The organism is Pseudanabaena sp. PCC 9330 (genome assembly GCF_055795045.1).
Window position 1 is genome coordinate 1 of the sequence record NZ_JAYFES010000078.1, and the last position, 56,813, is coordinate 56,813.

Annotated in this window: 51 protein-coding genes, 1 tRNA gene and 1 pseudogene (1 of these 53 running past the window's edge); 17 read left to right on the forward strand and 36 right to left on the reverse strand. The window is 57.5% G+C overall.

The features are described from left to right. Positions 1-195 precede the first annotated feature (195 nt). Together AC0QKW_RS06315 and AC0QKW_RS06320 are read right to left on the reverse strand one after the other, a co-directional pair. Entirely contained in the window at positions 196-1,608 is a 1,413-nt protein-coding gene (locus AC0QKW_RS06315; RefSeq protein ID WP_473150216.1) for a DUF2252 domain-containing protein, read from the reverse strand. A 120-nt stretch (positions 1,609-1,728) separates the two neighbouring features. Further along, positions 1,729-2,439: a GDSL-type esterase/lipase family protein gene (locus AC0QKW_RS06320; protein ID WP_473150217.1), complete on the reverse strand. Its 711-nt coding sequence runs from the start codon at positions 2,437-2,439 to the stop codon at positions 1,729-1,731. 523 nt (positions 2,440-2,962) lie between these two features. Here AC0QKW_RS06320 and AC0QKW_RS06325 point away from each other — a divergent pair. After that, positions 2,963-4,141 (forward strand): AI-2E family transporter, encoded by a 1,179-nt coding sequence (locus AC0QKW_RS06325; RefSeq protein ID WP_473150218.1) that lies wholly within the window; start codon positions 2,963-2,965, stop codon positions 4,139-4,141. 123 nt (positions 4,142-4,264) lie between these two features. On the opposite strand, the gene AC0QKW_RS06330 is transcribed toward AC0QKW_RS06325, so the two are convergent. The 4 genes from AC0QKW_RS06330 to accA all read right to left on the reverse strand — a co-directional run bounded on the left by AC0QKW_RS06330 (position 4,265) and on the right by accA (position 9,129). Further along, complete coding sequence (locus tag AC0QKW_RS06330) at positions 4,265-5,845, reverse strand: N-acetylmuramoyl-L-alanine amidase (protein ID WP_473150219.1); 1,581 nt, start codon at positions 5,843-5,845, stop codon at positions 4,265-4,267. 517 nt (positions 5,846-6,362) lie between these two features. After that, a complete protein-coding gene (folE, locus tag AC0QKW_RS06335; protein WP_473150220.1) occupies positions 6,363-7,067 on the reverse strand; it encodes a GTP cyclohydrolase I FolE in 705 nt (234 codons plus the stop codon). An 86-nt stretch (positions 7,068-7,153) separates the two neighbouring features. After that, the gene (locus AC0QKW_RS06340; RefSeq protein WP_473150221.1) at positions 7,154-7,891 is read right to left on the reverse strand and encodes an SDR family oxidoreductase; all 738 of its coding nucleotides are present in this window, start codon (positions 7,889-7,891) and stop codon (positions 7,154-7,156) included. 257 nt (positions 7,892-8,148) lie between these two features. Further along, a complete protein-coding gene (gene accA / locus AC0QKW_RS06345; RefSeq protein ID WP_473150222.1) occupies positions 8,149-9,129 on the reverse strand; it encodes an acetyl-CoA carboxylase carboxyl transferase subunit alpha in 981 nt (326 codons plus the stop codon). 472 nt (positions 9,130-9,601) lie between these two features. On the opposite strand from accA, the gene AC0QKW_RS06350 reads away from it, so the two are divergent. Both AC0QKW_RS06350 and AC0QKW_RS06355 read left to right on the forward strand, forming a co-directional pair. Then, positions 9,602-10,813 carry a hypothetical protein gene (locus AC0QKW_RS06350; RefSeq protein WP_473150223.1) on the forward strand — a complete coding sequence of 404 codons (1,212 nt, stop codon included), beginning with the start codon at positions 9,602-9,604 and terminating at the stop codon, positions 10,811-10,813. Between the two features lie 31 nt (positions 10,814-10,844). Further along, a complete protein-coding gene (locus AC0QKW_RS06355; protein WP_473150224.1) occupies positions 10,845-12,302 on the forward strand; it encodes a Dyp-type peroxidase in 1,458 nt (485 codons plus the stop codon). A gap of 222 nt (positions 12,303-12,524) precedes the next feature. On the opposite strand, the gene AC0QKW_RS06360 is transcribed toward AC0QKW_RS06355, so the two are convergent. The 5 genes from AC0QKW_RS06360 to AC0QKW_RS06380 form a co-directional block, all read right to left on the reverse strand. Beyond that, on the reverse strand, positions 12,525-13,412 hold the full coding sequence (locus AC0QKW_RS06360; RefSeq protein ID WP_473150225.1) for an acyl-CoA desaturase: 888 nt from the start codon (positions 13,410-13,412) through the stop codon (positions 12,525-12,527). Positions 13,413-13,618: 206 nt separating this feature from the next. Continuing rightward, on the reverse strand, positions 13,619-14,551 hold the full coding sequence (locus tag AC0QKW_RS06365; protein WP_473150226.1) for a DUF6208 family protein: 933 nt from the start codon (positions 14,549-14,551) through the stop codon (positions 13,619-13,621). After that, on the reverse strand, positions 14,548-21,078 hold the full coding sequence (locus AC0QKW_RS06370) for an alpha/beta fold hydrolase (RefSeq protein WP_473150227.1): 6,531 nt from the start codon (positions 21,076-21,078) through the stop codon (positions 14,548-14,550). Before AC0QKW_RS06370 ends, AC0QKW_RS06365 begins: the two co-directional genes overlap by 4 nt. Before the next feature lie 20 nt (positions 21,079-21,098). After that, positions 21,099-23,336: an AMP-binding protein gene (locus AC0QKW_RS06375; protein WP_473150228.1), complete on the reverse strand. Its 2,238-nt coding sequence runs from the start codon at positions 23,334-23,336 to the stop codon at positions 21,099-21,101. A gap of 232 nt (positions 23,337-23,568) precedes the next feature. Then, a complete protein-coding gene (locus AC0QKW_RS06380; RefSeq protein WP_473150294.1) occupies positions 23,569-23,751 on the reverse strand; it encodes a hypothetical protein in 183 nt (60 codons plus the stop codon). 270 nt (positions 23,752-24,021) lie between these two features. Between AC0QKW_RS06380 and AC0QKW_RS06385 the strand changes: the two genes are divergently transcribed. After that, positions 24,022-25,008, forward strand: a complete 987-nt coding sequence (locus tag AC0QKW_RS06385; RefSeq protein ID WP_473150229.1) for an ABC transporter ATP-binding protein — start codon at positions 24,022-24,024, stop codon at positions 25,006-25,008. A 98-nt stretch (positions 25,009-25,106) separates the two neighbouring features. On the opposite strand, the gene AC0QKW_RS06390 is transcribed toward AC0QKW_RS06385, so the two are convergent. The 3 genes from AC0QKW_RS06390 to AC0QKW_RS06400 all read right to left on the reverse strand — a co-directional run bounded on the left by AC0QKW_RS06390 (position 25,107) and on the right by AC0QKW_RS06400 (position 26,771). Then, on the reverse strand, positions 25,107-25,904 hold the full coding sequence (locus AC0QKW_RS06390; RefSeq protein WP_473150230.1) for a proteasome-type protease: 798 nt from the start codon (positions 25,902-25,904) through the stop codon (positions 25,107-25,109). 122 nt (positions 25,905-26,026) lie between these two features. Then, complete coding sequence (psbM, locus tag AC0QKW_RS06395) at positions 26,027-26,137, reverse strand: photosystem II reaction center protein PsbM (RefSeq protein WP_017300174.1); 111 nt, start codon at positions 26,135-26,137, stop codon at positions 26,027-26,029. Positions 26,138-26,444: 307 nt separating this feature from the next. Beyond that, positions 26,445-26,771, reverse strand: a complete 327-nt coding sequence (locus tag AC0QKW_RS06400; protein WP_473150231.1) for a 2Fe-2S iron-sulfur cluster-binding protein — start codon at positions 26,769-26,771, stop codon at positions 26,445-26,447. A 356-nt stretch (positions 26,772-27,127) separates the two neighbouring features. On the opposite strand from AC0QKW_RS06400, the gene psbB reads away from it, so the two are divergent. From psbB to AC0QKW_RS06420, 4 genes are all read left to right on the forward strand, one after another. Beyond that, entirely contained in the window at positions 27,128-28,660 is a 1,533-nt protein-coding gene (gene psbB / locus AC0QKW_RS06405; RefSeq protein ID WP_473150232.1) for a photosystem II chlorophyll-binding protein CP47, read from the forward strand. Positions 28,661-28,774: 114 nt separating this feature from the next. After that, positions 28,775-28,873, forward strand: coding sequence for a photosystem II reaction center protein T (locus tag AC0QKW_RS06410; RefSeq protein ID WP_198805386.1), 99 nt, complete (start codon positions 28,775-28,777; stop codon positions 28,871-28,873). 203 nt (positions 28,874-29,076) lie between these two features. Further along, the gene (gene nrdR, locus AC0QKW_RS06415) at positions 29,077-29,625 is read left to right on the forward strand and encodes a transcriptional regulator NrdR (protein WP_473150233.1); all 549 of its coding nucleotides are present in this window, start codon (positions 29,077-29,079) and stop codon (positions 29,623-29,625) included. 232 nt (positions 29,626-29,857) lie between these two features. Further along, a complete protein-coding gene (locus AC0QKW_RS06420; RefSeq protein WP_473150234.1) occupies positions 29,858-30,841 on the forward strand; it encodes a 30S ribosomal protein S1 in 984 nt (327 codons plus the stop codon). Between the two features lie 5 nt (positions 30,842-30,846). On the opposite strand, the gene AC0QKW_RS06425 is transcribed toward AC0QKW_RS06420, so the two are convergent. Then, a complete protein-coding gene (locus tag AC0QKW_RS06425) occupies positions 30,847-31,209 on the reverse strand; it encodes an MGMT family protein (protein ID WP_473150235.1) in 363 nt (120 codons plus the stop codon). 3 nt (positions 31,210-31,212) lie between these two features. After that, on the reverse strand, positions 31,213-33,372 hold the full coding sequence (gene glgX / locus AC0QKW_RS06430; RefSeq protein ID WP_473150236.1) for a glycogen debranching protein GlgX: 2,160 nt from the start codon (positions 33,370-33,372) through the stop codon (positions 31,213-31,215). Between the two features lie 291 nt (positions 33,373-33,663). Between glgX and aqpZ the strand changes: the two genes are divergently transcribed. Beyond that, positions 33,664-34,431 (forward strand): aquaporin Z, encoded by a 768-nt coding sequence (gene aqpZ / locus AC0QKW_RS06435; protein ID WP_473150237.1) that lies wholly within the window; start codon positions 33,664-33,666, stop codon positions 34,429-34,431. A 154-nt stretch (positions 34,432-34,585) separates the two neighbouring features. Here the strand turns inward: aqpZ and AC0QKW_RS06440 are convergent, their stop codons facing one another. After that, positions 34,586-35,125: a zinc ribbon domain-containing protein gene (locus AC0QKW_RS06440; protein ID WP_473150238.1), complete on the reverse strand. Its 540-nt coding sequence runs from the start codon at positions 35,123-35,125 to the stop codon at positions 34,586-34,588. Positions 35,126-35,453: 328 nt separating this feature from the next. On the opposite strand from AC0QKW_RS06440, the gene AC0QKW_RS06445 reads away from it, so the two are divergent. Then, positions 35,454-35,942: an NUDIX hydrolase gene (locus AC0QKW_RS06445; protein WP_473150239.1), complete on the forward strand. Its 489-nt coding sequence runs from the start codon at positions 35,454-35,456 to the stop codon at positions 35,940-35,942. A gap of 6 nt (positions 35,943-35,948) precedes the next feature. Here the strand turns inward: AC0QKW_RS06445 and AC0QKW_RS06450 are convergent, their stop codons facing one another. Continuing rightward, the gene (locus AC0QKW_RS06450) at positions 35,949-36,335 is read right to left on the reverse strand and encodes a hypothetical protein (RefSeq protein ID WP_473150240.1); all 387 of its coding nucleotides are present in this window, start codon (positions 36,333-36,335) and stop codon (positions 35,949-35,951) included. Between the two features lie 189 nt (positions 36,336-36,524). Between AC0QKW_RS06450 and hslO the strand changes: the two genes are divergently transcribed. After that, positions 36,525-37,433, forward strand: coding sequence for an Hsp33 family molecular chaperone HslO (hslO, locus tag AC0QKW_RS06455; RefSeq protein WP_473150241.1), 909 nt, complete (start codon positions 36,525-36,527; stop codon positions 37,431-37,433). 89 nt (positions 37,434-37,522) lie between these two features. Here hslO and AC0QKW_RS06460 read toward each other — a convergent pair. From AC0QKW_RS06460 to AC0QKW_RS06500, 9 genes and pseudogenes are all read right to left on the reverse strand, one after another. Next, positions 37,523-38,270 (reverse strand): annotated as a pseudogene (locus AC0QKW_RS06460) (IS1 family transposase). A 362-nt stretch (positions 38,271-38,632) separates the two neighbouring features. Then, positions 38,633-40,195: an MBOAT family O-acyltransferase gene (locus tag AC0QKW_RS06465; RefSeq protein WP_473150242.1), complete on the reverse strand. Its 1,563-nt coding sequence runs from the start codon at positions 40,193-40,195 to the stop codon at positions 38,633-38,635. 23 nt (positions 40,196-40,218) lie between these two features. Then, positions 40,219-41,268 carry a hypothetical protein gene (locus AC0QKW_RS06470; protein WP_473150243.1) on the reverse strand — a complete coding sequence of 350 codons (1,050 nt, stop codon included), beginning with the start codon at positions 41,266-41,268 and terminating at the stop codon, positions 40,219-40,221. Between the two features lie 233 nt (positions 41,269-41,501). Continuing rightward, on the reverse strand, positions 41,502-42,821 hold the full coding sequence (locus AC0QKW_RS06475) for a four-carbon acid sugar kinase family protein (protein WP_473150244.1): 1,320 nt from the start codon (positions 42,819-42,821) through the stop codon (positions 41,502-41,504). Positions 42,822-42,937: 116 nt separating this feature from the next. Then, positions 42,938-43,014 (reverse strand) — tRNA-Met (locus AC0QKW_RS06480). A gap of 426 nt (positions 43,015-43,440) precedes the next feature. Next, entirely contained in the window at positions 43,441-44,646 is a 1,206-nt protein-coding gene (locus AC0QKW_RS06485) for an NAD-dependent epimerase/dehydratase family protein (RefSeq protein WP_473150245.1), read from the reverse strand. Continuing rightward, positions 44,647-45,111 carry a protein tyrosine phosphatase family protein gene (locus tag AC0QKW_RS06490; RefSeq protein ID WP_473150246.1) on the reverse strand — a complete coding sequence of 155 codons (465 nt, stop codon included), beginning with the start codon at positions 45,109-45,111 and terminating at the stop codon, positions 44,647-44,649. It abuts the gene before it with no gap. A 2-nt stretch (positions 45,112-45,113) separates the two neighbouring features. Continuing rightward, complete coding sequence (locus AC0QKW_RS06495; RefSeq protein WP_473150247.1) at positions 45,114-45,269, reverse strand: hypothetical protein; 156 nt, start codon at positions 45,267-45,269, stop codon at positions 45,114-45,116. Next, the gene (locus AC0QKW_RS06500) at positions 45,262-45,789 is read right to left on the reverse strand and encodes a gamma carbonic anhydrase family protein (protein WP_473150248.1); all 528 of its coding nucleotides are present in this window, start codon (positions 45,787-45,789) and stop codon (positions 45,262-45,264) included. The genes AC0QKW_RS06495 and AC0QKW_RS06500 overlap by 8 nt, the downstream gene beginning before the upstream one ends. A gap of 171 nt (positions 45,790-45,960) precedes the next feature. On the opposite strand from AC0QKW_RS06500, the gene AC0QKW_RS06505 reads away from it, so the two are divergent. The 3 genes from AC0QKW_RS06505 (at position 45,961) to AC0QKW_RS06515 (ending at position 48,413) form a co-directional block, all read left to right on the forward strand. Further along, positions 45,961-46,473, forward strand: a complete 513-nt coding sequence (locus AC0QKW_RS06505; protein ID WP_473150249.1) for a TIGR02652 family protein — start codon at positions 45,961-45,963, stop codon at positions 46,471-46,473. Positions 46,474-46,534: 61 nt separating this feature from the next. After that, complete coding sequence (locus AC0QKW_RS06510; RefSeq protein WP_473150250.1) at positions 46,535-46,972, forward strand: VOC family protein; 438 nt, start codon at positions 46,535-46,537, stop codon at positions 46,970-46,972. Continuing rightward, entirely contained in the window at positions 46,959-48,413 is a 1,455-nt protein-coding gene (locus tag AC0QKW_RS06515; RefSeq protein ID WP_473150251.1) for an AAA family ATPase, read from the forward strand. Before AC0QKW_RS06510 ends, AC0QKW_RS06515 begins: the two co-directional genes overlap by 14 nt. Before the next feature lie 63 nt (positions 48,414-48,476). Here AC0QKW_RS06515 and AC0QKW_RS06520 read toward each other — a convergent pair whose 3' ends face one another. Then, entirely contained in the window at positions 48,477-48,731 is a 255-nt protein-coding gene (locus AC0QKW_RS06520; RefSeq protein ID WP_473150252.1) for a hypothetical protein, read from the reverse strand. Between the two features lie 203 nt (positions 48,732-48,934). Between AC0QKW_RS06520 and AC0QKW_RS06525 the strand changes: the two genes are divergently transcribed. After that, the gene (locus AC0QKW_RS06525; protein ID WP_473150253.1) at positions 48,935-49,471 is read left to right on the forward strand and encodes a Dps family protein; all 537 of its coding nucleotides are present in this window, start codon (positions 48,935-48,937) and stop codon (positions 49,469-49,471) included. A gap of 86 nt (positions 49,472-49,557) precedes the next feature. On the opposite strand, the gene AC0QKW_RS06530 is transcribed toward AC0QKW_RS06525, so the two are convergent. The 5 genes from AC0QKW_RS06530 to AC0QKW_RS06550 form a co-directional block, all read right to left on the reverse strand. Continuing rightward, positions 49,558-50,154 (reverse strand): GIY-YIG nuclease family protein, encoded by a 597-nt coding sequence (locus tag AC0QKW_RS06530; protein WP_473150254.1) that lies wholly within the window; start codon positions 50,152-50,154, stop codon positions 49,558-49,560. An 80-nt stretch (positions 50,155-50,234) separates the two neighbouring features. Further along, positions 50,235-51,071 carry a DUF3598 family protein gene (locus AC0QKW_RS06535; protein ID WP_473150255.1) on the reverse strand — a complete coding sequence of 279 codons (837 nt, stop codon included), beginning with the start codon at positions 51,069-51,071 and terminating at the stop codon, positions 50,235-50,237. 16 nt (positions 51,072-51,087) lie between these two features. Beyond that, a complete protein-coding gene (locus tag AC0QKW_RS06540) occupies positions 51,088-51,588 on the reverse strand; it encodes a MogA/MoaB family molybdenum cofactor biosynthesis protein (RefSeq protein WP_473150256.1) in 501 nt (166 codons plus the stop codon). Positions 51,589-51,693: 105 nt separating this feature from the next. Then, the gene (gene psb28 / locus AC0QKW_RS06545) at positions 51,694-52,029 is read right to left on the reverse strand and encodes a photosystem II reaction center protein Psb28 (RefSeq protein ID WP_473150257.1); all 336 of its coding nucleotides are present in this window, start codon (positions 52,027-52,029) and stop codon (positions 51,694-51,696) included. A gap of 114 nt (positions 52,030-52,143) precedes the next feature. Next, positions 52,144-52,767, reverse strand: coding sequence for a hypothetical protein (locus AC0QKW_RS06550; RefSeq protein ID WP_473150258.1), 624 nt, complete (start codon positions 52,765-52,767; stop codon positions 52,144-52,146). Positions 52,768-53,021: 254 nt separating this feature from the next. Between AC0QKW_RS06550 and AC0QKW_RS06555 the strand changes: the two genes are divergently transcribed. Beyond that, the gene (locus tag AC0QKW_RS06555; RefSeq protein WP_473150259.1) at positions 53,022-54,383 is read left to right on the forward strand and encodes an MFS transporter; all 1,362 of its coding nucleotides are present in this window, start codon (positions 53,022-53,024) and stop codon (positions 54,381-54,383) included. A gap of 57 nt (positions 54,384-54,440) precedes the next feature. On the opposite strand, the gene frr is transcribed toward AC0QKW_RS06555, so the two are convergent. Together frr and pyrH are read right to left on the reverse strand one after the other, a co-directional pair. After that, on the reverse strand, positions 54,441-55,001 hold the full coding sequence (gene frr / locus AC0QKW_RS06560; RefSeq protein ID WP_473150260.1) for a ribosome recycling factor: 561 nt from the start codon (positions 54,999-55,001) through the stop codon (positions 54,441-54,443). Beyond that, the gene (gene pyrH / locus AC0QKW_RS06565; protein WP_473150261.1) at positions 54,991-55,719 is read right to left on the reverse strand and encodes a UMP kinase; all 729 of its coding nucleotides are present in this window, start codon (positions 55,717-55,719) and stop codon (positions 54,991-54,993) included. Before pyrH ends, frr begins: the two co-directional genes overlap by 11 nt. A 59-nt stretch (positions 55,720-55,778) precedes the next feature. Here pyrH and AC0QKW_RS06570 point away from each other — a divergent pair, with 59 nt between their 5' ends. Further along, positions 55,779-56,453: a diacylglycerol/polyprenol kinase family protein gene (locus AC0QKW_RS06570; RefSeq protein WP_473150262.1), complete on the forward strand. Its 675-nt coding sequence runs from the start codon at positions 55,779-55,781 to the stop codon at positions 56,451-56,453. A gap of 126 nt (positions 56,454-56,579) precedes the next feature. Here the strand turns inward: AC0QKW_RS06570 and AC0QKW_RS06575 are convergent, their stop codons facing one another. Further along, positions 56,580-56,813: the 3' portion of a hypothetical protein gene (locus AC0QKW_RS06575; RefSeq protein WP_473150263.1), read on the reverse strand. 81 nt of this gene lie beyond the right edge of the window; only the last 234 of its 315 coding nucleotides appear in the window; its start codon lies beyond the right edge, outside the window; the stop codon is at positions 56,580-56,582.

The following is a 56,813-nucleotide window of genomic DNA, read 5'->3' on the forward strand; positions in this document are numbered from 1 at the left end:
AGACTCAAAGACATGGCTGAGGTGCTTAGAATTCAACACTTTGAGCGTAACCCTCAGCCTTTCTTTCTGCACTTCACTCGTTGTCGAACTCAGGTTTAGATTAGATTGTCGTCGCTGTACCCAGTCGAGGGCGGCAGCGGCAATTGAAGGTTGACCCAGGGCAAACCTCCACGGTGGGGCAGAGTCAACCCAGGATTATTCATCGTCAGCAACAGGGATTCGCCCCTGGGCCGCAGCGGCCACCAGGCTGTCGTAGTCGCGCTCGTTTTGGTCGGCATAGGCTTCGGCAAAGGTGACGAGAGCCTCGGCCAGAGCCTCACCTTTGCCCAGGTAGCCAGCGATCATGGCCGCATCTCCTGACTTTGCATGGGCCAACGCCAGGGCCCAGCCGCAGAGGGTGCAGTAGTCTGGCAAGTTTGAAGCTTTAAACTTGCCAGGTTCCAGCTTAAATCCACCTTTCATATCGCGCAGTTGGCGCACGTAGTAGTGAATGCCGCCCAGAGTTGCCCAGCCCAGGAAAATATCGGGAGACCCCTGGATCAGCTTCTGTCCGATCACTACCCTACGCCCCTGGTGATCGTCGGGCAGGCGGTCGTTACATAGCGCGTCAGAGTAGGACGCTAGCGCCGAGGCCTGAGCTTCTTTAACCTGCAAAAACAGCGGATCGCTGGCGTCGTTGCCCTCTAGGTAGGCCACCCAGCAGCGGGTGCCGACGCTGCCTACTCCCACGACCTGGCGGGCCACATCCAGCAGACGGTAGCGAGAGAGCAAAAAGCGGCGATCGCCGCTCAGAGACTCCCGATAGCTTTGCAGTAGCGCCGTTATGCTGTCCACTATGGCGGGGCCATCGCCCAGAGTCTCAGCCCGCACTACCAGCGGTGGCGACTCGACAATGTGGTGGCGATCGTCCACCAGGTCAATCATCTGGTCGAGCACCTGGAGGTGATTGCGCTCCCGAGCCTTGGCCAGCATGCGCTGGGCATATTTTTCGGCATTGTCGGGCAGCTTTTGAAGCAGCTCATCTTCGGTAATGGTGTCGTACCAGAGATCGAGGTAGCCCATCTCAGCATAGGCGTGCATATGCTGACTGTAGGAGGTCACCGTAGCCATCACAGCCTCCTGGCAGAGAACGCGAGTTGGCCCAGACTCCCCTTGGCTACCAGCACCCAGATACCGCCCAGCAACTACGGCACTGGCCACCAGCCGCTTTAAATCCCACTCCCAGGCACCCAGGTACGTCTCATCGAAATCGTTGATAGCAAAGACCAGATTGCGCTCGGCAGAAGCAAACACGCCAAAATTTGACACATGCATATCGCCACAGGCCTGCACATAGATACCCGTCGTTGGTGCCTCGGCAATATCGGCAATCATCATTGCGGCTGACCCACGCAGGTAGGCAAAGGGCGATGTCAGCATGCGTCGGTGGCGAATAGGGACGAGCTCTGACACTCGACTCTGGGCCTGGGCCTTCAGAAGCTCAATAGGGTCAGGCCGATGGGGCGATGGTCGGTAGTAGCCTAGGTCAGACCGGTTGAGTGCTTTGCGCAGATTCTTACCCGCCGCCAGGCGATCGGCCACCGACCGATGATTTTCATCGAGTTTCATCGGTCTTAGTCTCTACGGGCAACGGGTTGGGGCTCATGGCACGACATGACAGGGGTAGACACAGTGTCAGGTCTGTAGACTAGCAGGCACAGGCTCGGTCAGTCTCCGAGCGGTGAGCGGTTAGACTATGCCAGCGGGCAGATCGACTGCGGTCTGAAAGGCATCCCAGCTGAGAATGTCGTGCAGCAGAGCCTGGTAGCCTGACACGTTGGGATGCAGGCCGTCGGCTGAGATCAGCGGCAACCACCAGGGTTCGCCCCGACCCAGCCATAGGTTCAGCACATCCAGGTAGGGAATATTGTGGCTAGTGCAGGCCAGACGGGTGGCTTCGCGGTAGCGCCACTGGTCGCTGTGGGTGTAGTAGAGCACCTCCGAGAAGGGCATGGCTTGCTCATTGACCGGGGGCATGCCCACAAACAGCACTGGGCACAGCTGTCTGGCTTGGCCCAGCAGGGCCTCTAGGTTGGCCTCAAACTCGTCAAAATTAGTGCGGTTGCGGCCCAGGGTATTGCCCACTCGAGCTGAGTCGTTGACGCCCACCGATAGCACCAGCAGGTCAGGCACCCGATTGCGAATTTCGCCCCGGTGGCGAAACTCGTGGTCGAGACGCTGCTGTACCTGGCTGACACCGTCGCCCCGCACCCCTAGGTTGTAAAACACTGCCCCTGGCAGGCCTGGGGCCAGCGTTAACCGGCGAAGCCGCTCGACCCAACCGCCCCCTTCAGCATCGCCAAAGCCATAGACCAGGCTGTCGCCCAACACCACGACCTTCTGGGGGTGGTGTTGCTTTAGGGTGATCCCAAAGGTGGGGCTGGGGTGGGAGGCAAGCATAGCGAAGAACAGATAAATTGAGTTGGACAGATTAAAGTACGCCGCAGGCTACAGCCAAATATAAAGAGGCCAATTTGAGAGCCATTGAGCTTCGGCCCCCGAGTCCTTGCTGCTAGCGAGAGCTGGGTGCCCTGCACTTCAAGTGCCTAGGGACGGCTCTAGCCGTTCTCACCGTGGCCGCAGCAGGTTGGCTACGGCTAGATTGGCGATCGGGCCAGCCCCGCCACGATTGCCGTTGGGGTTATACCCAAACTTTGTTTAAATTGTTTACATATTACCCTTTGGGGTGCCCATTGCTGGAGCAAGACCGCTTAAACCTCATCCCAGCTCAGATGTGGAGGTTTGCCGGTAGAAACGCTAACGCTAGGGATATCTAGCTGGGCTTAGCATTTAGAATTCCCAAAAGAGCGAGAGCCTTCAAAAAAGCGATCGCCCTAGCCTGAAACCGAGAGCTTTGCCTTAGGCTGTAAGTGGCTGTAATTAGTCAGAGCCATGCCGACCCTAGCCAAACTTGAGTAAAACCATGGAGCACGGTGTAGCAAACGGCGTTCAACCCCAGGGCAAAACACCGCCTAAGAGCTGGCTGGCCAGCTGGTGGGAGACCCTCAGCCCCATTGCCCAGTCGGTGCTAGTGCTTTTGGCCACCCCACTGCTGGTGCTCAACGTCTGGGCTGCTGCCATTATTTTTGGCTACTTTCGCTCCATTTTGGTAACGGTGCTGATTGCCGCCCTGCTGGCTTTTTTGCTCAGTTACCCCATGGCCCGCCTCGAATCCCTAGGGCTGAAGCGAGGTCTGTCGGCCACCCTAGTGCTGATGTTGGCTCTGCTCAGCTTTTCGGCCCTGGCCATTACCGTGCTGCCCTTTGTCATCGACCAAGGGCAGCAGCTGGTGGTGCGACTACCCGACTGGTTTGACTCGGGCAAAACTCAGCTCATGATGCTCGATGGCAAGATGGCCGAGTGGGGCTGGCCCATCAACCTCGATGGGCTGATTACCCAAACCAGCGATCGCCTCAAGCGCGAGATTCAGTCCATTGCGGGCGAGGCTCTCAACCTCACCATCAACGTGGCCGTCTTCACCGCCAACAAACTTCTCGACGTGGTGCTCACCATCGTGCTCACCTTCTACCTTCTCCAACACGGAGAAGAGGTCTGGGGCGGGGTAGTGAGTCTGCTGCCGAGATCCCTGCAAAGGCCTTTCTCCGAGACCCTACGCCAGAGTTTTCGCAATTACTTTCTGGGTCAGTTCATTGTCGCCAGCTGCTTTGGCACTGCCCTAACCATTATTTTTGGCCTGCTGAACGTGCCCTTTGGGTCGCTGTTTGGCCTCACGGTGGGGCTGCTGGCCCTGGTACCCTTTGGCGGCACCGTAGGGGTAATTGTGGTCACCTTGCTGGTGGCCCTGCGAGATATCAAAATTGCTATCCCCATGCTGATTGCAGCGGTCATCGTGCAGCAGCTAGTCGAAAACGGCATCGCCCCCAGGGTGCTGGGCAGTGTCACCGGCCTCAATCCTTTTTGGGTATTTATGGCGATTCTCTCGGGGGCCAGAGTGGGGGGGCTGCTGGGGGTGATTGTGGCCGTACCCGCTGCTGTGATTATTAAGGAGGCGCTGGTGGCCCTCCGCAATGCCCGTCAAGAGGCTTCACCGCTGGGGCCTGAAGCCCAGCCTGTGCCAACCCAATCTGCCGCTTTACTCTAGGGGCTGTCATCAATTAGTCGCGTATGGCCCAAAAATCAAAAGTTACAACCCCTCGGCTGTTGTTTGAGGCGGGCGTGGCAGGGCTGATCCCACAAGGGTTTTAGTTGTAATTGATGCCACGCCCTAGGGCCGCCCACCCAGGTAGTTGAGAATGCCCTGGGCGATCGCCTGGCCCATTTGGGCCTGCCAGCGCGGATCGCGCAGCTTTTGGGCATCGGTGGCCCCGGTGACAAAGCCGATCTCGATCAGGGCGGCGGGCATAGTGGTACGGCGCAGCACCAAAAATCTGGCCTGGCGCACGCCGCGATCGTTCATCGCCATGGTGCTGAGCACCTGGCGCTGGAGGGCCGTGGCCAGCACCCGCCCCGACTCAGAGTAGTGGTAGGTCTCTAGGCCATTGACCTCTGGCCGCTGCATATTCACCGCGTTGGCGTGGATGCTGACAAACACCGTGGCCCGGGCGGCGATCGCCATATCGGCCCGGGGCTGTAGGTCTACGGTTTGGTCGCCCTGGCGAGTCATCTGCACCGCCACGCCCTGGGCCCTCAGCGCCGCCGCCACATGGTGAGACACCGCTATCACTACCCCTTTTTCCTGAAGACCGCCAATGCCCACAGCCCCTGGATCTCGCCCCCCGTGGCCAGGGTCGAGCATGACCAAGACCTGTTCTCTAGGGCGCTGGGCTGGGACAGGGGCGGCGGGCTGGGGCAAAGCCTGGGTCACCACAGGTGGAACAGGGGATGCCGCCGGGGAGGTCGAACGGGCGATCGGTGGGGGAGGTGCAGCCGGGTTAATCACCGGCAGCACTACCGTGGTGGGCGGAGCCGCAATTTGCTGGGCAGCAATACCGATAGGAATGACCCAAATGCCCCCACTGGCCAGCGGCGTAATCTGCCAGTCAGGGCTATGCCGGTCTAGGGAGAGCGTGATCCGTACCGACGGAGGTGCCGTGGCAAACTGGGTCATTCCCCAGCGGTGAACCCCGTAGCGCCCCTGGGGTAGGGTTTCGGGGGCTATACCAGGAGCGATCGCCGCATCGAGCAGATCGATCACCAACTGTCGAGTTTGGTTAGCGTCGCGGGTGCGGTACACCTGCACCTGGGGTGCCGCACCCACCGTGGGAATAAAGAAACCCTCGGCGGTGGTCTGCACCCCCCGCAGCACGGTGGCTGTAGAGCCTACCGCCGCCAAGCTGACCTGATTGCGGCTGATCAGGGGCGGCAGGGGATCTGCTCCGACCATCGTCAGTGGTCGAGCCGCCGCCTTCGAACAATCTGGCACCACTAGATCGCCACTGGGCAACGGCACTGCACCGGGCAGCTGTACCACCCACTGGTGGTTGGTGAGCCCCCACACCTTGACTTGTTTAGGGTCTAGTTCATAGTCGGGGCTGAGCTCTAAAACCATGCGGGTCGTTTGAGCCGTAGCTTGGGTGACCCGCACAGCGGTGACAACCCCACCCACGGCTTGGTCACCCAGAGAGTCATCGGTCAAAACGCCGGGCAAATCGATCACTAGCCGCCGAGGATGGCTGAGCAAACTTACCTGCGGCTCGACACTGCCCTCGGTGGTAAACATGAGGCGATTTTGGCCCGTGTCGTACTGCCAGGTTTGTAGGCGTGCAGTAGCCCTGGCCGGTAGGCTGCCAACCAGGCACACCCCGACCACCCCGACTACCCCGGTAAAAAGCTGCCTTAGCCGCAACTGAGCGGATCTCCTCACGCACCACAAAAGTCGGCCTAGATCGCTGGCTCGACGTGAGCCAAGCCCTATCCAAAGCCGCGATCGCCCACTGTTCCAAAGCTAAGCCGGTTAGGGCCTAGATTCAGAAAAAATAGTCGACTAGACGGCTGAAATAGCCGAATTGGCTTAGATATTAGCTCACTTTTGTCAAAGCAAAGCGGCCAATCAAAGGGTGGCCCCGGCCCTAGCGGGGCTTAACCGTACTACCCAATCCATCGTCAAATACCAAATCCTGCTCGCCTGCCCCCGATTCAGCAGGGCGAACAGCGGTAAGGCCTGCGGCCAGGCTGCGCCCTACAGGTTTGCCGGTTGGAAATCAGGGGTATGGAATTCGGATGCGGTATAAGGGCAAAGGCACTAAAAAACCGGGTTGCTCGTAGGCTGACCAACGACTTTGGCTAGCACTAAGAGCAACTCGGTTTTTAGCTGAACCAACGCGATATCCAGCCACCTAGCTGGGTGTCGTCTGTACCTCAGCCTAGAAGAAGGAAGGCTGGTGACGAATTAGGCTGAGAAACTCTTCGCGGGTCTTGGAGTCATCTTGGAAAGATCCGAGCATGGCGCTGGTCACCGTCCATGAGCCAGGCTTTTGCACGCCGCGCATGACCATGCACATGTGGCTGGCTTCTACCACCACGGCTACCCCTTTGGGATCGAGAATTTCTTGCACCGCTTCAGCGATTTGGCGGTTGAGCCTCTCCTGCACCTGGAGTCGACGGGAATACATTTCGACGATGCGGGCTAGCTTGCTCAGCCCCACCACCCGCTGGTTAGGAATGTAGGCCACGTGGGCGCGCCCCATAAAGGGCAGCATGTGGTGTTCGCACAGGCTAAATAGGTTAATGTCGCGCACGAGCACCATTTCGTTATGGCCTTCGTCAAAAATGGCCCCGTTGACCAGCTCTTCAAGCGATTGTTGATAGCCACTGGTGAGAAACCGCATAGCCTCGGCAACGCGCTTAGGGGTTTTGAGCAGCCCTTCTCGCTCGGGGTCTTCGCCCACCGACAGCAGCATGGTGTGCACGGCGTCGCTCATGTCTTCAAAGCTGGTTTCAGGAATCGGGTATTGGTCAGCCTCTCGATAACTGTGGGTGCGATCGGGGCGAATTTCAGGGGATTTACCCTTGAGACCACTGCCGTTGCTAACTTGGTCATTGAGGCTATTTGAGGATGCGATAGTCATAGGGCTTCTAGACACTCCAGAGATTCAACAAAGGTGTATGTAATTAAGTAGGCCGAGTGGGCCAGGTCAAGGCAGGTAAAAACTCGTTACAGCGCCCCACCCGCAGGCATCAAGGTGAGGTCTTCAATGACAGCCTCGGGCGGCAGAAGAATGGTGTGGAGGACGGTCTGGGCCACGATCTCCGGGGTCAACATCGACGATCGGTCAAAATCGGCCTGCACGGTGTCGGTATCCCAGAGCGGGGTGTTGACAGAACCGGGCGACACCGTCACCACGCGAATGCCGTGGGCTCGTTCCTCCGCGGCCAGCACCCGCGACAGGGCTACCACGGCGGCTTTGCTGACGGTGTAGGCCCCCCAGTCGGGAAAGGTAGCCTTGGCCGCGATGGAGGCAATGTTGACGATGGTGCCGCCCCCTCCCTGACGCAGCGTTGGCAGCACCGCCTGGATGCACTGAAACACGCTCGTGAGGTTGAGATCCATCACCCGCTGCCAGTCGGCTAGGGGCATGGTGGCCAGTTCCCCGGTGTAGGCCATACCGGCATTGTTGACCACCACACTGAGCGGCCCAAAATCAGCCAGCACCTCGGCTAGCCGATCGTGCAGACCTTCCATTTGGGCCAGATCTACGGCGTAGGCTTTGGCCACCACACCGTAGGTCAGCAGCTCTTGCTGCACCGGCCCCAGAGAATCTAGGGAACGGCTGAGCAGAGCCACATCGTAACCAGACTGAGCCAGGGCATGGGCGATCGCCCGACCAATGCCCCGACTCGCCCCGGTTACCAAGGCCCGACGCGGCAAATCTGAGAGATTAGACGTTTGCAAAGATAGGTACCAATCGACAAAAAATCAGAAACGGCCCCTAGGATGCCCCAGCCAAACAACGACCAAGCAGCCCCGTAGAACCCAGCTCGCTACTCATGTTAACAAATGTAAAGGCTCAATTCATAAACTTCCCGCCCTCAATTGCGGGGAGATTTCCCACCCTAGGGCCAAATTGAGGCCGTCAGATGAATGGAGAATTAAAGCCCACTAGGGAAAATGGCAGCGGTGCCCAAGGCCCCTAGTCTCAACCCCAACCCCTAGGCTGCTTCGGCAAAAACGCCGACCTGACGGTACTTTTGGTATCGCAATCGCTGTAGATCGGCAGTGGGTAACTGAGACAACTCGTCTAGGTGACGCACTAAAGCCTGTTTCAAGGTCTCTGCTGCATCGATGGGGTGGGCGTGGGCACCGCCGACTGGCTCGGGCAGTAGATCGTCTAAAATCCCCAATTGTTTGAGGTCCCAGGAGGTGATTTTCAGCGCTTCAGCGGCTTCACCGGAGCGAGCAGCGTCTTTCCAGAGGATGGCGGCACAGGCCTCGGGGCTAGCCACGGTGTAGACCGAGTGCTCAAACATCATCAGGCGATCGCCCACCCCAATGCCCAAGGCACCGCCCGACCCGCCTTCGCCAATGATGGTGCAGACAATCGGTACACTCAGGCCAAACATCTCTCGCAGGTTGTAGGCGATCGCCTCGCCCTGGCCCATTTCCTCAGCCTCGTAGCCGGGGTAGGCCCCTGGGGTATCAATAAACGTAATGATTGGCATTGAAAAGCGATCGGCGTGGCGCATCAGCCGCATGGCCTTGCGGTAGCCACCAGGAGAGGCCATGCCAAAATTGCGAACCACGTTGTCTTTGGTGTCGCGCCCTTTTTGGTGGCCCAAGATCACCACCGGGCGACCATCGAGACGGGCAACTCCGCCCACTAGGGCAGGGTCGTCTTTGCCCGAGCCGCGATCGCCGTGCAGCTCGATCCATTCATCGGTGATGGCCTGGATGTAGTCGAGAGTGCTGGGGCGGCGAGGGTGGCGAGCCACCTGGAGACGCTGAGCCGGGGTCAGGTTAGAAAAAATTTCTTGCCGCAGATGGGTAGCGCGGGCCTCTAGCTGGCGCAGCTGGGCCGACACATCGACATCATTTTCCTCCGCCAGGTCGCGAATTTGAGTGATGCGGGCCTCTAACTCAACCAGGGGCTTTTCAAAGGACAGCAGAATAGACTTGCGCTCAGGTGGGGCCATAGCGGAGGGATGAAAACCAATTAAACACGCCAAGATTGAGCTAAGAACACCGGATCGCCCAGAAAATTCTTACGCCTCTGCCATCTAGGATACCAAGTTGCGGCCCCCCTTCTTAAGGTGGAATAACCCAACCCCAGCGGCGAAAAAGCCATCCAAGAAAAAAATGGCTTCTAGCGATGCAGTTTTTGAAGAGATTCAACGTTTTGTATCGGTGAGCCTGGGCCAAAATGACCTACACCCAGCCTGGGCCGGGCAAACTAAGTTGTTTTAGGGGGCTTGACGGGCTATTTACGCCTCAGTACAACTGACTAAGTTCCATCAAGCCAAGCGGTAAACCGATTCATGCCCCGTCGTGACGGCTTGTCAGTGAGAAAACAACAGATCAGAAGCCGGGACAGGCCTGGGTTTTGATGACTGTCTAAATCGATGTCTGAAGGTGTGATCGTCAGTCCCCTAAGCCCCCGAGGTGCGAGTGGCCAATCAACCGTTGAACGTTATTGCCCCTATCAAGCCGGGTCAAGAAGACTCGTTGCGCCGGGTGCTGGATGCGATCGCCGCCGACCTGATCGACAACCCTTACTTTCAAATCGCCCGCAGCCAGCGCACCCACTTCCTGCGCCTGGCAATTATGACCGACCCCGACTACGGCCCCCGGCTACTCATGACCGGCAACTACGACGGCCCCTGGGTCGACTACGTGCAAGAAATTATCACCCTCAGCCCCGGCCTAGACGACCTGTGGAACCACTGCCAGGGCTACAGCGGCAGGCAGACCTTTGAGCGGTTTTTGGGGACCAACTCCCATAAGGCCCAGGCTGCCTACGTCGCCGTGCAGGGCGAATCGGTGGGCAGCATTCGCCGTCGCCGCGATCTGCGCCAAACCCTGCAACACCTGGTAGATCTAGACGAGATGGCTGACTACCTCGATGCCCCTGGCCTCAAGCCCCTGCTAGACGATCTGGAGCTACTCAAGCCACCCCGCACAGTATGGCAAGCCTTTCGGATGCTGGTAACCCAGGTCTGGCAGGTGGTGGAAAGCATTTATAACGGTCTCTGCGATCTGCTTAAATCCATCATTCTCTGCGTGCTGCGGCAGGTGGGCGGCATTTTGGGTGCCCCCGACCAGCCCCGGCTGATTGGCCAATACGTGGGGGCTGAGGTGGACTACGATCGCATCCGCACCCTAAATCAACCCGAGGTGGTGCACGGCACCAACCACCTGCATCTGCTCTCAACGGTGCGGCCTGGCCGACTGCTGCGGCTCAAGATTGTGCTGCTGTTGGTAAATTTTGCTGGCCGCTACCTGTTCCCTCCCGGCTCTCTCTCCAACATTCGCAGTATTCATTTTGCCCACTGGTCAATTGTCGATGGGGGCAAGCACCTGCTGTTTGTCACTCACTATGACGGCTCCTTTGACAACTATCTGGGCGACTTTGCCGATCGCGCCAGCGACGGCCTCAACTCGGTTTGGAACAATGTCGAGGGCTATCCCCTGGCCGGAGCCCAGGACATTTTTGCCTTTAAACAGTTCTTTCGTAACGACCAGCAGCTGCCCTCCCAGGTGTTTTACCGGGCCTACCCCAACACCACCGTGGTGAATATTTTGCGCGATCGCGCCATTGTGCAACCCCTGGCCGAGGGGCTCGATCGCCCCGCCCTTGAAGACTGGTTGACCGAGCTATAGCCCTCCCTGCCCCCTCGTGGAGTTACCCACCATGGCCCCCCTCACTCCCCCTAACCGAGACGACATTCAGGGCATACTCCTGAGCGGGTTTGGCCACCTGTTTCACACCTACTACCTGCTGCTGACGGTGACCGATGCGGTAGCCGCCAAGACCTGGCTCAGGCAAACCCTGCCCGCTGTCACCACTGCCCAGCGCTGGCCCAAAGATGTCAACGGCAAGACGATCAAACCCGACATCACCCTCAATCTGGCGTTGACCCACAGCGGTCTCAAAGCTCTGTGGCTGGTAGACAAGGCCCTCAGCACCTTTCCGCGAGAGTTTATTGAGGGCATGGCCGAGCCTAAGCGGGCGGAAATTCTCGGTGACACCGGAGCCAGCGCCCCTAGCGAGTGGGAGTTTGGCGGCGATCGCGGTGCCCCCCTGCACCTGATCGTCATGCTCCACGGCCACAGCCCCCAGCAGCTCAGAGACCATGCCCAGACCCTGGTACCAGAGGGCTCTGGCCTGGCGGCAGTAGCGGTGGAAGAAGGCTTTCGTCTGCCCTCTAAAAAAGAGCACTTTGGCTTTAACGACAGCATCTCCCAGCCCGAGATCAAGGGCTTAGAAACCCCCGGCAGCAGCCCCACCCAGGTGGTGGCCACGGGCGAATTTTTGCTGGGCTACCCCGACGGCTACGGCATTCTGGCCCTTACCCCCGTAGTGCCCAACGCCGACGACCCCGAAAACCTGCTGCCCGGCTTTCCCGGGACAGAGCTACCGGGCTACAAAAACTTTGGCCACAATGGCAGCTTCCTGGTCTACCGCAAACTCTCCCAGGATGTGGCCGGTTTCTGGCAGTACATCGCTAGCCAGGCCCAAACCGCCGAGGGCCAGCCCGACCCCGATGGCATGAACCTGATGGCCTCCAAGTTTGTCGGTCGCTGGCCCAGCGGTGCCCCCCTCACCCTCAGCCCCGATCGCGATCGGCCCGAACTCGCTGACCAAAACGAGTTTCTCTACCTGCCCACCGACGCCAAGGGTTTTGGCTGCCCCATGGGAGCCCACATTCGCCGCACCAACCCCCGCGACTCGCTGCTCGATGCCCCCGGCCAGGGCTCGCTGATGACCGCCAGCCGCCACCGCATTTTGCGCCGGGGCAGCCTCTACGGCGACCCCCTGTTTGACCTAGATACCCTCGACCAGGGCCAGGTGCCGGTGGATATTCAGGACGACGGCGGCGATCGGGGGCTGCATTTCTTTTGCTTTAACGCCGACATTGGCCGCCAGTTTGAGTTTGTACAGCAAACCTGGGCCAACAACCCCCGCTTTGACGGCCTCTACGACAACAAAGACCCCCTCATCGGCGACAACGATGGCACTGGCACCATGGCCATGCCCCGCTGCCCTATCCGCCAGCGGGCGCTGAACCTGCCCCGGTTTGTGAATATGGAGGGCGGCGGCTATTTCTTTATGCCCAGTCTCAGCGCCCTGCGGTTTTTGACTACGTGATTTATTGTTTGCGGTTACCAGTCCTCTCTGTCACCAGCGTTTTCCCGGCATAGACCCAGGGCAGACACATAGGTCTGCCCCTACGGCTTGGCCTTTTGAGCATTGGGGCTATGTGACTCGGATTTGCCCTGAAAATAAACCTGAGATGGTGCATCGCTGCGCGGATGACCCCTACGATTTTTATCGTTGGGGGTACCGCACTAGCGGCATGGACGATTGGTATCAAACGGTTGCCTTGGCGTATGCAGGCTGTTGGGGCTTGGCGCGGGCCAGCAGGTCGGCTTCAGCAGGCACTCTGACCTTTGAGGCCAACCCCAAGAACTCCAGCACTTTCACAAACCAAAAAGTGGGGTCTGGCAAATAGACCACCTGGCCATCGCGAATGGTAATGCCCTGGCGGCTGGAAGACTGAAAGGCATGGTGGAGATTGTGCCAACCTTCGCCTAGGGTGATCAGGGCCACAAAACTGTTGTTGCGGCTTTTGTCATCGGTGGCAAAGGGCTGGGCACCAAAAATATGGGCCAAGGAGTTAACCGTTTGCACCCCATGAAACAGGAGCGTGGTACTGAGAAAGAAAGCTCCCAGATATTCAAGCCCGCCAATGCCATAGGAGATAGTTCCCAGGGCAATGAGAGGGAGGAAATGCAGCCGATCAATCATTCGTAAGACCCGATCATTCTCCACGTCGCTGGGCAACTTGGTAGGAAAAGTCCGTCGAGATAACAACCAAAGGCCGTGGGACCACAAAAAACCGTCAATGCCCTGGGGCGAAGTATGGGGCGAGTGGGAATCTAGCTCCTGATCGGCGTGCTGATGGTGGACTAGATGGTGAGCTTTCCACCAGCTTGGCCCCATCTGCCCCGCCGATGCTGCCACCACACTGCCTACCCATTTCACCCAAACCGGGGCCTGATAGGATTTGTGGGTAATCAGCCGATGGTAGATGCCCGTTGTTGCCAACATGCGTATGACGTACAACGCCACGATCCATAGGACAGCGCCCCACGAGAGGCCCGTTACCAAGACGAGCAGTGCTCCCAGATGGTAGATGGTCAGCTGTATTGGCCCCATCAAATAAGACGCCAGCGTGAGTTGAGAGTACGGCCTCATTATTTTCCTTTTTGTCTACAGGGGTAGTTGATCCGTCTTTCGAGCCAGGGATGAGGTTTCGATTAGAGCCTCGACCCATGATTGTCCCTAGTGGTCTGTCAAGACTCAGTTTGAGGATTGTATTGGCTGGAAGCCACCTAAACCAGGCCTTGCAGCAATCACCCATAGCAATTCTTAGCGTTGGTGCGGCACTAGGGTTCTATATTTTATGGTGTTGAAAACCGAATGGCCGGTTTGGGCAGGGCCATGGCTGCTGGAGTTTTGGGATGCACCCGCAGAATGTAGACGCCCTGCTCGGGCAGGGGCTTAGTGGTGTGGTTGTCAGTGGTGAGGGGATACCAATCCATCGGAAAGCAGTCGCGACTGTAGAGACTGAAATAGAGGCTGTGGGTGTCTCGCAGGGCCGGGGGCAGGTCGATGGTGAGCTGTTCTCCCCGATCGAGCGCACCGTAGAAAAAGTGGGTTTCTGGGTTGGGAACGGGAAGAAAGATTGGTTTGACTATCGATCGCGGCAACCACTGCATCCACCGCAGCAGGGGGTAGACGTAGAAATTTAGGGCGCTAAACAGTAGGCCTCGACGGGGGGCCAGCCCGCGATAGAACTGGTTAAAGTCGGGCGGGGCCGATCGCACCTCTGAGGCCAGGGCTGGGGTGCCATCGACGGCGATCGCCGGTAGCTGCACCGGGTCGCGCCAATCGTAGTGGCGCAGCCCCACCAGGTAGCGCCCTGGGGGCAGGTCGATGGTGGCGGTGTCTTGGTCGGGGGGCACCGTGAGAGAGCTGATGCTGGTCAGGGTCTTGTAGCCCTTGAGGGTGTAGACCACCGCCGTCCAGGTGGGGGCCGACTGCCAGAGCGATCGCACATCCAGCGTGATCTCAGACTGCACGGTAAAGGGGCCTGCGATCGCAATCAGCGAGTGCAGGTTCCACCGGGCGCGGCTCATGGTCCACAGCAGCTTGAGGGGCGATTTGAGAAAATCTGCCGACACCACCTGCCAGTCGGCCTCAGTCTTGGTGTCGGTGGGGTTGTAGTAGCGGCTGATCAGCGTCAGGGTGCCCCGTACCAGCCGCGAAAAGCCAAAGGACAATAGCCCCAGAGGAATCTCCCACAAAATTGCAAGCTGTCGGGTCAGGGTCATTGGCGAGGCTCCGATGGGGTAGTTGAGACTTGGCCCTCGGAAGTCAGGGCAGCGTGAATCACCTGGGCGAGGCCCCCAGGGGTTTCGAGGGGCAGGTCATGCCCCCCAGCCAGGGTCACCGGGTTAGCCTGGGGCAAGCTCGCCTGCAAAAAGGCCAGATCTTCAGGCCGGTTGAACTGGCTGCGATCGCCAAATACTACCGTAGTGGGTCGCTGAATGCCCTTGAGAATTTGGCCGTAGCCCGCGCGATCGAGCAGACCGCCGCTCAGGCTCAGGGTCGTGCGAGTCTGCAAGCGCGGATCACCCCGCCACACTACGCCCCCCGCCACCGCCTGGGTTAGCCGCTGGGCCAGAGCCTCGGCCATGGGCGGCGACAGGTAGGGTTTTAAGGCCAGCAGCCGCTGGGCCGCCACTGCCACCGACGCCATCACGGTCGGCGGGGGAGAATGAGTCAGGGCATCGAGATGGGCCACGAGCTGGGGGGCAGGTTCTAGGGAGGGGCCGGGGGCAGGCACCACGGGCTCTACTAGCACCAGCTGCTGCACCCGCTCGGGTCGCAGACTGGCCACAATCGCCCCCAGCACAGCCCCCATAGAGTGTCCCACCAGCACCACAGGGCCACCCAGGGATGCGGTCAGACTGTCGAGGTCGCCGAGAAAATCGAGCAGTTGATAGCCGCCATCGGGGCCAGCATGGGCCGAGCGGCCATGGCCCCGCAGATCGGGGGCGATCACGTGGTAACCCCGGTCAGCTAAAGCCGTCGCCACCCCATCCCAGGCGGCACCCTGCTCTAAAATGCCGTGGAGACAGAGCACCCGTGGCCCCTCCACTGGCCCCCAATGGCACAGGTAATAGGGGCGATCGCGCAGCAAGATTTCCTCTTCTCGCATAGCCCCTAGGGGGAGGTAGTTGGGGGGCAAGGAGACTGGCTCAGCCCGCGCTGGGGCAGGCAGGGCAGGAGAGATAGCCTGCTCCTGGGGTAGGGGATAGTCAAACTCTGCCGCCAGAGCCTGGCTGGTGGGGCTGAGGCGGTGAGGGAGCTGAATGCCCTGCCAAATTTTGGCCAGGTTAGCCTCAATACGGCTGCGCTGGCGAAAGTTGGGGTCATCCACCGCCATAGACTGGGCGCTGATGCCGTCGGTCATGCGCCGCCCCTCGTAGGGGGTCAGCACCGCCGGGTCAAAGGGCAGCTCCAAAAAGGCGCAGAGCTGGCGCATGGTGGTTTCGGGGTCGACCACCAGGTCTTCGTAGCGCAGGGTGTAGTGGCGATCGCCCCCCAGGCCGCTAGTAAAAGTGCGAATGTTTTGGTTACAGACCTGCCACACCTGCTCCGCCAGGCGATAGGGGTCATCGGGTTCTAGGTCGAAGATTTTGTACATGCGATTGTGCACAAAGGACTCGATCACCGCGTAGGGGTGGCGCACCAGGTGAATGTATTTCGCCCCCTCAAACATCTGCTCGGCCCGCTCCAGGGTTTCGAGGCTGAGGCTGTAGGTGGGCGATTTGTCGACCAACAGCCGCCCCCCGGCCATCTGCTGAAGCTTGTCGTACACCGCTGGCACGGTGGTTTGGTGCTGCCGCCATTTGTTCAACAATGCGGCAGCCTGGTCAGCCTGCACCTGCAACAGCTCCATCACCGCCCGTTGTAGCCCCTCTTGCAGGTAGCTGTAACCCAATGCCGCCCCCTGGGCCTCCAGGGTGTTGAAGGGCAGCAGGTGCAGCTCTGGGGGGCAAAACAGACCGGGGTGGCCCGCCAGCATCACCCGCAGCAGGGTAGAGCCCGAGCGAGGAGCCGACAGCAAAAACACCATGGGTGGGTTGCGGCGGGGTAAAGGCTCCAGAGGAGCCGGAGCCTGCCAGGGGCTCTTGGGCAGTTCGGTGTCTGCCGTTTCTGATATCTCTGCCGCCACGTCTGTAGCCTCTAGCCCTGCGTCATGCCGATCGCGGGCAGGACGATGCACCCGGATTAGCTCCCGAGCGATGTAGGCCGCCAGCGCCGCCACGGTGGGATGGGCCAGCACCTCTCGGGGATACAGCACCAGATCCAGGTCTTGCTTACAGAGAGTCAGCAGCTCCATGGTCATCAGCGAGTCGATGCCCAGATCCATCAGGGGCGCATCGACGAGCACGGTCTCGGCCAGCCCCATCACCGTCGCCACCTGGGTCTGCAAGTAGGCCTGCACGGTGGCGACCCGCTCGGTCTCGGGCAGGGCCAAGATTTGCTCCAGAGTCTGCTCCAGGGGGGGCGCGATCGCCTGAGTCTGCGCAGCCGAGACGGTAGCTGTATGCTTCTGGGCCACAGCCACAGTTTCATCGCCAATCAAAGCAGAGATGATCGCCGGGGGGCGAGGGGTGGGCAGATAGCGCAGCAGACGGGGCCAGTCTAGATGGGCGATCGCCACCGCTGCCGGGGTTTCCGCCGCCAATAGTCGCCCTAGCCATTGCCAACCCTCTGATGCGGCCAAGGCAGGCATACCCCGCTGGGCTAGCGCCGTAGAACTTTGGTGGGCAGCCATCCCCGCCCCCTGCCAAGGGCCCCAGTTAATGCTGAGGGCCGGTAGCCCCCGCTGGCGACGGTACTGAGCTAGAGCGTCTAGCCCCGCGTTGGCCGCTCCGTAGTTGCCCTGACCGGGGGAACCCAGCACCGACGTAATCGACGAAAACAGCACAAACCAGTCCAGGGGCAGCCCCTCGGTGAGCTGGTGCAGGTGCCAGGCTCCCTCCAGTTTGGCGGGCATTACCTGATTAAACTGATCGGGGGTCTGGTTGGCCACAAAACCATCGGCCAAAACCCCCGCCGCGTGGAACACCCCCCGCAGCGGCGGCAACTGCTGCTGAATGCGATCGAGCAGGGTGGCCAAGGCGGTGCGATCGCCCCCATCCACCGCCTCGACCCACACTGTAGCCCCGGCCTGGCGCAAAGGATCTAGGGTTTTCTCTAGCTCAGTGCTAGGGCCCCGACGACCTGTCAGTACCAGGTGGCGAGCCCCCTGCTCCACTAGCCAGCCAGCCAACTGCTGGCCCAGAGCGCCCGTGCCCCCAGTAATTAAATAGGTAGCTTCTGCTTGAATCGACTGGGTGCTAGCCCTAGATGCGGGGACAACATCGAGGGCGTAGAGTCGGGGTACCCAGGTCTGGGCCTGGCGCAGGGCCAACTCATCTTCGCCCTGGGGATTGCTTACCAGGGTCACCAGGTTGTCTAGCCAGAGAGTTGATTCTGACGCATCAGTCTGCCCAGGCCCATCTACCAGGCCACCCCAAAATTCAGGATGCTCTAGGCGCAGGGTACGGCCCAGGCCCCACAGCACCGCCTGCTGGGGTGACGTGACGGTATAGGAGGGCGATACAGATTGAGCCCCCTGGGTGACTAGCCAAAGCTTGGGCCAGGGTTGAGCTTGGTCGGGCTGCTGGGCAAGTTCCTTTACCCAATGCAGCATCGGCTCGGTCATGGCCTGAGCATCTGGCTGCTCATGGTTGATCTCGGGGGCTAGCACGAGCAGGTGAGTCATGGGCTGCGACTGCAAAGCCGCCAGAAGTGCTGCAAAAGGACGTTCCTGGCCTAGAGATACCTGGTAGTGGTCGGGCTGAAGCGCCTGAAAGCGATCGCCCCCAGAGACTCGAATCGCCCCAATTCTACGCTTTTGCAAGATTTGGCTCAGGCTATTCCAAAGGGCATCGGTGGCTCCCCAGATTAACCAGCGATCGCCCGCCACTGCCGGAGCGGGGGCAATCGCCAGGGGCTGCCAGACAATGCCATAGGCCGCACTGGGCACTTGTGCAGGAGCATCATGGCTCACCGCCACCGGGCGATCGGGCAGGGCCAGGTCAATCCAGTAGCGCTGCCGCTGAAAGGGATAGGTAGGCAGCGACAGCCGCTGACGTGGGTAAGGGCGATCAAAACTGGCCCAGTCGATGGTTAGCCCTCGCTGGTAGAGGTGACCCAGGCTGGTGAGCAGGGTCTGCCAGTCTGACTGGCCCCGGCGCAGAGAGGGCAGCCAGGTGTGGTAGCTGTGGGCCACGCAGCGCTTGCCCATGGCGCTGAGCACCGGATGGGGGCCAACTTCTAAAAACAGAGTGTGGCCTGCTTCGTGCAGGGTGGCGATCGCCTCGGCAAACTGCACCGGCTGACGGGCATGGCGTCGCCAGTAGCGGGCATCCACAGGCAGATCGGGGCCGACGAACTGCCCGGTCAGGTTAGACACCAGCGGTATGGTCGGGGCGTGGAAGCTAATGCCCTGGGCGCTCTGCTCAAACACATTGAGAATTGGATCCATCAATGCCGAATGAAAGGCGTGGGACACCTGTAGCGGTTTGGTGCGAATGCCCTGGCTGTGCAGATCGTCAACAACGGCATCGAGATCGCCCAGGGGGCCAGCGATAACGGTGTTGTCTGGGCCATTGAGGGTTGCCAGAGAAACGGTACTGGGCAGCACTGCCGCCACCGTATCGGCGTCGGCAAACACCGCCACCATGCCACCGTTGGCCGGCAGGGTCTGCATCAGCCGCCCCCGCAGGGCCATCAGCCGCAGCCCGTCTTCGAGGCTAAACACACCGGCCACGCAGGCGGCCACGTATTCGCCCACGCTGTGGCCCATCACCGCCGCTGGGCGAATGCCCCAGGAGATCCACAGCTGGGCCAGGGCATATTCCAGGGCGAACAGAGCAGGCTGGGTGTAGCCCGTTTGATGCAGAGAAGCGGTGGGGGAGTCTTTCCCCGTGCCGTCTTCTCCAAACAGCAAACTCGGCAGGGAACGGTCTAGGTAGGGTTGTAGCAGCTCGTCGCAGCGGTCAATGGTGGCTCTGAATACGGGCTGGGTGTCATAGAGCTGCCGCCCCATGCCAACATACTGGGAGCCTTGACCGGTGAAGAGGAAGACAACGCCGGGGGAGGGGGAAGCGGGAGAGGGGGGAAGCGGGGGATTGTATTGCTGGAGGGCCGTGACCAGGGTAGGCAGGTCGGGGGCCAGCAGGGCCAAGCGGTGGTCGAAGGGGGTGCGCCCAGCATTCACCGTATAGCACAGGTCACCCAGATTGGCCTGGGGCATTTGGCCCAGGGCGGTAGCCATGGTCTGGGCGTAGGTTTGCAGGGTTGGCTGCGATCGCGCCGACAGGCAGAACAGGTGCAGAGGTCGATCTATCCCCACATCGCTGGTGAAAATGGGGGCGGCCTGGAGGGCCACGTGGGCATTGGTGCCGCCAAAGCCAAAAGAACTGACCCCCGCGATCGCCATATTCTCAGCCTCAGCCCATGGTTCACGCTGCTGCTGCACCCGCAGGGGGAGCTGATCAAAGGGAATATAGGGGTTGGGGGTATGGAAGTGCAGACTGGGCACCAGGGTGCGGTGGCGCATACAGAGAGCCACCTTGATCAGGCTGGCGATGCCCGCCGCCGCCTCGGTGTGGCCAATGTTGCTTTTTATCGAGCCGAGCCGTACGGGCTGATCGAGCTCGCGCCAGGGTCTAAACACGTTGCCCAGGGCCTTGGCTTCGATCGGGTCGCCCAGCAGGGTGCCGGTGCCGTGGGCCTCAATATAGTCCACCTGATTGAGGGCAATACCCGCCCGTTCGTAGGCGGCCTTGACCACCGCCTCCTGGGCGGCGGGGCTGGGAGCAGTGAGGCCGTTGGTGCGGCCATCCTGGTTGGTGGCGCTGCCTCGGATTAGGGCATAGATGCGATCGCCATCGGCCAGAGCCTGGCCCAGACGTTTTAGCACCACGGTGCCCACCCCCTCAGAGCGCACAAAGCCATTGGCCGCTGCATCAAAGGCTTTGCACCGACCCTCAGGAGAGAGGGCGGTCAATTTGCTAAAGCCCACGGTGACGGTGGGGGTCAGCATCAGGTTGACGCCCCCGGCCAGGGCCAGGCTGCTCTCACCATTCCACAAACTCTGACAGGCTAGGTGCACCGCCACCAGCGACGACGAGCAGGCCGTATCCACGGTCAAACTCGGGCCTTGCAGGTTGAGCAGGTAGGAGACTCGATTGGCCACCATGGTAGAGGCCAGGCCCGTGGCGGTGTAAGTGCCCACTACCTCTGGCCCCTGGAGCAGCATCTGGCCGTAGTCGAGGGTCGAGGCTCCGGCAAACACTCCCACCGGCTGCCCTCCCAGGGTCTGGGGCACAATCCCCGCATCCTCTAGGGCCTCCCAAACGCTCTCTAAAAACAGTCGCTGCTGGGGGTCTATATAGGGGGCTTCGCGGGGGGCAATACCAAAAAAAGCCGGGTCAAACTGGTCGACCCCGTCGAGAAACCCGCCCCAGCGGCAGTAGGTTTTACCCGGAGCCTGGGGGTCGGCATCATAGAACGCTTCTACATCCCAGCGATCGGCGGGCACCTCGCGAATGGCGTCTTGCCCCTCGTTCAACAGCTGCCAGTAGGCCTGCAGGTTGGCAGCACCCGGCAGCCGACAGGCCATCCCCACAATAGCAATGGGTTCAGGTAGCCCTTGTTTGCGCTGCAACTCTAGCTCCAACAGCAGCCGTTTCTCTGGGGAAAGGCTGCTAATTCGCCTAGCGAGATCCTCCACAGGCCGACTCCCACGCTCCATTAATAACGCTGTTTGCCCAGCAGGGTCCGCACCTCTGCATCAGACAACAGCTCCAATTCTCGTACAATCTGTTCTAATTCCCGACGATCTATCGCCTCGACCTGGGTTGGAGCAACGGTGGCACTGCTCTGGGCCGAAGCCAAATAGATCGATAGCGCCTCAATGGTGGGGTATTCGTAGGCCAGGGTAGGCGATAGAGGTACCCCAAGAGCTGATTCCAACGCCTCCGCTAGCTCTACCGCCGCCAGGGAGTCGAGCCCATGTTCGGCCAAGGGCTGGCGCACATCGAGGGTGTGCTTGGGCACTTTTAGGGCAGTAGCTAGCCAACTCACCATCCAGTCGGCGATCGCTTCAGGGCTGGTCAGGCTGGGCAAACGGGTCAGACGTTCAGTCACTGGAGACGGGTTGACTATCCCAGGCTGAGGATCTGGGCTAGGGGCGATCGCCTCGTCGTCATACGCTTCGCCGGGTAGGCCCTCTGCTGTAGCCAGCGCCTGACGGGCCTCTGCCGCAGGCCAGCCGTAGACTACGTCAAACTGCCCGTCTAAGAACATTGCTCGGCACAGGTGGCGCTGTACCTTGCCGCTAGAGGTTTTGGGCAGGGCGTTGGGCTTGAGCAGGGCGATCGCCCCCACCTGCAAGTCATGGTCTTCGGCCACCCGGCGGCGCAGGGCAGCAAAAATGGCTTCGGGGTCAGCGGTGCGCAGGGCACTGCGCTCCAGCTCATGGACGATCACCAGGTGCTCGGTGTCATCCCACAGCACAGAAAAAGCCGCTCCGCCACCCTGGCGCAGGGCTCGATGGGCTTGCTCTGCAGTGGCTTCAATATCCTGGGGATAGTGGTTGCGGCCTCGAATGATAATTAGATCTTTGAGGCGACCCGTGACGTACAAGTCATCGCCGTAAAGAAACCCCAGGTCGCCCGTGCGCAAAAATGGCTCCTCAGCCCCATCGGCCAGAGTGGCGTGAAAGGCCTCTAAGGTGGCGGCCTCTCGCCGCCAGTAGCCCTGGGCAATGCTGCGCGACCAGCGCACCCAGATTTCGCCAATGGTGTTGGGGGGGCACTGGCGATGGCTATCGGGATTCACAATGCACAGCTGGTGGGGAATAGCCGGTGGGCCACAGCTTACGACCGGGCGGGCTGTGTCGTCATGACTGTCGTCGGCCAGGGTGACGTGGTTCTGTTGCAGGTCAGCGGCCTTTAGAATCAGCTGTTTGGGCTCAGTCTGTACCGCCTCCCCCGTTACCAGCAAGGTGGTTTCGGCCATGCCGTAGCAGGGGTAAAAGGCCTGGGGCCGAAAGCCGCTGGCAGCAAAGGCGGCGGCAAACTGGGCCAGGGTGGCCTGCTGCACTGGCTCTGCTCCACTAAAGGCCAGCTGCCAATGGCTGAGGTCAAGACCCCGCCGCTGCTCGGGGGTAGTTTTGCGCACGCACAGATCGTAGGCAAAGTTAGGGCCGCCGCTGGTGGTCGCCCGATAGTGTGAAATTGCCTCTAGCCAGCGCACCGGACGCTGGAGAAACGAGACTGGAGCCATGAGGGTCATCTCAGCCCCAACGTACAGAGGCTGCAAAATGCCTCCTACCAGACCCATATCGTGGTAAGGCGGCAGCCAAGAGACCCCCCGACTGGCGGCGGTGTTGCCAAAGCAGCGGCCAATGAGTTCAGAGTTGTGCAGCAGGTTGTCGTGGCTGATCATGACGCCCTTGGGCAGGGCCGTAGAGCCCGAGGTGTACTGCAACAGGGCTAGGTGCTGGGCATCAATAGCTGGGGGCCGCCACTGCTGGGCCAGGTCGGGGTGTAGGCCATCGGTGCTGAGGCAGTAGAGCGATCGCAGCTGGGGCGTCTCGGCCAACCGCCGCTCTAGCTTTTGCAGGGTGGCGTTGTCGGTCAGAGCGACGGTGGCCCCGGCATCTTGCACCATGGCCTGGATGCGATCGAGGGAGCGATTGGGACGCGGTGGATAGGCCGGTACGGCGATCGCACCAGCATAGAGACAGCCAAAAAATGCAGCAATATAATCTAGCCCAGCGGGGTATAGCAGCAGTACCGGCTGATTTTGGCAGTTGAGATCGTGCAGAAGCACGGCAATGGCCTGAGCCTGCTGCTGTAGAGCGCTGTAGGTCATCGTCTGGGCAGTTTCTGGGGTGCCCTCCACCAAAAATCGATAAGCTATACCCTCGGGGGTCTGCCGAGCCCGCCAAGACAATAGCTCTACAAAGGTTGCAATCGTCGTCAAGGGCTGTAGTAACTCCTGGTTTAGCGTTTGGTTCAACATATCCACAGCCAATGACAGCGAAACAGACAGAGACACTTCTCCATTCTAAAAAGAAGGACTGTCTAGGCGCACTCTAGAATACCAACAGAGGTAGCGCATTACCTAGGCTTAACCCAGTAACCGTTGCTGAGCTGCGTTTGCAGCGAGGGCTAACCGACCGTCAACCATTGTTGACTACCCCTCCTTAACCGCCCTAGACGAGCAATCCTAGAACTATTCTCAGGGGCTCGCTTAGCGTAGGTAGGGGCAGAGAAGATAGGGGGGCAGGCACCATATCACCCCGAAAATCGAGCAGTTGAACCAGAACGAGATAACCAATAGCCAGCAGTAGAGAGAACACCCCAGTGATCACCGCGACTATCTTGGAGCGATCCAGTTTCAACCGATCTAGTTTTGAGCGATCCATAGGGCAGAGCCGTTAATCAATTTAAGAGAGGAAGTCATTACTAAGCACAATCTAACCCTGGCACAAATGGAGCTAAATTGACCTATGGCAAGGGAAAGGTTTTAGGAGGGTACTCTAAAAGCTTAGTCTTGCTATACCCAGTCCAGATCGAGATCGGTGGCTTTTCCCCAGGTAGCATTGCACGTCTGAACTTGGATGAGGTTTAGTGATTGTCGTCTATTTGCTCTAAGCACGGTTTCTATGAGCGCCCCATTGTTACCGACTGAGTCTACCCAGCTCAACAACCAACCTGCAGAAAATCGCCCTGCGGTGGTGCAGACCCAGGAGTTAGGCAAGGCCTACCGCACCGGGTTTTGGCTCAATCAGCGGGTCACCTCCCTGAAAAATTGCTCACTCAACGTCTTTCAGGGAGAAACCTTTGGCCTGCTTGGCCCCAATGGAGCGGGCAAAACCACCCTCCTCAAAATCTTGCTGGGCATCATTCGCCCAACGGGGGGAACGGCCACCCTGTTGGGGCATCCCCTGGGCGATAGCGCCATCAAGCAGCGGATTGGCTATCTACCTGAAAATGCCTACTTCTACGACTTTTTGACTGGGTGGGAGTTTTTACAGTATACCGCTGGGCTGTTTGGCCTGTCGCGGGCAGCCCAGCAGCGGCGCATTGGGGAACTGCTTGACCTTGTCGGCCTATCCCAGGATGTGGCTAAGAAAAAGCAGCTGCGCCAATACTCTAAGGGCATGTTGCAGCGGGTGGGCATGGCCCAAGCGCTGATCAATGACCCCGACGTGGTGTTTCTCGACGAACCGATGTCGGGGCTTGACCCCACCGGGCGGTTTCAGGTGCGGGAGATCATTCTGGCTCTGAAGCGTGAGGGCAAAACCATTTTCTTTAACAGCCACATTTTGTCGGATGTGGAGGTCATCTGCGATCGCATTGCCATTCTCGACCAAGGAGAGCTGATTGCTGTGGGCACCCTAGAACAGCTGCTAGGCACCGCCGACCAATACTTTGTCAAAGGACGGGGTGGCCGCACCGCCGAGCTAGAGCCCTGGCTCGACCAGATGACCGTGCAGGGCGACCTCTGGCATGGCCATGTCAAAGGCGATCCCTACGAATTTGCCAAACAAATTCCGGCGGCAGGTGGGCACCTAGTCACCCTGCAACAGACCCGCCCAACCCTTGAAGAGTTCTTCATTACTCAGATTCGGCAGCGTCGCCATGGTTAATTTGTTCCCGCCCCTGCTACCCCTGCCGTCAGTTTAATTGGCCCCTACGGGGTGCCTCCAGAGCCGGAGCATCTCTAGGGGAACGAGGGGCGATCGCTCTAGCCCTCGCCAAGATCGGCAATACCTAGGGGCGAGATCGGGCCATCTTGGTTCCAGCTGATGTCGGGCATGGTGGTCGAGGCTTCGCGCAGGGACACCTCCCAGTGTTTACGCATTGTCAGCAGGTAGGGATCCCCCGCTTGAAACTGAGCTCGATGGCGCACCTCAAAGCTGTTAGTGCGGTACATCATCATATGGATAGGCGGCCCCACCGACAGGTTTGACCGCATGGTCGAGTCAATCGACAGCAGCGCGCATTTGGCCACGGCGTCGAGGGGCACCTCAAAGCCCAGGGTTCGATCCAAGATAGGCTTGCCGTACTTGGTTTCGCCAATCTGCAAAAACGGGGTTTCCGGGGTGGCCTGGATGCAGTTGCCCTGGCTGTAAACCAAAAACAACTCCGGTGCCTCACCCTGCACCTGCCCCCCCAGCAAAAAGCTGCACTGAAAGTCAATCTTGTCTTTTTCTAGCCAGGGGCGATCGGCTGCTTGCAGAGCACGAATTTGCTCACCCAGGTAGCGGGCTATATCGTACATGGTGGGCAGGCTGTGCAGACTGGCAGGGCGATTCCCGGACGGATCCTGCGAATCGCGTTTAATATCCTGGCTGAGCTGGTGCACCACCGCCTGGGTAATCGACAGATTGCCAGAAGTACACAGCACAATGACGCGCTCGCCAGGCTTAGAAAAATCAAACAGCTTGCGGTACGACGAAATGTAGTCCACCCCAGCGTTGGTGCGAGAGTCGGCAGCCAGTACCAACCCCTCCTTGACCAAAATGCCCAAACAGTAAGTCATCTAAAGAAGCGCCAATAAAAAAGCGCCGGTTACCCCAGCGCTCTCAAAATACACCTAAAAAATCTATTTTCTTAACTTGCTACCATCAGCTCAGGCAAAACGCTAAGAACCCCAGCCCAAGGCTAAGATCCAGTCTGCTTGCTAGAGGTTTGGATATACAGAATCAGCAGAAAAACCGTAGGCACCAAAACGAACAAGATGCTGGCGACAAAACCAAGCTTATTAACTTCCATCAGTGTCTGCCTCTACTCTCAACCCAACAACGTTGCACTTAGTCTCTAAAGCTAGTACTTGCCCTGAAGCAAGCCGAGCACAGGCCACCCGGCCCAACACCCAACCTTGCCCAGCAAACTAGTCCTCTTAGAATAAACCAAATCCAAGTCCAGAAGTGGAGTTCTACCCGTTAGAAACGACGGATTCCGAATCTGGACTTGATCCATCACTCAACTCAACGAGAAAACTTCGCCGAGTAAAGTGTCGCTTTGGCCCAGCCAATTCCAGCGCTAGCTCCCCTCCTAGGCGTCGAAGGCTCAGCGTTTGTCAGCTCTGGGACGCCGCCTTGGGCTGGCGACTGGGCTTAGTGATCACCGAAACGGGGCCATGCACCGTTGCCTGGCAGGCTAGGCGGCAGGTGGCCTGCCACTTTTTCAGCTTGCGCTCCTCCACCTGGGTGCGGGGGGAAAGATTTTCGCCGCCGGCAGCGATGTCGACCACGCAGGTGCCGCACTGGCCGTAGCCGCCGCAGTTCATGAGCTTGCCGCTAAAGGTATAGATGTCAATGCGGTTTTCCAGGGCTTTGAAGCGCAGATTAGCCCCGTCGGCAACGACGATCTCGGTGCCTTCGTTAACAAACTTAACATTGGCCATCAGAAAATTCTCCTTTGCGTTCTGCATCGTTAAACGACGGTTAGATCAAGCCTTTAGCCGCTGAGCTGAGATGCCTGTCTACCTTAACCCCAGGCGATCGCCGCTAGCCATGGCCGCAGCCGGTTGCGAGGGCAATTGCAAGTAGTTACACTTCGTTAAGCAATTGCATTGTTACATTTCATCTGTACCAGATGATCCGCCATCCGATGCTTGGTGTAATCCGCCAGGGCAATGCGGGGATGACGGGGTCAGCCGAGCAATTCTGAGAGCCCGATCTGGTAGGCTTATCAGTATCTGGCATGCTTGAGACAAGTCCACAAAACATTACTGTTTTACCTAGAGGAGGAGCGTAGTCAATGGGACTACCCTGGTACCGGGTACACACGGTCGTCGTTAACGATCCCGGGCGACTGATTTCTGTACACCTTATGCATACGGCTCTAGTAGCTGGCTGGGCCGGCTCAATGGCCCTGTTTGAACTGTCCACCTTTGATCCTAGCGATCCTGTCCTCAACCCCATGTGGCGGCAGGGCATGTTTGTGCTGCCGTTTATGGCGCGATTGGGGGTCACCGATTCCTGGGGTGGCTGGAGCGTCACTGGTGCCGCTTCCAACCCTGGCTTTTGGTCTTTTGAGGGCGTAGCCGCTGCCCACATCGTGCTGTCGGGCCTGCTGTTTTTAGCCGCCTGCTGGCACTGGGTGTTTTGGGATCTCGACCTGTTTCGCGACCCCCGCACTGGCGAGCCAGCCCTCGATCTGCCCAAGATGTTTGGGATTCACCTGTTTCTCTCGGGTCTACTCTGCTTTGGCTTTGGTGCCTTTCACCTAACTGGTCTCTGGGGGCCAGGCATGTGGGTGTCTGACCCCTATGGTCTCACGGGCCACGTGCAGGGGGTTGCCCCTGAGTGGGGAGCCGCTGGCTTTAATCCCTTCAACCCCGGTGGCATTGTGGCTCACCACATCGCCGCTGGCATTGTGGGCATTATTGCCGGCCTGTTCCACTTGACGGTGCGCCCACCCCAGCGACTCTACAAGGCGTTGCGGATGGGTAACATTGAAACCGTGCTCTCCAGCAGCATTGCGGCAGTGTTCTTTGCAGCCTTTGTGGTGGCAGGCACCATGTGGTACGGCAGTGCCGCCACCCCCATCGAGCTGTTTGGACCCACCCGCTATCAGTGGGATGGCGACTACTTCAAGCAAGAAATTCAGCGTCGCGTGACGGCGGATACTAACGCTGGCTACACCCTAGCGGAAGCCTACGCTGGCATCCCCGAGAAGCTGGCTTTTTACGACTATGTCGGCAACAGCCCTGCTAAGGGTGGTTTGTTCCGGGTTGGCCCGATGGTTCAGGGCGATGGTATCGCTGAGGGTTGGCTGGGTCACCCCGTGTTTGAAGATAAGGAAGGTCGTGAGCTCTTTGTGCGACGCCTGCCCAACTTCTTTGAGACCTTCCCCGTAGTGCTGGTTGACAAAGATGGCATAGTCCGTGCTGACATTCCCTTCCGTCGGGCTGAGTCGAAGTACAGCTTTGAGCAGACCGGGGTCACCGCTACTTTCTACGGTGGTGAGCTAGCTGGGCAGACTATCACTGACCCAGCCCTAGTTAAGCGCTATGCGCGCAAAGCTCAGCTGGGCGAGCCCTTTGAATTTGATCGCGAGACCCTTGGCTCTGACGGGGTGTTCCGCACCAGCACCCGTGGTTGGTTTACCTACGGTCACGCCGTATTTGCGCTGCTGTTCTTCTTTGGCCACATCTGGCACGGGTCTCGTACTCTGTTCCGCGATGTGTTTGCCGGGGTTGACCCTGACCTGTCTCCCGAGCAGGTGGAGTGGGGCTTCTTCCAGAAGGTGGGTGACACCTCCACCCGCAAGGAAGAAACAACCGTATAGTCTCCTTTGAGCTAAAGCGTCTGCCGCCTGAGGCCCATGGCTCAATCGTCGGGCGCTTTTCCTCTAATCTCTGTAAGCTAGAAGTAAATCAGTTGAGTAGGAGCCCTTTTCATCATGGAAGCTGTTGCTTACATCTTCATTTTTGCCTGTATCATTGGCACCCTGTTCTTTGCGATCGCCTTTCGTGAGCCCCCTCGCATTACCAAAGATTAGAGTCGCTGCCTAGGTCTACCCATGGCACCTGGTCTATAAGTTGGGCTGTCATGGGTGCGACTTTAGAGCTATTTCGATTCTTTTCCAACAATTTAATTAATATAGATGCAAGTTTTCCCCTTGGGAGAGCTTGCTTTTATTTTTTTACGCTATCGACTCTGGTTGAAGCGACGATTACTATCCTCCCTGTGGGAGTGTATCTAATGCATTGCCCGTTTTGTCAGCATCTCAATAATCGAGTCCTCGAGTCGCGATCGGCGGAGGCGGGGCGCAGCATTCGGCGGCGGCGAGAATGTCTGCGCTGCGAGCGGCGGTTTACCACCTACGAGCGCATTGAGTATGTGCCCGTTACCGTGATCAAGCGCAGCGAAGATCGCGAACTGTTTGAGCGTTCGAAGGTGCTGCGCGGGATCGTGCGCGCCTGTGAAAAAACCCCGGTGTCGTCCCTGGCGATGGAATCTATCGTTGACGATATTGAGGCCGAACTTCAGCAGCGGGCTACCCGGGAAGTGACCAGTGCCGAGATTGGCGAGATGGTGTTGGCCAAGCTCCAGGCTATAAATGAAGTGGCCTTTGTCCGGTTTGCCTCTGTGTATCGCCAGTTTCAGGGCATTCGCGACTTTGCTGAAACCCTGAGCCAGTTACAGCATGACCAAGAGGGCACCAGGGGCGAGGAGGCCGGTAACGCTAGCGCTGGTATTACCGGCCTCGCTGAAAATGGGCAATCTTCTAGCTATATCGTGTCGGCTTAATCCCCAAAGTACAAAGGCTATGGCCGATTCCGCCGCCGTCTGTGAGCAATCCCATTCTCTGACGATCAACTACACCGCCTCTTCGGCTATAATTTTAATCCTGTGGGTTTATCGGGCTGTCTATGCCAGCACGCTGCTGCGTGGAGGTGGGCTGTCACATATCTGAGTTGATTGTTTTGTACGTCTACACGGAAACCGCAGTATTACGGAGAAATAATAGGACAACACTAGCATGCTCAATCAGGACGTAAAGGAAGCTGACATCGGGTTTACACACGAAGACTTTGCTGCGCTATTAGACCAGTACGACTATCACTTCAACCCAGGCGATACCGTTTCTGGCACTGTGTTTAGTCTTGAACCCAGGGGTGCCCTGATTGATATTGGTGCTAAAACTGCCGCCTATTTGCCGATTCAGGAGATGTCGATCAATCGCGTCGACCATCCCGAAGAGGTGCTGCGATCCAATGAAACCCGCGAGTTCTTCATTCTCACCGACGAAAATGAAGATGGTCAGCTCACCCTTTCTATCCGCCGTATTGAGTACATGCGCGCTTGGGAGCGGGTGCGTCAGCTTCAGCAAGAAGACGCCACCGTGCGTTCTGGCGTGTTTGCCACCAACCGGGGTGGTGCTCTAGTGCGTATTGAGGGGCTGCGGGGCTTTATCCCTGGTTCTCACATCAGCACCCGTAAACCTAAGGAAGATCTGGTGGGCGAGGATCTACCCCTGAAGTTTCTAGAGGTGGATGAAGAGCGCAACCGTCTTGTGCTCAGCCATCGCCGCGCTCTGGTTGAGCGCAAGATGAATGGTCTGCAAGTGGGTGAAGTAGTGCTGGGTGCCGTGCGTGGCCTTAAGCCCTACGGTGCCTTTATTGATATCGGCGGTGTCAGCGGTCTGCTGCACATTTCTGAGATCTCCCACGACCACATCGACACTCCTCACAGCGTGCTCAATGTCAACGACGAGATCAAGGTCATGATCATTGACCTTGATGCTGAGCGTGGGCGAATCTCGCTCTCGACCAAGCAGCTTGAACCGGAGCCTGGCGATATGGTGAAGAACCCCGACCTGGTATACGACAAAGCTGAAGAGATGGCGGCTAAGTACCGCGAGGCCATGCGTCGTCAAGCGGCTGAGCAAGCTGGTGAAGTGCTCGACGAGCCCGAAGACGTTTATGTGGAAGAAGTAGAAGAAGTGGCCGTGGCCGTTGACTAGCCTGCCTAGTCCAGCTCTTCTTTAAACGTGGCTAGCGCCTGCTCGATGATGGCTTCGGGCGGGCGCCATTTATATCTGCCTAAATCAATACGGCCTCGATGGTCAAACTCGATACCCTCATCTTCGAGCAGGGCTCGTTGAATATAGTCGGTGCCGTTGCGCAAGGGCGACTCAGAGACCTCGCCCTTGGCGTTGATCACCCGCTGCCAGGGGACATCGTCGGTAGTCATATCAACTCGGTAGAGGGCGTAGCCCACCAATCGAGGTTTACCTACCAGCCCTGCTAGCTCAGCCACCTGACCGTAGGTGGCGACCTGGCCTGGTGGAATTTGGCGAACGATGGCATAGATGCGTTCGTAGGTCAGCATGATCTAGCTCGGCCCCTGTTGGCCGTGCAGGCTGGTGAGTACCACGAGAGCAAAGTCGTCGACTGCGATCGCCGCCCCTGGTCGATAGACCTGCCCATCGCTGACAAAGCCCGTAGGCGAGGCAGTATTGATCACCAGCGTCCAACAATCTTTGTGTACCGTCGGCGGAATTTGAAAGATTTGAGAGTCGGCCTGGGCGTTGAAAAACAGTAAGAAGCTATCGTCCACTGGGCGATCGCCAGTGGGGTCAACGCCTAGGAGTTCTTCTCCGTTTAGAAAGACGGTAATCGCCTTGGCGGTGTCGTCGTGCCACTGCTCACTGCTAATCATCGCACCGTCGGGGTTATACCAGCCGATATCGTACACCCCAGAGCCATGGATGGCCCGACCCTGGAACCAGTGACGGCGGGCAAAGGTAGGGTGGTTTTGCCGCAGTTTAATCAACCCGCGGGTGAAGGTGAGTAGATTTTGGCTGGCAGGGCTGAGATCCCAATCAAACCAGGAAAGGGGGCTGTCTTGACAGTAGGTATTGTTGTTGCCCTGCTGCGTGCGGCTGATTTCGTCACCGCCTAACAGCATGGGTACCCCCTGGGAGAGTAGCAGCGTAGCCAGTAGATTACGCTGCTGTTTTTGGCGCAGGGTCAGTATCTCTAGGTCGTCAGTTTCACCCTCAGCGCCGCAGTTCCAGGAGCGATTGTAGCTTTCGCCGTCACGGTTGTTTTCGTGGTTGGCCAGGTTGTGCTTTTCGTTATAGCTGACTAGGTCACGCAGGGTAAAGCCATCGTGGCAGGTGATGAAGTTGATGCTAGCGTGGGGGCGCTTGCCGTTGGCCTGGTAGAGGTCAGAACTACCGGTAATGCGAAAGGCAAATTCACCCAGGCGGCAGTCGTGGTCGCGCCAAAAGTCGCGCATGGAGTCGCGGTACTTGCCATTCCACTCTGACCACAGCAGGGGAAAGTTACCTACCTGGTAGCCACCCTCGCCCAGATCCCAGGGCTCAGCAATCAGCTTAATAGTAGAGAGCACCGGATCTTGGTGAATGATGTCGAAGAAGGCGGCCAGGCTGTTGACCTCGTAGAGTTCGCGAGCGAGGGCTGAGGCCAGGTCAAAGCGAAACCCATCGACGTGCATTTCCAGCACCCAGTAGCGCAGGCTGTCCATAATCAGCTTGAGAATCTGAGGATGGCGCACGTTGAGAGAGTTGCCGCAGCCGGTGAAGTCCATGTAGTAGCGGGGGGCGTCTTCGACCAGTCGGTAGTAGGCGGCGTTGTCGATGCCCCGCAGGCTAAGGGTTGGCCCCAGATGGCTCCCCTCCCCGGTGTGGTTATAAACTACGTCGAGAATGACTTCGATGCCCGCTTTGTGCAGAGCTTTGACCATTTGCTTAAACTCGTTGACCTGGCCGCCGTGGCACCCGGCACTACTATAGCCACCGTAGGGGGCAAAGTAGCCCAGTGAGTCGTAGCCCCAGTAGTTGCGCAGGCCAGTGTTGGCCAGATGACCGGGGTAGGCGTGGAAGTGGTGCACCGGCAGCAGTTCTACAGCGGTGATGCCGAGACTGCTCAAATGGTCAATGATGGCAGGGTGGGCTAGTCCAGCGTAGGTGCCGCGCAGGGGTTCGGGCACCTCAGGGTGGCGCTGGGTGATGCCCTTGACATGGGTTTCATAGATAACGGTGCGATACCAGGGGGTATTGGGGAGGCGATCGCCCTCCCAGTCAAAATTAGCATCGACTACCACGGCCTTGGGCATGAAAGCGGCGCTGTCAACCTGGGAAAAGGTTAGATCCAGGCTTTCTAGCTCATCGGTCGCTTCAATGTCGTAGCTAAAAATGGCCGGGTCAAAGATGACATCGCCATCGAGAGCGCGGGCGTAGGGGTCGATTAACAATTTATGCGGGTTAAAGCGCTGCCCCGCCTGGGGGTCGTGGGGGCCAGAGACCCGAAATCCGTAGCGCTGTCCAGGCCTGACCTGTGGCAGATAACCATGCCAGACATAGTTTTCTACTTCGGGGAGAGCTATGCGAGTTTCGCGATCGCCCTCGTCAAACAGGCATAGATCGACTGCTGTAGCGTTTTCTGAAAACAGGGCGAAGTTTGTACCTGTGCCATCCCAGGTGGCACCCAGGGGATGGGGACGACCTGGCCAGACTTGCATTCCCATGGTGAGTGCTGTTTCCCGATAAACCAAAGTTTGCTGCCAGACCAAAACCCAGCGCGGAGGAGGTTCTGGCGATAGTGCAACACGGCTTGCCCGTTTACACCATGTGCTGATAACAGGTTAGCAGGCTGTGGGGTGCGCAGTCGGCCCGCAAGAATCCAAGATTAACGACCCTGGGCTTATCAAACTTTTATAGTCTTGGGGTATGGTTACCCTTTGGTACAGATGCAGGATATCAGTCTGTATCGATCAATACTCAATGCTTTTCAAGTCCGAACGTAGGAGTGATAAACGATGCCAATTACAAAACGATGTTTTGCAGAATTCTTAGGTACCTTGTGGCTGGTTCTGGGTGGCTGCGGGAGTGCGGTTTTAGCCGGCGTATTTTTAGATGGTAGCGGTGCCTTCAACCTGGGCATTGGCTTTCTGGGTGTTTCACTCGCCTTTGGTCTGACCGTGGTGACCATGGCCTACGCCATTGGCCACATCTCTGGCTGCCACCTCAACCCAGCTGTTTCCTTTGGGTTGTGGGCTTCGGGCCGCTTCCCTGGTCGCGAACTACTGCCCTATATTGTGGCTCAGGTGCTAGGGGCGATTTTAGGGGCTGGCATTATTTACATTATTGCTAGTGGCCAGCCCGGTTTTGCCATTGACCCCTCGGTAGGCAACCCCCTAGCCACCAACGGCTTTGGCATCCATTCACCCGGTGGCTTTAGCCTGTTGGCCTGCTTTATCAGTGAAGTGGTGCTGACCTTTTTCTTCCTTTTGATCATCCTGGGTGCGACCGACTTCCGTGCCCCTGTAGGCCTGGCTCCGGTAGCGATTGGTCTATCGCTCACCCTGATCCACCTGATCAGCATTCCGGTCACCAATACTTCGGTAAACCCCGCTCGTAGCACTGGCCCCGCCCTGTTTGTGGGTGGCCCGCTGATTGGACAACTGTGGCTATTTTGGGTGGCACCGATCTTGGGTGCCCTGATAGCCGGCTGGGTATACGCCACATTCTTCGCTGACGAGAGCGAAAAAACTGCCCGACTGGAGCGCCAGAGACCTGTAGCTTAGGGCCAGAGCCGAGGGTATGCTTCGACTTTGATGGGTAAACCCTATCCAAGTCCAGAAGTGGAGTTTTACCGATGGAAAGCTACCGTTGCCGAGCTGGACTTGCTGTATTTCTGAGAGTTATAGGTCAGAGCGGGGGAGACTCTTCCCCCGTTTTTTATTGCAGCTGGTGGCCACAGCTACCGCAAAAGCGATCGCCCTGATCGACCGCTACCCCGCACTGGGTACAAAATCTTGCCAAGGCCGACTGGGGGCTGGCGGCATTGTCCATGCTCAGCTGCCTATTTCCCATCCGCATCGTCATGGGGTTAGCAGACATCTCCATATTACCCATTTTCATCGGCGGCATCGAAGCCATGGGGGTCATCGGGGCCATGGGAGTCATCGGGGTCGGGTTGATGGCATGAAGAGCCATGGAAAGCGCCTGGCCCTCAGGCCATTGGGTGGTGGCGATCGCCCCAACCTGGACGCCCTGGATCTGCCAGACAAACGTTCCCTGAGCCGTAACGCAGCGAATAAACGAGCCCGTTCTGCCCTGGACGACTTGCGGCGTCTCTAGCCAGGCCCCAGTCTCAACCTGGGTGGTCGCCTGCTGCTGTTGCCCTGGTCCACCGCTAGCAAGCCTGATCAGGGTGATGGCACCAAGATTATCGAGATATATCGTTTGGCCAGAGCCAAGATCGCATTGGTAGGGCATGGGTAGTGTTGGCAAAGGTGACTGGGTTGGCTGACCCTGAGGAGTCAGATAGCTCTGTAGGTATGCTAGGCGAAGACCGCCGCTCAGGGGTGTTTTCTGAGGGGTGTTTAGCGATCTTTAAGGCAACGCCATCGAGACGTAGAGACACTACTGTCAGGCACTGTAGATGTTAGTCAGTCTCAATATTTATCGCCTCGCTAGCTGCACTCACTAGCTACAATCTAAGGGTTGGCCAGGGTGGATAGCCCTAAAATTGTCAATGCTAAGTATCTAAGGACAGCGCTGCCCGATCGGGATAGGCCGGTTGAGGTAGGGCGCGATCGCTGCCATGACTAAAAAGAGCGCCGGGCTACTGATGTATCGAACCCAGAACCATCACCTGGAAGTACTTCTAGTACACTCGGGCGGGCCCTACTGGGTTAACCGTCGCTGGCAGGCCTGGACGATTCCCAAGGGTGAAATTGACCCAGGCGAAGACACCTTTGAGGCGGCTAAGCGCGAGTTTTTTGAGGAGACTGGGCAAGCTCCCCAGGGCCACTTTCTCCCCTTGCAGCCGGTGCGCCAGGCAGGGGGGAAACTGGTCTTTGCCTGGGCCTTTGAGGGCAACTTTAACCCCGAGCATCTGCACAGCAACACGTTTACTCTCGAATGGCCACCCAACTCTGGAGTACTGCGGGAGTTTCCAGAGGTCGATCAGGCGGCCTGGTTTTCTCTCGACGAGGCAAAAAAGCGCATTATTAAAGCCCAGAGCAAGTTTTTAGACGAACTGACCCAGCAACTGGGTCAGCTACCCAGTGCTGAACTAGCCCAAGAATAAGCCCGTCTAGGCCGCAGGCTGCCGCAAAAACTGCCGCAGGCGAAACATGGCCAGACTTTGTCCCAGATTAATAGGCAGAGCCGACACCCCCTCCAGGTGCGACTGTACCCACTGGTCGCCCCAGTACCACTCATGAAAACCGTCGATGCCCCCTGACAGCGCCATAAGCAGGCTGTGGTCATTGACCCGCTGGATCTCATGATGAATTTCGACCGGGCCGAGGTAGTTGTTAAAGCTTAGACCGCTGTGGAGTTCATTGGGCAAGCCCTGGCTAAACCGCTGGGGCCAAAGCCACTGGCCAAATTTACTGGGCTGCACCAGACTAGCCTGAATTTGCCCCTGGGTGGCCTCAAGTTCAATCCGAAGACGGCTGCGCTGAAAAGTGCCAATCATAGGGTGGTGACTGCCCGCAAACAACACCTTTCAGTATGCCAAAAGAAACCCCAGGGGATAGGCCGACCTAGGTCGGTAGCCAAGCCCGATCGCCCCTCAGCCCAGGGGAGGTAAACCGCCCTCAATCTGCACTCCCTAAACCTTCTACAATAATTACTAAGTAACATTAAGCGAAGACTGGGGCAGCGCATGGTAGACCAACTCATTCGAGCCACGGCCGCTGAGGGCGGTATCCGGGTGGTAGGCGTCATCACCACCAAACTCACCGAAGTGGCTCGGCAACGCCACAACCTCTCCTACGTAGCGACGGCAGCCCTGGGGCGCACCCTTTCCGCAGGCCTGTTGCTGGCTTCTAGCATGAAGCAGCCCCAGGGCCGAGTCAATATCCGCGTGCGGGGTGATGGCCCTCTGGGCGGTATTTTGGTCGATGCCGGTATGGATGGCACCGCCCGGGGCTACGTAGATAACCCGACCATTGAGCTACCCCCCAACGCCCAGGGGAAACTCGACGTGGGCGGCGCGGTAGGCCGACAGGGTTACGTCTATGTGGTACGCGACATGGGGTACGGCTATCCCTATTCCAGCACTGTGGAGCTGGTTTCGGGAGAAATCGGCGACGATCTCACCCACTACCTTGTGACCTCTGAGCAAACCCCCTCGGCTCTAATGTTGGGTGTTTTTGTCGGAGCCAATGGGGTTGAGGCCGCCGGTGGTCTACTGCTGCAAATTTTGCCCCGCGCTGCCGAAGATAGCGAAATGGTGGCCCTGATTGAAAGTCGCCTGGCCTCGCTAACCGGCTTTACACCGCTGCTGCGAGCAGGGAAGACCCTGCCGCAAGTTTTTGGTGATCTGGTGGGCGATTTAGGGCTAGAAATCTTGCCCGAGACCCAGATGGTACAGTTTGCCTGCCCCTGCTCCTTCGATCGCATGCTGGGGGCGCTCAAAATGCTGGGCGAGGCCGAGCTACAAGACATGATCGAAACCGACGATGGGGCTGAGGCCATCTGCCACTTCTGCAACGAGGTGTACCACACCAGCAGCGATCAACTGGCTCAGCTAATTGAAGACCTGCGAGAGGATCGCAAGGAGGCAAATTAATAAGTCATACTAAATCCTGCTAGCCTATCTCCGTCTCAGCGGGGCGAGCAAGATTTGGGGTAGTATTCTAGACCTGTGTATGGGCCCTGTCATATAGTCCGCCCAAATTCATAGCGGTTGATGAACAGGCCAGTCACCGTGTCATGCATCAAGACAGATTTAGATTAGAAAAGCAAATGGTTTTGCGCGCCAACCATTTGATCCGAGTCCTCAACGTTAAGTGTTTTCGCTCAATGCGCTGAGTGTTCGTCTTACCCACCGTATGCCGCTCAGACTCGAGCAATCGCAAGTAAGCCCCCCACCTATCGGTGTAAAACTGCTAGCTGCCAAAGGGAGTGAGCAACGTCATGAGCGCTGAGAGGGCGGCATCGTGACGAGGTTCTAGACATAGGCCAGCCCGGCACCCGTTTGATGGTCGATGGCATGCCAGAGCCATCGCTTCTGCTGCTTTGACTGCACAAAGCTCCACATCTCGTCCATTGCCGCTTCGTCTACCCGCACTATTAGGGCTGGGGTGGGCTGTGTTGGCGTTTGCTCTAAGACAGCCCGGTTAACCGGCTCCAGATGCCGATGTTTTTTTAATTCCTCAATCACCGTCGTCGGACTCACCTTCAGCACCCGAGCGGTATCGCGAATACCGCTGCCATTCATCGCCATGTCACTGATTTGCCGCTTGACCTCAGGCAAGTAGCCTCACTAGGTATAGCTGCAGATGAAAGAAGCCCGCGAACACTCGCTGTTGCGGCAGCGATAGCGCTACTTGCCTTCATCGCTGTTGCCATTTTTGACGACATCAGAGGTGTGACACGTGGGGCAGCAAACCAGTTCGAGAACCATGAGCAGAAAGTGGGTATCAGGACTCCTCACATTTTGTCGTGAAACACAGGTCTAGAACACTACCAGATTTGGCATGGGTGCATCCCAGTCTTACAAGTCTAGGAGTAAGATGTCTTTCAAAGCCCTTGATTCTCACAGGTTTGACGACTACGCATTAGTACTTATTGCAAAACCAGAATGCACCCATTTGGCATGACATTACATTATCTTGCACACTAAACTCATTCTGTTTGATTCAGACTAATAAAACGCCAGAGCATTGCTTTGTCAGCACGTTATCCAAGCTAAGACGGAGGTTTAATCACGCACTGACGAAAGATTTACAGTGCTTGCTCTATGGCTTTCATCATTTGTAATCGAAGTTAAAATTGGAAGTAAAGAAATTCACTGGGTTGACGACAAAAAATGATGGCGCTAAACAGTATTAGTGCCGTCGAGAAAGCATAGACAAATGTTGGCTGCCAAGCATACCAAGCAGGTTTATAGTCGACCAAATGGCCATAGATATCAAGCGCAACTGTCTCCTGACTCATGAGTTGATAGAGGTTAGGTAAAAATAATGTTAGTGCAAGTGCTAGAAGCATAAATATTATTCCTCTAATATTGCAATAGCTGTCAAGTGGTTCAAACTGAATACCAATATTAGTCAGAAAACCAACTTGACCATAAAGGTACTCAGGTAGAATGAAGCCGCTACCGCCAAACATTCCAACAATGACCCGCCAACCCCCACTTAGAGTTTCAGCACGAAACAAAACCCAAGAAATGATTACAGCAAGGAGAGTTAGCATCCTTGCTGACCAGTAGTGATACCAGCTATTCATATTGATATCTAGTCTTTTGTGAACCTGGTTCCATTCGTGATTGATGCATAGGTAAAGACCATGTAGTCCGCCCCAAACTACAAAAGTCCAGTTAGCCCCATGCCATAGTCCTCCTAGCAGCATTGTGACCAACAAATTTATATTATGGCGTGAGTTGCCTCGTCGATTACCTCCTAGAGGTATATAGAGATAGTCTCTAAGAAATCGCCCAAGACTGATGTGCCAACGTCGCCAAAAGTCACTTATACTACTTGCCTTGTAAGGAGAAAAAAAGTTGACTGGCAGCTCTATATTGAAAACTTTTGATAAACCTATTGCCATATCACTATACCCAGAGAAATCAAAATAAAGCTGTAACGTGTAAGCGATAGATGCCTGCCAAGCGACAAAAAAGCTAACTTGTGAACCCTGATCTGCCGACAAGAATATGGGAGTTGCATAGGTTGCAACAGAATCAGCAATCACAGTTTTCTTGAAGAGCCCAACTGCAAAAATAGTTAGCCCGACTGAAAAGTTGCGGGCGTTTATGCTAAGGCTTAGTCTTTGGAGTTGTGGAATCATCTCCTTAGGGTTGACTATAGGTCCGGCGATTAGCTGAGGAAAGAAAATGACGAATAAAAGGTAATCCTTAAAGCTGTAGCTTCGGTTCTTATTAGAAAAAATATCTACTAGATAGCTGATCTGTTGAAAAGTGTAGAAAGAGATTGCTAGAGGAAGAATTAAGCCCTCAATGCTGTTGAAATCAAAGCCTAAGCCTTGCAAGATTGAGATTAAAAAGTTAGAGTACTTAAAATATCCTAGGAGTGACAGATTAAAAATGATACCACTCGTCAAGATTAGCTTGTCCCAATTGGATGCTCTCGAATCAATTTGGGATAGGCTTCTTTGCCAAGCTAATAGCTCTCCTATAAGCCAGTTAATGGTGATACTGAGCAGGAGTAAGAGCAGATAACTTGGACTCCAGAAAAAATAGAAAGCTAGAGAAGCAAACGTCAACCAAGCAATTGAAAGCCAACGTTTTCTAAAGGTGCTTAGCAGGCAAAAGCCTACTAAGCTAATGGGCAGGAAAAGAAAAATAAATTTGTATGAGTTAAACAGCATCTAGAATTTGCTTAGTTACGACTTCAAGCTTCTCTTTTTAGATAACTCTCTAAAAGATCGACAATACTCTGAGTTCTCTTTTTTCGGCCAGAATCGTTGGCGTGATAGGGAGTGTCATACATCATTCCTGGCGGCAAGAGAGAGTCTTGCAATGAGTCTTGAAAGTCAATTCCCTGATTTTTCCAGAATAGCTCTATATTTTTTGAAGACACTTGAAAGGTGGGTTTTTCGTAATCGCTTGTGTAAACTGTCGTTGGATAAAGTGGCACTATTGTCGCCCCTCTCTTGTCGGCGTATTCAACAAAATCTTTGATATATCCGCCAGGGTCAATACTTATGAGGGATGGCGGCAGCGTTGTTGTGTAAAGCATGGGATTCGTCAAGCGACTTTCTTTTCCTATGTTACAAGTTTCGTCTCCATGCTCATTCAGCGTCAAGCCACTGTAGCAATCACCATTTTCCTTTTGTTGTTTGAGTCTTTCTAGGATATGCTTTCTCGAGAGCTGACCTTTGAAGAAGGCTGCGTACTCTTTTCTTGCATTGGTTGAGAAAGCATTGTTGACAATAAAGCTTAGGAGAGATGCGTCGGAAATATCTTGTAGTCGTCGTCTGTCATACGCAGTAATAAATCGGCTGACTACGCCACCTCTGCCAAAATCACTTGAGATGCCGGACGATGTGTAGAAAGTATATTCTAACGGCATTAATACAATGTCATTTTTTTGGATAAAAGGTTTCGCTCGAGTTAATATATATTCTCCTCCCAAGCCAGCATGAGAACTGAGATTAATTGTTTTTATTCCAGTTTGCCTAGCAATTTCTTCGGCAGACACTCCGAATAATCCGCTGCTTCCTGAGATGATTAAAATTCTTCCTTTAGTTGATGGCTCTAACGCAGCTTTCTCCTTTTCTAAAAGAATTAGCTCTAGCCAATCTTCTGTACTAACGATTCGACCTGTCGAAATCAATATACCCGCGTCAAGCAAAGTCTTTGATGCTGGGTAAATAATAAGAAAAAAAGTTAGAGTTATTAGATAAGCCAAATACTGGTTCTCTAGGCGCCTTTTTTCCATGATCAGAGGAATGGTAGTTGGGTTATCTTTCTTGCTTCAACATTTCTTAATTGTGGCATTTTAATTGTTTTGAAAGCTGCTTCTTATTCTGGACTAGTATTTTCAAATCCGAAGGATATATTCTAGCTTTGAGTTCTGCCCGATTGCTCAGGCGTGAGTTTTCTGTGGAAAGGGCATCAATTCATATTGATGGGAAATAACTCAGCACCTTCAAATGGTTGGATCTCATCCTACTAAATCGTTGATAATCGTTGATAGGCGATCGCTAATGCATTTTCGTCTCCTACATTTCCCGGAAATAGCACCACCGGCAGGTCGGGGAATTGGGGATGATTGGCGGGGGTACGCACGGCGGAGACACCGGGCAAAATTTGGCCAAGCAGGCGAGCGGTGCGTAGATCTAGCCCGGTGCTGAGGGTGTCGTTGGAGGTGATGCCGCCTTTACTAATTAAAAAGCCGATATCGGCGGGTAAGCCTTTGATCACATCCATTAGCAGCGATGACACTTCGACACCGAAGTCGAGGCGGGCCTGTACGGTGTCGAAGGTAAGTTCTTGTCGGCTGGTGTAGATTACGGGTACCTGGCCTAGGTTGTGGGTCCTATTCACCCGGTCAAGAATATCTGCTAGTACCGCTTTGTGACTGCCTGGCTCCCCGTCTCGAAGCTGTGCCACGTCTACCTCAATGCCGGTGATACCGGGCTCCTGCAAGAGCTGCTCTAGCTGCTGAGTAGTCTTTTTGACGTGGGAGCCAACGATGATTGCCCCCGGTACCCCGCCGCGTACGTAGGCGCTCATCTGACTGGCGTCAATAGGCTGGGGGGGCAGCGCCGCTAGGGCCGTGAGAATGCTGGCGGCGCTGCGAAACAGAAATTTTTTGCCCTGGGCGGCGGCGGCGAGCAAGTCTTGGGCAAACTGGTTGAGATCAGCCTGGGTTTCGCCATCGACGGCGCAGCAGACATTGTTTTCTAGGGCCAGCAACCGTTCTAGGGAACCCGCCCGAATATCTTCCAGGGTAAAGCGTTCCACCGCTTCAGCCGGAATCCGCCCGGCGGTCTTTTCGGCCACATAGTCGGGCAGATAGCTGGTGCTGTAGCCAAACACTGAATCTTTGGCGAACTCAGTCTGGTGGACGGGGGTGGGGGTGCCATCCACAATTAAGTAATGGGTGCTGTTGCGGGTGATGCGGCCGCCCTCAAAGAAGGCGGGCACAAGAAAGTGGGCGTCGAAGGGGCCAAGCTCATCGGCGATCGCATCAGTTTCGACGGGATAGTGACCCCGCAGGGTGGAGTCAGATCGGCTGACGACGAGAAAGTCTTGAACCTCTTCGAGCGCGAGCGCCTGGCGAAGATTGTGACAGACCTCTCGGGTGACGGCCTCAGCGGCGCTGGGGGTAAGAGCCCTGGTATTGGTCAGCACAAAAAAGATCGGAGACTCGTCCCTCAGCCCCTGGCGGAGGGTATCGACATCCCACTGCATGAGCAGGAGACAGCTGTGAACCGTCTGGGAACCCGTGGGGTCATCGTCTAGAACGATAATTTTAGGCTGAGCCATGGGACGGGTCTCAATCGACTGAATAAACCCTACTATCCCCCACTGGGGGGACGTTGGCCAAGAGAGGTTCAAACAAAAAAGACCTCTAGGTTTCTAGAGGTCTTTTTTGTACCCTATGGTGGCGGGGCATGGATTTGAACCATGGACCTTCGGGTTATGAGCCCGACGAGCTACCAGACTGCTCTACCCCGCGTCGCTGTTTCATTAGTATAGCGCAAAACAGTTTTATAGCTACTGGGTTTTTAGAGAATTTTCCGCTGGGACAGATTGACTGAGAATTTCTTGCTTACTCTGCTAATAGCGAGGATAGGCCGGTTCTCTAGTTCCAGCGGTGAATGCATGGAGTTCCCCTTGAGCCGCCGGTCGATCGCTACGGGCCTTTATGGCCAGCCGCTTTCAAATCTCAGCGGCGCTCAGAAGGCTCACTGCAACCATCGCCCCCCGCTCAACCCGACAAAATTGGCCGGATCGAGGCGGGCATTCATCCGATCGACGTCGCAAAGGGCTGACCGATGGCATGGGCAGGCTGCTGTCGCCTAAGCCGTTCTCAAGGCAGCGTTCGCCTGGGGAACGGCTTAGCCAGGTAGGGAGTAAGGGAGGGTCGATAGAGACTCAACCCCTACTCCTTCACCCACTTCGATGTGCAGGGGATCTTGCTGCGATCGCACCTCCCCGCATATTTCTCCGCCACCTCCGTCACCTCTAGCAACAGACCTTTGCTGAGGGTGGTGGGCTCTAGGCCCAGGTCGAGAAAACAGCGGTTTTCGACAAATAGGTCGTTTTCGGCGGCCTCTTTGCGGGGGTTGTCTAGGTGGGTGATTTTGGCCCCAGTGATGTCGCTGACCAGCTGAGCTAGGTCACGGACGCGGTGGGTTTCGGTCATCTGGTTAAAGATTTTCACCGGTTCGCCAGCCTCGGGTGGGTTCTCCAGCGCCAGCTGAACGCAGCGCACCGTGTCTTGTATGTGAATGAAGGCGCGGGTCTGGCCGCCGGTACCGTGCACCGTGAGCGGGTAGCCGATCGCCGCCTGCATCAAAAACCGATTTAGCACCGTGCCGTAGTCGCCATCGTAGTCAAAGCGGTTGATCAACCGCTCGTCGAGACGGGTTTCGGCGGTGTGGGTGCCCCAGACCACGCCCTGGTGCAGATCGGTGACGCGGATGCCGTCGTTTTTGTTGTAGTAGAAAAAGAACAGCTGATCCTGGGTTTTAGTCATGTGGTAGACGCTACCCGGATTGACTGGGTAGAGAATCCGCTGGGCAATGCGCTCGCCACTTTCGGTAGGAATCTCAACATTTAGGTAGCCTTCGGGGATTTTCATGCCCGCAGTGCCGTAGCCGTAGACCCCCATGGTGCCGAGGTGGGTGACGTGGATATCGAGCCCCGACTCGACGATGGCGCAGAGCAGGTTGTGGGTGGCGTTGAGATTATTGTCGACGGTGTAGCGCTTGTGGCGGGGCGATTTCATCGAGTAGGGGGCGGCCCGCTGCTCGGCAAAGTGCACCACCGCATCGGGACGATACTGCACAATCAGGCTCAACAGCTGATCGTAGTCCTGGGCAATATCCACCCGGTGAAAGGGAATGTCGCGCCCAGTTAGCTCCTTCCATGCGGCCAGCCGCACCCCTAAGGGCGCAATCGGCGTCAGAGAGTTCACCTCTAGCTCATTGTCGATGTTGCGGCGGGAGAGGTTGTCGAGAATGACGACCTCATGGCCCAGGGCCGACAGGTGCAGGGCGGTGGGCCAGCCGCAAAAGCCATCCCCCCCCAAAATCAAGACCTTAAGCGCTGGAGTTGGACTTGGACCGTTTGCAGACACAACCATCTAAGCTACCTCCGACTGGGCATTGGGCACGGCATCGCCGTAGTGGGCGCGCAAAAACTGCTGAATCTGTGGCTGCTCTGGCCCCAACCCTTGGGCCTGAGCGCGCTCTAAAAATTCGGCGCGGGAGAGGCTTTCCTGGCGAGCGATCGCTACCAGCGCCACCGCGGTGGCCCGGCCACCGCCTCGACAGTGAATCAGCACCGGTTTTGGCAAAGCCTCGAGGGCGGCCACGGCTTCATCGAGAGATGCGCCATCGGGCGTTGTGGGGCTGACCGGAGCTTGAACATAATCTAAGCCAGCAGCAGCGACCTGCTCGGCTTCGTCGGCCAGGGTGCCCGGTTCAGCCGGGAACCTAAGATTTAGCACCGCCTTAAACCCCTGAGCCGCAGCCTGCTCAATCTGCGCTGGAGTCAGTTGCCCGGCACTGCTGTAGTCGTCATTGACGGGTTGAAAGTTGTCTGTCATGCCTATCCTCTAAACCGTCGAGCATCGGAGTCGGTCAGCAGCCGATAAAAGGCTACCACCACCACATCCCAAACTACATCAAACAGCACCACAAAGACTGATGTCAGCCCACCCAACGCCATCTCTGGCTCTAGGAGATGGCATTGGGTGTTAAACAAATCCCAGTTGGTTGCTGCGGCCCGCGTGGGCTAAGGCGAGCTGGTGATATTTTTTAGCGTGCTCTAGCAGTTCTAAAGCCTGCTGGTCGTAGACTTGGCGAACAACTTTGCCCGGTACGCCCATCACCAGCGATCGCGCTGGCACATCCTTAGTCACCACCGCACCGGCTCCGATCATGCTGCCGGTGCCCACCCGCACGCCGTTTAGCACGATCGCCCCAATGCCGACCAAACACCCCCGCTCGATGTGGGCGCTGTGGATGACGGCTCGATGGCCGATAGTGACGTAGTCTTCGATCACCGTGGGCTGGCCGGGGTCGCCGTGGAGAATGGCACCATCCTGCACATTGCTGTAGTCACCGATCTCGATGCGCTCGACATCGCCCCGCACCACGGCCCCGTACCAGATACTACAGCCCTTGTGGAGCGTGACCTGGCCCATAACTGTGGCAGTAGGAGCCACAAAGGCTGCCGCTGACAGGTCGGGCTGGGGCCAGAGAAAGGTGGCAGCGGTAGTCATAGGTTGAGAATTCTCCAGGGTCGGAGCTAAAAAAATGGCGGATTCATACAATATTCGGTCGACGGGACATCCCGGCTACCGAGAGACCCGAGTCCCAACGGTATAATACGGTTAACACCCGGTTATATTTTGAGCAGCCTACCCTATTGAGGACACGCTGGTTTCAGCCCAATGGTCAACTCCGCTTTGCAGTACCCCATCTATGGCCCCGAAATCCAGTGCCCCCACTGTCGTCAGACGATTCCGGCGCTGACGCTGACCGACACGTACCTGTGCACCCGCCACGGAGCCTTTGAGGCCGACCCCGACACCAAAGAACTGGTGCATTTGCAGTCGGGTCGTCACTGGCGGCAGTGGGAGGGCGAGTGGTATCGCCAGCACACCCACCCCGACGGCATTCGCTTTGAGATTCACGAGGCGCTCGATCGCCTCTATACCCAGGGCTATCGGGCCACGCGGGTGATCATTGCCGAGCGCTATCAGGAGCTGGTGAATGCCTACCTGGAGCGCAACTCGCCCTGGCGCGGTCAGGTGGAGACGTCTGCTGCACCAAAGCTCTACGGTCTGCCGGTGGAGTTTAGCCCCTCGGCCGAGGTTGACCCCCGCTGGGCGGTGATCAACTTTAGCCTCGAAAAGGAGCCCGGCGTGCCGGTACGCTATCCCTACTTTCGCCTCTTTGAGTAGCCCGGAGTAGCCCGACTAGGTAGCACAGTTCAGTAGTCCGACTGTTTGAGTTGTCTGTTTGATGCTTCACCACGCGTCCATTCGCACCCAGGATATTCACCGCGCGATCGCCTTCTACGAAGCCCTGGGGTTTACCGTCCACGAGCGCTTTACCGCTGGCATTACCCTCGCCTGCTGGATGGAGGGGCTGGGAGGCCGCATTGAGCTGATGCAGGTACCCGAACCGCGACCGGCCGCCGATGCCTTTGCTGACGAGCACTACACCGGCTACTACCATCTCTCTTTTGATCTGACCGAGGCCACCCCCAGCCTGCCCGCCTGGTTAGAAGAATTGCGCCAGCGGTTTGCTGAAGATGGCCGTGGTGGAGGTACCCTAAGAGTTTTACTGGAGCCCCAGCAGCAGATGATTGGCGATCGCGTCTACGAGGTAGCTTTTTTAGCCGACACCGACGGGCTGCCGCTAGAGTTTATCCGGGTGCTGGGCGATGTCCAACTCTGAAGGGCCAACCCCAGGGGCCATGGCCCCCTTTGTCGATAACTGGGCCTATCTCAAGACCGAGCTAGCCTGGCTCGATCGCCTACTGATGGTGGCGGTGTCGCGGCAAAAGCGCGAGCTGCAAGAGCTTGACGACTTTGCCCTCTCTGACCAAGACCGAGTCACCCGCCACTGGTGGAAGGGCATCATTCACCTCACGGGGCAGCCCAACTATGACCATGCCCGCCCCCCCAAGCCCCCCCGCAACGGCGGCAGCAGCTATGCCCAGCAGCTCGAAGCCCGCATCGTGCTGAGTCAGCGCCAGGGGGTAGTGCTGGCCCTGCCCCAGCTGCGCGATCGCTTTCAGCTCACCCTGTTTGAAAAAAATGTGCTGCTGCTGGCCTTGGCCCCCGAGGTCAACCAGCGGTTTGGCCGCCTCTACAGCTACCTGCACTACCAACATGACGAGTCTGACTGGGATCTGCCCACGGTCGATCTGTGCCTGCGGCTGCTCTGTCGCAACGATGTCGAGTGGCGGCGATCGCGTCCGCTGATTGCCCCCAACAGCCGCCTGGCCAGCCTCGGCCTGCTGGAGTGGGTCAGCCCCGAAGACACCACTCTGCTCAGCCGCCACCTGCGCCTGAGCGAAGACTTAGCCACTTACCTACTGGCCGAAGCTCCTGACCCCGCCGCCCTTGACGCCTGGTCGCTACCTGCCGCCCCGTCTCTCGGTGAAGTATCAGAGATTCCTGCCACTACCTGGGAGAGCCTGGTGCTGCCCGAGCCCCAGCTGGCCCAGCTAAAAACCGTGGCCGCCGCCGCCCGGGCTGGTAGCGCCATGGTGCTGCTAGCTGGCCCTAAGGGTACCGGCAAAACCCTCACCGCCCAGGTACTAGCCGCCGATTTGGGCCTACCTTTGGTGCTGGTCGATCTGGGCGAGATCGCCCCCGATACCGACGGCAGCCTACCCGAGCTAGATGACTTAGCCAACCTGCCGCCCTGTGTGCTGCTGCTCAAGCAGGCGGCCCTCTGGTTTGGCCGCACCCCCACCATCGAGCCAGCCCTGGTGCAGTCGTGGATGATTCAACGTCGCCGCCAGCCGGGTCTGACCCTGCTCAGCAGCCCCTACTTGCAAAGCATCAAACCCTCCTGGCGCCAGGCTATGGCTGGGGTGATTGAGTTTCCCCTGCCCGATGCCGCCGCCCGCGAGCTGCTGTGGAAGCGGGCAGCGGCAGGCACTAAAAAAGAACGTGCCCTCACCTGGCCCCATGTGGCCCGGCACCTGACCCTCACTGGTGGCGAAATTGCTACCCTGGCGCAAACCGCCGTGGCTCTGGCTGATCAGACTGACCCACCCCTGCTCACCCTAGGCTGCCTGCATCAGGCTCTGGCGCTTCACCATCCGGCGATGAAGCTGCCAAAACCCGGAAAGGGGCGATCGCCGCATCGGCCCAAGAGCTCTTAACGTCAGGTCTGACAGATCTGCTGAAAGATCTGGTCAATCAAATCGTCATGCCGCCCTAGCGAGTCACAGATCGCTCATGCTGTCGGGGGAGACCTCAATGCCTGGTTCTGGATGCCATTGCGACTGGTCATCATCTAAGTCGGAGAGGCCGTCGATGGTGATATTCATATCGCTACAGGCCGACTTCAATGCCGCCTGAAATTTGCCCGTGTCACGGCCGTAGCCGCAGCGTTCAGCGGCGATCGCCAATCCGCCACTGGCGTTAGCCCTCGCACAGTCCACCAAAATTACGCCAGTCAGAGGAGTCGAGCTAGCCATAGTGCAGCCATTTTATTTAACGTCTAGACGACAAGTTAAGTTGCTCCATCCGGTTTCACCTCTAGCCGACGAAAGATTTGTCTCAAAACCAACCTAAGGACAGATTATTTTCACCCCCAATGTCCGGCAGCAGACAGATGAGAGATTTAGGGGCTTGCGATTCAATAAAACAGAACGCTACCAACAAATTTTTGAATAGATCTATGAGCATCAACATCGGCCTGTCTGACAAAGAACGCCAAGGCGTAGTCGAACTTCTCAATAAGGTTTTGGCAGATGCCTACCTCCTGCTGATTAAAACCAAAAAGTATCACTGGGATGTGGTTGGCCCTCAGTTTCGTACTCTTCACGAGCTGTGGGGAGAGCACTATGAGGCTCTGACTGTGAACATTGATGCGATCGCAGAGCGAGTGCGCATGCTCAATGGCTATCCTCTAGGCACTGCCGAAGCATTCCTTAAGCAAGCCTCACTCAAAGAGCATCCCGGCGATTTGCCCAGTGCCCAAGAAATGGTACAACGCCTAGTCATCGACCATGAACAGGTAATTCGTAACCTGCGCGATTACATAGACCAAGCTGGTGAAAAATACCACGACGAGGGCACCGCAGATTTTCTCACTGGCCTCATGCAAGCTCATGAAGAAATGGCCTGGATGTTGCGATCTTTTATTGAAGGTGAAGCCCTTGAACCCAGCGGTAGGCGTGACCAGGAGCTAGTGTCTAAAGGGGCTAAAAAGTAGTTTAGGAGAGCCTGAGGTTTCCTATCTTAGGTCTCTCTATTTAGAACAATTTAGGCCCAGCCATGGGCTAGATGCATAGCCATACTCTATGCATCTAGCTTGCCCCCCACAAAAGGGGTGCCCCAGATGGTCCAATTTTCTTTGTTGAAGGGCGATCGCCAGCGCTGAATCAACTCTAGTTCTAGGGTTTGACGGGCTTTGCGATCGCGCTCGGCATAGGGCCAAAACCCAATATTTACCGCCACTGGCAGTTCGTGGGTGCGGTGGGCCTCAACATAGCTGAGAATGTAGCGTTTGCAGTCGTGAACGCCCTTCCAGCGCTGGTTTGACTTCACCGTTTCGCCCACGTAGAGCAGCAGATCGACCTCATGGTCAACCACAAAGTAGAGGGCTGGCACCCCCGACTCTTGAAATTGCCCCCGCCAAAACTCAGCATTTTGAGGCGAGAGGGCAAAGGGGTCTAGGGTCTCAGCCGGAGAAGCGTTGGCTAGGTCAAAGAGCGTTCCTTGGGCGATCGCCGGGCCAGACCTAACCCCAGCCTGATACTGAGCCACTCGCTGCTTCCAACTTTGCAGCTCGGCGGTGGGCATACCAGAGCCCGCCGATCGGTTGTAGGCCCAAGATTGATCCGCCGCTCGCAGATCGGCACTGGAGAGCAGCGAAGGCTGATAGTCTGAGGCCATGCATTCAGTCCTAGGGGCTACGGGTTCCTATGATAGAGGAAGGATCAAACCTTAAAAAAGCATCTCTTCTAGGCGCTCTTCTAGGCGCTTTTTTGCTCGGTCACGAGGGTGAGGCTGGCCCAGGTGCCCTGGGCATTGTAGGTGCGAATCAGCCGCTGCCGCAGGGTCGGGGTGATCAGCCATCCCGCTTCTAAAAAGAAGGGTTGCCCCGATCGAATGTCGCTGGGAAACGAGGCCGATGCCCCGCTGGGTAGCAAGAGCACCGTAACCGGCTGGCTCCCCTGCTCAAATCGCAGGGTGGCACCGCTCAGCCGCCCCTCAGAGCGTATAGCTGGGCTGTTGCCAAAGGCCAGGGCTTGCCCAACACCCCCATCCGCTGCGGGCTGCAGGTCAAGCCGGGTGGCCATGGTCTGCTGGGGTTGCAGATCTGGGTACACCGTCGTCGCTTCCCCGACCCAGGTGCCCAGCAGTTGCGCTACCGTTAGCGCAGGACGGGGCGTTGGCGGGGCATCTTTCAGATGTTCGCGAATCAGCGTGAGGCTACCCAGCGTGGGCTGCTTAGGAAAAATTTGGGCCAGGCGCAGGCGCTCATGGCCGTAGATCAACCCCAGCTCAGCGCCAAAGTCGCTCACTGGGCTGCGCTGAATCGACCCCTGAGAAAACGCTCCGGTGTCGCAAAACAGCACCCCGCGCCCTAGGGAGCTGTATTCCAGCACGGTTTCACTCACCGGCTGACCGGGAGGCATTTTGCGAATCTCTTGGCGCAGGGTGTTGCCCTGGTTGAGGGGCAGCAGCGCCACCTCTGAGGGGGTGTCTTGTAGCGTTTCACCGGTAGGCGAGACTTGGGTAAACGACCCCACCCAGGTGCCCTGGTTTTTGAGCAGGCGTTCCCATTGAGATGAGGGGGCAGGGGGCATAGGAAGAAGATGGGGCTTAGGCCGGCGGGTTGAGGAGGCTGACCAAGTGGGGCAGCTCGGGCAAAATCAAGGCTTCCATCGCCAGGCTGACAGCTTTGCTGGAGCCTGGCAGAGAGAAAATCAGGGTGGACTGGCAGACTCCGGCGATCGCGCGGGAGGCGATGGCGCGGGAGCCAATCTCCTGAAAGCTGAGCTGGCGAAAAATCTCGCCAAACCCTGGCAGAGTTTTGTCGAGCAGGGCCGCCAGGGCGTCGTAGGTTGTGTCGCGGGGGGCAATGCCGGTGCCGCCGCTGAGAATGATGGCATCTACGTCGGCTTGGGCAACCAAGGTGCGGCACCGGGCAGCGATGCGATCGGGCTCGTCGGGCACAATGCGGTAGTCGCTGATCGCGTGGCCTGCCCCCGCCAGCAGAGTTTGAATCGTCTGACCGCTGCGATCGCTTTCTAGGGTGCGAGTATCGCTCACGGTGATCACCGCGCAACGCACTGGTCTAGAGACTGCCTGAGGATGGGCCATAGACAGAAGATAGTGGTTATCCAATTCAAGTCCAGACGTGGGGTGCTGCCTGGGTGCAAACCACAGGCCCCGAGCTGGACTTGGCCCGAGCTGGACTTGGTATGACTAACTCTTGGTAAAGCCCAGTCCGTTTTGCTCGGCGTAGCGGTTCATAAACCGCATAAAGCGATCCCACTCGGCCTCGCTTTTCATCACGTAGACGGCCTCAATGCCGGCTGGTTCACCGTTGACAAACTTGCCGTTGACATCGCGGCTAGTCAGCTCGCCCTCTTCGTCAACCAGGTACATGCCGGTAATCTCAACCCCTTCCTGCTGCGAAAGCGCCTGGGGATGATCGAAATAGAAGGTAGCCGTGCCATCTGTACCCCCTTTGCCTCGGGTAAGGCGCACATCAGGGATGACGGGTTCTGCAACACCACGGGCAAATTGAATCTCGGCCATGCCAAACGTCCTAAGTCTAAGAATGCAGCTGGTTAAGAATTTATTCTCTCACGATACAGGGATCAAGGCAGGAATCATGTCTAGTCGCCCCATGGGCGTTGCTGTGCCCCAGGGCTAGGGCACAGCAACGCCCGGTTCACCCATCGGGTCTGCGCTGAGCACCGTCAGCGACTCGGCCAGGGCTACGGCCTCCTCTGGGGATACATCTTCGCAGCCGCGCAGAGACTCAAACAAATCGCCAATGTAGCTGGCCCCAATCAGACGATAGGCCCCAGATGGGCCGAGCATCCAGTCGGTGAAGAGGTTGGGCTGAGGAAACTCGGCCTGCATGTCGGCGTCGGCAAAGGGGCCGTAGTTGAGGCTGTAGCCGCGATCGCCAAACAGCGGCGGTTGAATCGCTATCCGGTTTGTCGTCGCTGGCGGGTCGCCGATGCCGTCGCTGGCAAACTCGACGGCAAAGCACTGGTTGGCGGCGCTTTGGTAGACCACCAAATAGCCGGGGCCGGGGTCGCCCTGGTCGACCCGCAGCTCTGCGATCGCAAAGGCAGGCGGCACCTCCCCAGGCACGACCACCTCGACTCCCAGGCTGGCGAGCTGGCTAGTTTGATTGGGAGGCATCTGGCCTAAAAACGACCCCTCGGGCGGCGGCGGCGGGCCTTCAGCGGTAGGGGCTGGGTCACCGGCCAAGGGTGCAGAGGAGTTGTCGGCCCGGCAGGCCGTCACAGCGACAATAAGCATCAATCCGGTCAAGGCTTTGGTGCCCCAGTCCTGTACTCTTTTCCTCGGCCTCATGTCTGTACCAATGTCCTCATCAATGTTTTCAAGAGAGGGCTGTTGTTGAGCTGGGATCGGCCAAGGCAACGGGCCAAGGCTCCATGTTACCCCGCGCGCCATTTTCAAAGGACAGCATAAGCGCTAAACCTATGGCATGATGATGCCCTGTTGCCCTGGAGTCAAACCCGTTGCGTAAGCTACCGCCGCTACCTTTTTCGGTGAAGGTATTCTACGGAGTGGGAGAACTGGCGGCGGCGGTGCCTGCCAGTCTGTCGGCCTTTTTTGTACTGTATTTCTTCACCACCGTAGCGGGGCTGAGCCCCGCCTTGGCCGGGGCAGTGCTGCTGTTTGGCCGCCTGTGGGATGCGATCAATGACCCGCTGGTGGGCTGGCTGAGCGATCGCACCCGTTCTCCCCTAGGCCGTCGCTACCCCTGGATGCTGGGGGGGGTAATTCCCCTGGCAATCTCGGCGGTGCTGCTGTGGACGGTGCCACCCTTCGGCAGTCAGTGGGGCATTTTTGCCTACTACATTGTTCTGTCGCTGTTTGCCTTTGCGGCGTTTACCGTGGTGCAGCTGCCCTACACTGCCCTGGCGGCGGAGCTGGCCGACGACTATGACGAGCGCACCGACTTAATTGGCATGAAGTCGGCCTTTAGCATTGGCGGCAGCATTGTCGCCCTGCTGATGGCCCAGGCGGTATTTGCCCGCGTGGCCGACCCGGCCCGGCAGTTTTTTATTTTGGGAGCGCTGTCTGCCAGTCTGGCGGTGGTGATCGTTGGCATTTGCGTAGCGGGCACCTACCGGCGCTACTGGCAGGTGCAGCAAAACCGCCCAACCCTGGCAACCAGCCGTGAGTCTCCGGCGCTGATAGCCCAGCTGCGCAGCGTGTTTAGCAACAGCGCCTTTCGCCAGATCTTGGGCCTCTATATCTGCGGCTGGATGAGCGTGCAGGTGACCGCCGCCATGTTGCCCTACTTTGTCGGGGCCTGGATGGGGTTGCCCCCTACCCACTTTGCCCAGATGGCCCTGGCGGTGCAGGGTACGGCGATCGCCATGCTCTGGGTCTGGGACTGGGTGGCCAAGCGCACGGGCAAACGCACGGTCTTTTTGATGGGGGCACCGCTGGCGGCTCTGGCCCTGGGCGGGTTGGCCACGGTGCAGCCGGGTCAGGTGGTCTGGATGTATACCCTCGGCGTGATCGCGGGGATCGGGGTAGCCACCCTGTACATGGTGCCCTTTGCCATGCTGCCCGACGTGGTCGATCTCGACGAGCTCAACACGGGGCTACGCCGGGAGGGGCTGTACTTTAGCGCTCTGGTGTTTTTGCAAAAGCTGGGGCTGGCCCTGGCTCTCTTTATCTCAGGGCAGATCCTGGGCTGGACGGGCTATGTGGCCAGTGCCGAAACTCAGCCAGTAGCTGCCCTCAACGCCATTCGCATGCTAATTGGCCCCTTGCCAGCGATCTTGCTGGCCGGGGGGCTGTGGTTTTGCTACCGCTACCCAATCAGCCGCGATCGCCATCAGCAGATCTTGCTGGCCTTAGAAGAAAAGCGCGACCAGCAGGTGACCGATATCTAAGCCCCCTAGACCTAGCGGCTCTGGGTTAGACGATGGAGTTGTCTACCCCAGGACTACCTACACCGTCATGATGTCTTTTTCTTTAGCGGCCAGGGCCTCGTCGAGCTTGGCGATATATTTATCGGTCAGCTTTTGAATTTCGTCCTGGGCATCGCGCGACTCATCTTCGGAGATATCGCTGGCTTTCTCCAGCTTTTTCACCGCATCGATCGCATTGCGCCGCTGGTTGCGAATAGAGACGCGCCCCTCTTCAGCAATTTTGCCGGCAGTTTTGACAAACTCTTTGCGGCGCTCGCTGGTCAGCGGTGGAATATTCAGCCGGATCACTTTGCCATCGTTGTTGGGGGTGAGACCCACGTCAGACAGAGAGATCGCCTTTTCGATGGTGGTCAGACTGCTGGCGTCGTAGGGCTGAATCGTCAGCGTGGTGGAGTCGGGGATGGAGATGTTGGCCATCTGCTTGAGGGGCGTGGGGGCACCGTAGTAGTCCACCTCAATGCGATCGAGCAGTGAGGCATTGGCCCGCCCCGTGCGAATGGTGTTGAAGTTGCGCTGGGTGGCTTCTACCCCCTTCTGCATCTGGTCTTCGGTTTCGAGCAAAATATCGTCAGCTGACATCACAAGACTCTCCTACAATCGTGCCAATCGACTCGCCCATCAGCGCCCGCTTAATGTTTCCGGGCACCGAGAGGTCAAATACCATAATAGGGATGTTGTTGTCCTTGCAGAGGGCGATCGCCGTACTATCCATCACTTTAAGATCGTGCTGCAACACGTGGCTATAGGTGAGGGTCTGGTAGCGTTTCGCATCGGGATTTTTCTTCGGATCGGAGTCGTAGACACCGTCAACCTTAGTCGCTTTAAACACCACCTCAGCATTGATCTCAGCAGCCCGCAGGGCAGCCGTGGTGTCAGTGGTAAAGAAGGGATTGCCAGAGCCCGCCCCAAAAATAACCACCCGTTTTTTTTCCAGGTGGCGAATGGCGCGGCGGCGAATGTAGGGCTCGGCGACCTCTTGCATGGCGATCGCCGTCTGCACCCGCGTCGGCACCCCCATGCGCTCTAGGGAGTCTTGCAGAGTCATAGCATTCATCACCGTAGCGATCATGCCGATATAGTCGGCGGTGGCGCGATCCATACCTGAGGCCGAGCCTTTGATGCCGCGAAAAATGTTGCCCGCGCCCACGACCAGGGCAATCTCGATGCCTTCGTTGACCACCTCAGCGATCTCCGCCGTAATGGCTTCAACCACGGCTTGATCAATACCGTAATCCATATCGCCCATGAGGGCTTCGCCGCTAAGTTTTAGCAGCACCCGCTTATAAGGTTTATCCATAGGAAGTTCGGTGTAGTAAGGTCTAGAAGTCCCACCCCACTATACCTACTTCCCCCGCCATGATCGCTACTGCGCTGGTGCAAATTGGACTGGTAGCCCTCTGGCTAGCCATGGTGGGCGGGGTGGCCGAGGGCCTGCGGCGCTTTGCCCACCATGAGACCGAAATTACCCGCAAAATCGTCCATATTGGGGCCGGACAGGTGATTTTGCTGGCCTGGTGGTTGCGTACCCCCACCTGGATGGGGTTGGCGGCTTCAGTCATCTTCAGCGGCGTGGCTTTGCTGTCTTACCGGTTGCCGATTTTGCCGGGCATTAACGGGGTAGGACGGCACAGTCTCGGTACGTTTTTTTACGCGGTCAGCATCGGTCTACTGACAGCAGCCTTTTGGCCACCAGAGCTGTTTCAGTATGCAGCCCTGGGCATTTTGGTTATGACCTGGGGCGATGGCCTAGCGGCGTTGGTAGGGCAAAACCTGGGCCGTCACCCCTACAAGGTATTTGGCAACCAAAAAAGCTGGGAGGGCAGCCTGACCATGACCCTGGCCAGTTTTGTAGTGTGCCTGCTGGTGCTGGGGTTTACGGCTGGGTTTACCGGGGCGGTGGTGGGGACGGCGGTAGTGGTGGCGATCGCCGCCACCCTGCTCGAAACCCTCTCTTTTTACGGCCTCGACAACCTCACTGTGCCCCTGGGCAGCGCCGCCCTCGCCTACGGACTGATGCTCGGGTGGGGGTGAAGGCAACAATATTTTGCCGGTGGGCAGTGCCCACCCTACAGATTCCTGGGGGAAACACTATTTTAAAATCACCAATCCAAATTCCCCGTCACTCGCCGTACTCCTGCAAAAAGAGCTGAAAATCTCTCATGACTGCTCGGGTTTGTTCGCTGGGGTCGAGTTGATGCCGTATTTGGAGAACAATCCATCGATTTTGGATTCGAGTTCGGCGAGTTGTGCGTTCTTGCTCTTCAGCTCGTTCAGCCTCTGATCTTGATCGTTCAACCTCTGATCTTGCTCGTTCAGCCTCTCCTTGGCCAAGGCGTTCTGTCTCTCGATTTCGACGGTTCCACTCAACGCCGAGATTAACCAGTGCCACCA

What these genes read in the sequence shown, in the direction of transcription:
- AC0QKW_RS06315 (WP_473150216.1), bottom strand. Translation starts at nt 1,608, where the DNA reads ATGAAACTCGATGAAAATCATCGGTCGGTGGCCGATCGCCTGGCGGCG.
- AC0QKW_RS06320 (WP_473150217.1), bottom strand. Translation starts at nt 2,439, where the DNA reads ATGCTTGCCTCCCACCCCAGCCCCACCTTTGGGATCACCCTAAAGCAA.
- AC0QKW_RS06325 (WP_473150218.1), top strand. Translation starts at nt 2,963, where the DNA reads ATGGAGCACGGTGTAGCAAACGGCGTTCAACCCCAGGGCAAAACACCG.
- folE (WP_473150220.1), bottom strand. Translation starts at nt 7,067, where the DNA reads ATGACTATCGCATCCTCAAATAGCCTCAATGACCAAGTTAGCAACGGC.
- accA (WP_473150222.1), bottom strand. Translation starts at nt 9,129, where the DNA reads ATGGCCCCACCTGAGCGCAAGTCTATTCTGCTGTCCTTTGAAAAGCCC.
- AC0QKW_RS06355 (WP_473150224.1), top strand. Translation starts at nt 10,845, where the DNA reads ATGGCCCCCCTCACTCCCCCTAACCGAGACGACATTCAGGGCATACTC.
- AC0QKW_RS06360 (WP_473150225.1), bottom strand. Translation starts at nt 13,412, where the DNA reads ATGAGGCCGTACTCTCAACTCACGCTGGCGTCTTATTTGATGGGGCCA.
- AC0QKW_RS06365 (WP_473150226.1), bottom strand. Translation starts at nt 14,551, where the DNA reads ATGACCCTGACCCGACAGCTTGCAATTTTGTGGGAGATTCCTCTGGGG.
- AC0QKW_RS06385 (WP_473150229.1), top strand. Translation starts at nt 24,022, where the DNA reads ATGAGCGCCCCATTGTTACCGACTGAGTCTACCCAGCTCAACAACCAA.
- AC0QKW_RS06390 (WP_473150230.1), bottom strand. Translation starts at nt 25,904, where the DNA reads ATGACTTACTGTTTGGGCATTTTGGTCAAGGAGGGGTTGGTACTGGCT.
- psbM (WP_017300174.1), bottom strand. Translation starts at nt 26,137, where the DNA reads ATGGAAGTTAATAAGCTTGGTTTTGTCGCCAGCATCTTGTTCGTTTTG.
- AC0QKW_RS06400 (WP_473150231.1), bottom strand. Translation starts at nt 26,771, where the DNA reads ATGGCCAATGTTAAGTTTGTTAACGAAGGCACCGAGATCGTCGTTGCC.
- psbB (WP_473150232.1), top strand. Translation starts at nt 27,128, where the DNA reads ATGGGACTACCCTGGTACCGGGTACACACGGTCGTCGTTAACGATCCC.
- AC0QKW_RS06410 (WP_198805386.1), top strand. Translation starts at nt 28,775, where the DNA reads ATGGAAGCTGTTGCTTACATCTTCATTTTTGCCTGTATCATTGGCACC.
- nrdR (WP_473150233.1), top strand. Translation starts at nt 29,077, where the DNA reads ATGCATTGCCCGTTTTGTCAGCATCTCAATAATCGAGTCCTCGAGTCG.
- AC0QKW_RS06420 (WP_473150234.1), top strand. Translation starts at nt 29,858, where the DNA reads ATGCTCAATCAGGACGTAAAGGAAGCTGACATCGGGTTTACACACGAA.
- AC0QKW_RS06425 (WP_473150235.1), bottom strand. Translation starts at nt 31,209, where the DNA reads ATGCTGACCTACGAACGCATCTATGCCATCGTTCGCCAAATTCCACCA.
- glgX (WP_473150236.1), bottom strand. Translation starts at nt 33,372, where the DNA reads ATGGGAATGCAAGTCTGGCCAGGTCGTCCCCATCCCCTGGGTGCCACC.
- aqpZ (WP_473150237.1), top strand. Translation starts at nt 33,664, where the DNA reads ATGCCAATTACAAAACGATGTTTTGCAGAATTCTTAGGTACCTTGTGG.
- AC0QKW_RS06440 (WP_473150238.1), bottom strand. Translation starts at nt 35,125, where the DNA reads ATGCCCTACCAATGCGATCTTGGCTCTGGCCAAACGATATATCTCGAT.
- AC0QKW_RS06445 (WP_473150239.1), top strand. Translation starts at nt 35,454, where the DNA reads ATGACTAAAAAGAGCGCCGGGCTACTGATGTATCGAACCCAGAACCAT.
- AC0QKW_RS06450 (WP_473150240.1), bottom strand. Translation starts at nt 36,335, where the DNA reads ATGATTGGCACTTTTCAGCGCAGCCGTCTTCGGATTGAACTTGAGGCC.
- hslO (WP_473150241.1), top strand. Translation starts at nt 36,525, where the DNA reads ATGGTAGACCAACTCATTCGAGCCACGGCCGCTGAGGGCGGTATCCGG.
- AC0QKW_RS06465 (WP_473150242.1), bottom strand. Translation starts at nt 40,195, where the DNA reads ATGCTGTTTAACTCATACAAATTTATTTTTCTTTTCCTGCCCATTAGC.
- AC0QKW_RS06470 (WP_473150243.1), bottom strand. Translation starts at nt 41,268, where the DNA reads ATGGAAAAAAGGCGCCTAGAGAACCAGTATTTGGCTTATCTAATAACT.
- AC0QKW_RS06475 (WP_473150244.1), bottom strand. Translation starts at nt 42,821, where the DNA reads ATGGCTCAGCCTAAAATTATCGTTCTAGACGATGACCCCACGGGTTCC.
- AC0QKW_RS06485 (WP_473150245.1), bottom strand. Translation starts at nt 44,646, where the DNA reads ATGGTTGTGTCTGCAAACGGTCCAAGTCCAACTCCAGCGCTTAAGGTC.
- AC0QKW_RS06490 (WP_473150246.1), bottom strand. Translation starts at nt 45,111, where the DNA reads ATGACAGACAACTTTCAACCCGTCAATGACGACTACAGCAGTGCCGGG.
- AC0QKW_RS06500 (WP_473150248.1), bottom strand. Translation starts at nt 45,789, where the DNA reads ATGACTACCGCTGCCACCTTTCTCTGGCCCCAGCCCGACCTGTCAGCG.
- AC0QKW_RS06505 (WP_473150249.1), top strand. Translation starts at nt 45,961, where the DNA reads ATGGTCAACTCCGCTTTGCAGTACCCCATCTATGGCCCCGAAATCCAG.
- AC0QKW_RS06510 (WP_473150250.1), top strand. Translation starts at nt 46,535, where the DNA reads ATGCTTCACCACGCGTCCATTCGCACCCAGGATATTCACCGCGCGATC.
- AC0QKW_RS06515 (WP_473150251.1), top strand. Translation starts at nt 46,959, where the DNA reads ATGTCCAACTCTGAAGGGCCAACCCCAGGGGCCATGGCCCCCTTTGTC.
- AC0QKW_RS06520 (WP_473150252.1), bottom strand. Translation starts at nt 48,731, where the DNA reads ATGGCTAGCTCGACTCCTCTGACTGGCGTAATTTTGGTGGACTGTGCG.
- AC0QKW_RS06525 (WP_473150253.1), top strand. Translation starts at nt 48,935, where the DNA reads ATGAGCATCAACATCGGCCTGTCTGACAAAGAACGCCAAGGCGTAGTC.
- AC0QKW_RS06530 (WP_473150254.1), bottom strand. Translation starts at nt 50,154, where the DNA reads ATGGCCTCAGACTATCAGCCTTCGCTGCTCTCCAGTGCCGATCTGCGA.
- AC0QKW_RS06535 (WP_473150255.1), bottom strand. Translation starts at nt 51,071, where the DNA reads ATGCCCCCTGCCCCCTCATCTCAATGGGAACGCCTGCTCAAAAACCAG.
- AC0QKW_RS06540 (WP_473150256.1), bottom strand. Translation starts at nt 51,588, where the DNA reads ATGGCCCATCCTCAGGCAGTCTCTAGACCAGTGCGTTGCGCGGTGATC.
- psb28 (WP_473150257.1), bottom strand. Translation starts at nt 52,029, where the DNA reads ATGGCCGAGATTCAATTTGCCCGTGGTGTTGCAGAACCCGTCATCCCT.
- AC0QKW_RS06550 (WP_473150258.1), bottom strand. Translation starts at nt 52,767, where the DNA reads ATGCTTATTGTCGCTGTGACGGCCTGCCGGGCCGACAACTCCTCTGCA.
- frr (WP_473150260.1), bottom strand. Translation starts at nt 55,001, where the DNA reads ATGTCAGCTGACGATATTTTGCTCGAAACCGAAGACCAGATGCAGAAG.
- pyrH (WP_473150261.1), bottom strand. Translation starts at nt 55,719, where the DNA reads ATGGATAAACCTTATAAGCGGGTGCTGCTAAAACTTAGCGGCGAAGCC.
- AC0QKW_RS06570 (WP_473150262.1), top strand. Translation starts at nt 55,779, where the DNA reads ATGATCGCTACTGCGCTGGTGCAAATTGGACTGGTAGCCCTCTGGCTA.